Here is a 56281-nt window from a genome sequence, read left to right on the forward strand (position 1 = left end):
TACAATGAAAAGAAAAAAGGAGTCTTTACTATGACAACATTTTTAGGAAACCCTGTTACCTTTACCGGCTCTCAACTTCAAGTTGGCGATACTGCTCACGACTTTTCACTGACCACTCCTAACTTGGAGAAAAAATCTTTGGCTGATTTTGCTGGCAAGAAAAAAGTCCTCAGTGTGATCCCATCCATTGACACAGGTATCTGTTCCACTCAAACACGTCACTTCAACCAGGCCCTCTCTGACATGGAAGACACTGTGGTCTTAACCGTCTCTGTCGATCTTCCTTTCGCCCAAGGCAAATGGTGTGCTGCAGAAGGGATCGAAAATGCCATCATGCTCTCAGACTACTTCGACCATTCCTTCGGAAAAGCCTACGGCCTCTTGATCAATGAATGGCACTTGCTCGCGCGCGCTGTCTTGGTCTTAGATGCGGATAACAAGGTCACTTACGTTGAATACCTAGACAATATCAACAGTGAACCAAATTACGACGCTGCAATCGAAGCCGTCAAAGCACTTGGATAAAGTAAAAAGAGGTCTAGGACCTCTTTTTACTTTATCTATAAAATCTGTTCAGAGACTTTCCTTAGGTGAGTTTCTAAGAGGCCTTTGTCTTCAATCCGAAAGAGGACTACTATAAAATCCGATGGAGTCCATTCTGGAAGAGGACTCGCCAGCGTAAGCGTGGGATGCCTCTGAGGAAACTCCGCACGCGCCGTGCTACCTGTTGCTTGTAGCTCTTACCACCTTGTGCAAAGGTTCCCTTCCGGCTCCAATAGCCCTGCTCTCCGCGGTCATTCTTCGGAGCTAGATAGCGAATCCCCTGCTGATAGAGAACCTTCTTGCGAAAAGCTGGATCCCACAGTTTAACGGGATCGATATCCAAGTCCTTATGGGTATGGCCTTTGGCTAAGCCATAGTTGAAACTGGCTCCATTGACAATGCCATTTTCAGAAATCTGATACGGATCCACTTCGTTGAGAAAGTGGCCACCCTGATCCAGGATATACTCTGTATGAAAGTTGAGCAAGACCTTAAAATTCAACTGGGCCTGAGCACGAGATGGGAAGGCGAGTTGGCCGTCTTGATCTACATATACCTTATTATGGAGACGAGCTGCCGCATAAGCATCGATTTTGATCCCTTTTGTCTCCTGCAAGTAAGCTTGTAGCGCCTCTTCATCAGTCTGCCCCGCTCTGGCATAATGCTCCCGAATCCACTGGGCCTGGTAGGCAGAGAGCAGATAGCGAAACTGGTGAACCTGTCGTTTTAAGAGCTGATCTCCTGCTTTGCTGGCTAATGGATCCTGAGCAAATGCTACTCGAACCACTCTTGAAAAAGAGGACCAAAAAGACGAATGAGGCGGGCAAGCTAGCCAGAACCGCTTCAGTAAGAAGGCGGTCTCCTCACAGGTTCCCGATAAATCCCGTGGCATGAGACAGAGGTGCATGACCCCTCTTAAGAGGGCCTGGGCACGGCCTTCCGTCAACCCTTGCAGTTCTCTCTGCCACATCTCTTGGAAAAGAGGGCTGGCAAAGACGAAGACAGAGCGGTAAGAGTCTTGCCTTCTTGCTTCATCTTCGCAAGACTGCAGTCGTTTTTCTAAGTAGCTGAGACCTCTGGTCGTCCAGCCCAGTTTTTCCAATTCCTGTCGCTGCATTTGCACCCTCCTTTCCACATTGCTCTTGTTTTATGCTTCTATACTATCATCTTTCGCCCTCCCAGACAATTCCTATCCACTGGCCAAGCCATTTTGCGCTTTTTTTGATATACTAGAAGGAGCGAAGAAAAGAGGACCCTATGACACCAAATAAAGAAGATTACCTCAAGTGCATCTATGAAATCGGCACGCAACATGAAAAAATTAGTAACAAAGAGATTGCGGCCCGGATGCAGGTTTCGCCTCCAGCCGTGACTGAGATGGTCAAGCGAATGATCTCGGAGAATCTCCTCATCAAGGATAAGACCCACGGCTATCTGCTTACCGAGCTCGGCCTTCAAACAGTTTCCGATCTCTTTCGCAAGCACCGATTGATTGAAGTGTTCTTGCTCAAAAAACTGGGCTATACAACTGAAGAAGTCCATGAAGAGGCTGAGGTGCTCGAGCATACTGTCTCCGACCGCTTTATCGATAAACTTGACCAGATGTTAGACACTCCTAGGACCTGCCCCCACGGAGGAACTATTCCACCTAAAGGACAACTCCTCATCGAGGCTTACCAGGACCGTTTGAGTGATGTCAGCGAACTGGGAACCTATCGTTTGCGAAGAGTCCAGGATAGCTTTGAATTGCTGAATTTTTTAGACCAGATCCAACTGACCATTGGAGATGACATTCTCTTCAAAGGATACGACGATTACACTGGCCTCTATCAGCTCCAGATCAAAGACCAAGACATCCAGATCAATCATCTGATTGCCCAACAACTTTACATAGAAAAACATGCCCTTTAATCAAGGGCATGTTTGAATGTAGCCAAACTACTTTTTACTTAAGATAGCTGGATAATTTTTAAAATAAGTTCTTCTGTTACTTTGAATTATTAAAGTAAATCCGAAACTTTCCGCCGTGAGAAAAATGCTTGAAACAATAATGTTTCAAGCATTCGGGAGTTTTGAAACCTTAGGTTCAAAACTAAGTCATGGAACTTCGTAGAAGTTCGCTGACGTCCGTACTCACCTAAGGAAAGTTTCTAGGAATACTATTTCTTCAATCCCACATGCTCTTAATCAAGGGCATGTTTTTTTCTTTCTATGGATTTTTCGTATCGAGGATGATAGTCACTGGGCCATCATTGATGAGTTCGATTGCCATATCTGCAGCGAAGATCCCACGTTTGACAGGGACTTCCTTTTCTAACAAATCATTGAAGTCATCGTAGAGCTGGCTGGCCATCTCTGGATTGGCTGCCCCGATAAAGGCTGGACGATTGCCTTTTTTTGTCTGGGCAAAGAGGGTAAACTGCGAAACAGATAGGATTTCCCCTTGAATATCCTTAACAGATAAGTTCATCTTCCCTTCTTCATCCGAGAAAATTCGCATTTGCGTGACCTTTCGTACTGCGTATTCCAGGTCCTTTTGGTCATCCTCAGGACCCACTCCCACTAAGAGCAGAAGCCCATCCCGAATCTGACTATAGACTTGACCATCAATAGAAACCGAGGCCCTTTTGACCCGTTGAATCACTAATTTCATCTTATTATCCTATTTTAACAATCTATTGAGCATTCACTGCTACCTTCAAAGAAAATCGACATCAGACAAGGCAGTGAGACGAAGACAGTACTGAAGTACGGCGAGGCGAGCTAACCAAGCAATAAATGAATTCTAACCACGCTTCTCAATCTTCAAAGAAAATCGACATCAGACAAGGCAGTGAGACGCAGGCATAACTGTAGTTAGGCCAGTTGAAACTAACGCAGTATGAAGTCGATTTTCGCAGAAGATTAGCCGTTGGTACGCTTAACAGAGTACACCTCCGGCACACTCTTAATCTTATCCACAACCGTTGTCAACATAGACAGGTTTGGAATCCCGAAGGAAATGTGGATATTAGCAAATTTCATATCTTTGGTTGGTTGGGCATTGACAGTTGAGATCATCTTAGCCGTATTAGAGAGGACTTGAAGGACATCATTGAGAAGGCCTGCACGGTTGAGGCCGTAAATATCGATATGGGCGATGTAGTCCTTGGTCGTGTTATTGTCTTCCCACTCGACATCGATCAAACGTTGCTCGTAGTTGTCTTGGGCTCTCAGGTTCATACAGTCTTGACGGTGAATGGCAACCCCACGTCCTTTGGTAATGTAGCCGACAATTGTATCGCCTGGGACGGGATTGCAACACTTGGCAATCCGGATCAAGAGACCAGAAGCCCCTTGGATGACTACGCCACCTTCATGGCGGACCTTGAGGGTATCTTTCTTGTTTTCAACCTTAACTTCGCCACCTTTGACCAGCTCTTCGGCTTCCGCACGCGCCTTGGCTTTTTCCTCTTCGCGGCGCTCTTCTTCCGTCAAACGGTTAAAGACAGAGATGGCTCCCACTTCTCCAAAACCGATGGCCGCAAACAGGGCCTCTTCGGTCTTGTAGCTGGTCTTTTGCAAGACCTTGTCCATGTGCTTCTTGTCCATGAACTTGTTGGCAATCATATCATGCTCATGGAATTGAGCCATGAGCAACTCTCGTCCACGGTTGATCGAGAGTTCCTTGTCTTGGTTTTTAAAGAATTGGCGGATCTTATTACGCGCCTTGCTAGTCTTGACGATATTGAGCCAGTCACGGCTTGGACCAAAGGAGTTGGCATTGGTAATGATCTCGACCTGATCCCCTGTCCGTAGCTTGGTATTGAGAGGCACCATCCGGCCATTGACCTTAGCTCCGACAGCCTTTTCTCCTACCTTGGTATGGATCTCATAGGCAAAATCGATCGGACCAGAGTCTTTTGGAAGGGAACGGACAGTTCCATCTGGGGTAAAGACATAAATCTCTTCGGCCAGATAGTTTTCTTTGACCGTATCGACAAATTCTTTGGCATCATCCGCCTGGTCTTGGAGTTCCATCATCTCCTTGATCCAGTTCATCCCAATAGCTGATTCTTTGCTGTTGACTTGGCCCTTGATCCCTTTCTTATAGGCCCAGTGGGCCGCAACCCCGTACTCAGCAACCTCGTGCATTTCCTTGGTACGGATCTGGAACTCGATGGGACCTTTTGGACCGTAGACAGTGGTATGGATAGACTGGTAACCATTGGCCTTACGGTTGGCGATATAGTCCTTGAAGCGACCTGGCATGGGCTTCCAAAGCTCGTGAATATAGCCCAGCATGGCATAGACGTCACTTGGTGACTCTAGGATACAGCGAATGGCAATCAAATCATAGATTTCATCAAAGCGCTTCTTCTTATCCTGCATCTTGCGATAGATGGAGTAGATATGCTTGGGACGACCATAGATTTTCCCGTAGAGGTGGCGTTCCGCCGCATAGGACTCGATCTTTTGGACGACTTCTTCTACCAAGGCTTCCCGCTCGCGACGCTTCTCCTTCATCATATGGGAAATCTTGTAGAATTCGACTTCATTGAGATAACGGAAGGATAGATCTTCCAATTCCCACTTGACGCTGGAAATCCCAAGACGATGGGCTAGTGGTGCATATATTTCCATGGTTTCTTGAGAAATACGCTCTTGCTTGTCCTTGCGCAAATGCTTCAGAGTCCGCATGTTGTGCAGGCGGTCTGCTAGCTTGACCAAGATGACACGGATGTCTTGAGACATGGCCATGAGCATCTTGCGGTGGTTCTCTGCCAACTGCTCTTCATGGGACTTGTATTTGACCTTCCCGAGCTTGGTCACTCCATCGACAATCACTCGGACATCATGTCCAAATTCGCGCTCTAGATCATCTAGAGTTGCGTCTGTATCCTCGACAACGTCGTGCAAAAAACCACAGGCAACGGTCACAGCATCCAACTTCAATTTTGCCAAAATGCCGGCAACTTGAATAGGGTGGATGATATAGGGTTCACCTGATTTACGGAATTGCCCACTATGGCAGTCGACCGCATAAAGGAGAGCTTTTTCTACAAATGCAACATCCTCTCCCGACAAGTATTTTTTGGTAAGGGCAATAACCTGGCCCCCTGTTAAAGGTTCTTCTTTCGGCATCTAGTTTTCTCCACTTTCTTGCCTTCTATTCTATCACTTTTAGCTCTATATGAAAACTAGTCCGATTGACTTTCATGCTATTTGAGGAGCTTCCCAGCACTATCAGCCAGAAATCCCGAACGTAGGCTCCATTTTTATACAAATACTCCATTTTTTATAAAAATTCATTAATTTGTAATATATAAAAAATAAGAAAACGAATAAATTCTGAATAAAATAAGATATAAAAGAAACGCGTGAAGATCTATCTTCACGCGTTTTTCATTAATTCTGCGATAACACTCACGGCGCTGAGGGCATAGAGTGGCGCTGTTTCTGCTCGCAAAATACGAGGACCAAGTCCTGCTAGAACAGCTCCTTTGGCTTCAAAAGATTCAATTTCAGCAGGTGAGAGACCTCCTTCTGGACCAAAGATAAAGAGCAGTTTGGCTCCTTTTTCAAGACCAGCGACAGCTTGGATGAGGGCTGCTGATTCTCCTTCTTTAGCTGACTCTTCGTAAGCTACAACAATAGAATCAAACTGGTCCAGTTGGGCTAGAAAGTCTGCCTTTTTCTCAAAAAGGGTAATACTTGGAACAAGATTCCGCTTGCTTTGCTCGGCAGCACCAAGGGCAATTTTTTCTAACTTCTCAACCTTTTTGACCAATTTCTTGCCGTCCCATTTGGCAACTGACCAGTCAGCAGGGAAGGCCCAAATCTGGCTAGCGCCAAGTTCTGTTACTTTCTGGGTGATAAACTCGAGCTTGTCTCCTTTAGGGAAGCCTGAGGCAATGGTCACTTGGACTGGTAGTTCTACATTGTCAGCTAATTCTTCAACCAACTCAAACTGACGAGCCTCTACATTGACCACGCGCGCCAAGCGCTTGATCCCATCATCAAAGACTAGGGTTACCTCATCATCCTCTTTCAAGCGCATGACCTGAAACATGTGCTTGCTGGTTTCCTTGTCCTCGATGGTGACAGGCGATATGGCAAGGCCTTTTACAAAATACTGCTGCATGCTAGCCTCCAATCACACCGGAGACATCCTTGGTCTTCTTGAAGACGCAGGCATTCCATTCCCCTTGGATCATGTGGGTTTCAAGGAAAAATCCAGCCGCTTCTGCTGACTCACGGACCATGTCCCACTTCTCCCTGATAATGCCACTCATGATGAGATAGCCTTCATCCTTGACCAAGCGATAAGCATCATCTGTCAGATGGATAAGGATATCCGCCAAGATATTGGCCACGATGACATCTGCCTCAATCTCCACCCCCTTGAGCAAATCGCCTGGCGCTACATGGATATTTTCCATCCCAGGATTGAGCTCAATATTTTCCTGAGCCACTCGAACCGCTACATCATCCAGGTCATAGGCAAAGATTTCCTTGGCACCCAGAAGAGAGCTAGCAATAGAAAGAACCCCTGAACCAGTCCCTACATCTAGCACTGTTTCGCCACCACGAAGAACCTGCTCCAAGGCAAAAAGACTCATCTTAGTCGTCGGGTGTGTTCCAGTCCCAAAGGCCATCCCTGGATCTAGCTTGATAATCTTTTCTCCCGTTGTTGCCTCATAGTCCGTCCATGATGGCACAATGGTCAAATCATGAGTGATACGAGCAGGTTCATAGTATTTCTTCCAGTTGTCCGCCCAGTCTTCCTCAGCCAAGGCTGTCGTCCCAATCTTGACCTCTCCCAAATCCATAAAATCGGTCAATTCTGCTAAGCGAGCCTGCAAGTCCGCTTCAACCGTTGCCACATCAACCGTTTCCGGATAGTAGGCTGTCACCACAATTTCTTCTTGCTGCTCGACCTCAGGAAAAATCTCACCGAAACGGTCAACATTTCCAACATAGTCCATGCTGTCTTCAACCGCAACACCTTGGGCACCTAACTCGATCAAGAGATTGGAAACCAACTCCTCTCCCTCGCGCTTGACTGTAACCTTTAACTCTTGCCATGTTTCCATCATTAAGATACCAAGCCCGTAAAACACAAAGCCAAAATAGGAAACTCTCTGAAGACACTTGTGTCTAAGAGAAGTTTATCTTTTTGGCATAGTGTTTAGGGCGGGTTCAGTTTAGAAATTTAACCGAACCGTCCTTTCTATTTCTCTATCAATTTTTTCATGTAGACCATATCCATGCCTTCTTTTTCAGGCTCGATATGGGTTTGATGGTAGCCATTCTTCTCGTAGAACGCGACCATGCCTGCATCCTGTAACACCGTACACAAATCCCATTGTCTAACGGTTGAAAATTCCTCTTCTAGCAAGCGTAATCCTTCAGATCCATACCCTTTTCCCTGATACGGAGGCAGAATCGCTGCCGTTCCTAACCAAGCTTCCGTTAACTCTTCATTGGTCTGAATTCGTAAAAAACCAATCTTCTCTTCGTTTTCTTTCACAAAGTAGTAATAGCTATTGGGACGCTCGACTAGTTTCCATTTGATTCGTTCGCGGTCCTCCAGGTAAGGATCGTATTCATCTTGGTATTTTTCATAGACAGCCTTAAAGCTGGCTCTCTGAATTGCAATAATAGTTTCTAAATCCTCTGCTCCCGCTCGTTCAAGTCTTATCATAAACTTTCCTCCAAATAATCCCTCAATCTCCCCTGGAGCTGAGGCACAGCCTGTTTAGAATTGAGAAATTCCTCAATAGGCATCAATTTATAGCCTTGTCCTTCATCTCCGAAGATGATATTGTCAAATTGTTCTTGTCTTAGCTGACCAACCATAAAGACCGATTGCTTGTCTTTAAAGATTACGCTAGGATAAATCTTGCTCCAAAGCAGACAGTCTTCATCTAAATGAATTCCCAGTTCCTCATAAACTTCACGCCGAGCGCATTCAAATGGGCTTTCGTCCCCTTCACGGCCACCACCTGGCAACTCCCACATGTTGGGACAAGGGATATCGTCCTTGTCATCACGTAAGATAGTCAAGACCTTATCCCCACAAATCAAGGCAATCTTGCAACCTTGGAAATCCATTCTGCTATCCAATAATTCCATGATATTTACTCTTTTCTATGATAACAATTACTCTCTAGGAAAATACGAGCTAGCTTTCTTCGATTACTTTTTGGCACTCTGCATCCCAGTATGCTTGCCATCTGCCATGTTTTTTAGCAAAATAAACCGTAAACTCATCATTTACATAATCTGCAACATAGCGAAGATTAGGCGGATTTTCCTCAAAACTTAATACCCAAGGATGGAAGTAAAAGGTTTTCTCCCACCTCTTCTGAGTATAGCCGAGATCCTTAGCATACTGAGGGATGGGTTGTTGCAACTCGCTTTCCAAATGGGACTGAATGGCATTATCAATACTATTTAAACGAGCTAATAGTTGTTGAAACTGCTCTTCCTCTTCCGTCTTAAAACCAACTAGAAATTCAAATTCCGCAAAATCTTCAGGAAATTCAAGTTCTGTGATTTTCCCATCCTCTGCGTAGCGTCCCTCCTCATTAACGAGGCGACGAGTTCCAAACTTCAATACTCGATCGAAATCTAGATCCGCAAAGCGATTGCGAGGAAGGATCGACTCATGCTCTTGAGATTTTTGGGATTTTTTACTAAATAACCGCTTAAATATCTGAAGCATCGTACAGCTCTCTTTCCTTTTCTCAGCTCACCTGAGTCTGTTCTACCTGTATTGCTTGTTCCAACTCATCTAACCACTGCTGGTAATAGGCTTTCTCATCCCGCAACATGCGACTTACATCCATCTTCTGTCTAGCAAGCTTGATCGCCTTGTGTGTCTGGGCCAAATCCTTTTTGACCTTAAATTGATACCAAGCTTGGACCGCCTGTATATTGGTCAATTTCATCGACAAAAAAGACTTGACTCGTCGAATGGTCGCGTACTCCTCTGCTTTCTCATCATCTCCTTCCAGCAAGGCGATATGCAGTAGGGATAACTGAGCAGCCGTTTGAATCATCGGATTATCTGCTCTCTCCAGTAAAGCCTGAAACTGCTCCTTAGCCGCCTTGCGATTGCCCTCTAGAATCAAGACTTCTCCCTGAAGGGCTAAGGCACCCTCCACAAAGCCTCCTTGCGCCTCCTCAGGAACAGGTCTAACAAAATCTTTTAGATCGTAATCTTCTGGTGCTAGCAGGGTCTGAGCAGAATGGCGCAATCCTAGATAAGCATAGGTTACATTTTCAGGATGGCGCATCAATTCTAAAATTTTAGCTCCATCTGTAATCCCAAGGGGGAGAGCATTAGCCAAAATGAAGGAGAGATTAAGACAAATCCAAGTGCCTGCAAAATACCAACTCTGTGTCAGAACTCCAAAGAGGATGGATAAGATGAGTAAGGTCAAATGAACCAATATCCCACCTGAAAGCATCAAGATCATTCGTTGGTCACTTTCATCCTCTTTTAGTCCAATATACTGGGCGCCGACATTTTTCAGAACTGCCGTGCGGCTAAGACGAAACTTCCCTGCTTTTTTAGTCAGGAGAAAATTTCCCAAGCCTAAAGCGACGAGCCGATAGCCCGTCAGATAGCCACAAAAAGCATGCCCCAATTCATGGAGAATGAAAATGAGATACATGCTAGAAAAAGTGAAGAGATAGCCCGGTACAAAAACCAGTTGAAAACCTAACTCCGTAAAGGCGATCGTCCCCAAGGAAAAAGCCCCCATCAAGAGAAGAAAGGACAGGCCGTAAACCAGATAGATCCCAATTTTTTTCATAAACTCTCCCACTCGTTTCTAATATCTCGGATAAGGGTAAAAAGTACTTTCTTCTAGGCCAACTTTCCCTTCTTCAAAGACTTCTTGGTTCCAGACAATCTCAAAGCTCTCTGCTTCTTCGTCTGCTAAGAAATCCATGAGGTCATCCAAGGCCAGCTCGGCTGTATCTTTGAGGAAGGTCGCAAAATAAGCTAGAAACTCTCGAGACAAGCCTTTTTTCGGCTCATACGGAAGGGCTGTTAAATAGGCATCTTCTTCCACATGCGACTTGGCTGGATTGTAGAAGATGACGGCTTCTTCAAAGAAGATATCCTCGTCAGACTCTTCACCCGACTCATCGACCAAAGCAACCCCTCCTGTGTTTTGTACTTCCAAGAGAAAAGCCACTTCTACCGCATGATTCTTCTTATCCCAATTGATCTCAAAGTCAAAGGGAAAGACCTTTTCCATTTCCTCTTCTAAAACATCCAAAAATCCATATTTAGACATCGTGTCCTCTTTCTAATTTCCCACTCTTAGAGCGGAATATGATACAATAGTTACTACAATCTTACCATAAAAACTGCCTCTTTTAAAGGAGACAAAGCTAGAAAGGAGACCCTCATGCCGGACAATCTCGCCCTGCGCATGCGACCCAAAACCATCGACCAGGTCATCGGCCAAGAGCACCTCATCGGGGAGGGAAAAATCATCCGCCGCATGGTGGAGGCCAATCGTCTCTCGTCCATGATTCTCTTTGGCCCACCAGGGATTGGCAAGACCAGTATTGCTTCTGCCATCGCGGGCACGACTAAGTATGCCTTTCGGACCTTCAATGCAACCGTCGACAGCAAAAAACGCCTGCAAGAGATCGCAGAGGAAGCCAAGTTTTCAGGTGGCTTAGTCCTGCTTTTAGATGAGATCCATCGCCTCGATAAGACCAAGCAAGATTTTCTCCTGCCTTTATTGGAGAGCGGTCTGGTCATCATGATCGGCGCAACGACTGAGAATCCTTTCTTCTCCGTGACGCCTGCCATTCGCAGTCGGGTACAGATTTTTGAGCTGGAACCCTTGACCAATGAACAGGTCAAAGAGGCTATCCAGTTGGCACTGAGCGACTCTGAGCGGGGCTTTGACTTTCCTGTTACCCTCGACGAGGAGGCCTTGGATTTCATCGCCACTTCGACCAATGGAGACCTGCGTTCTGCCTATAACTCTCTCGATTTAGCCGTCCTCTCTACCAAGGAAGGGGAGGATGGCGTTCGCCACATCAGTCTCGACATCATGGAAAACAGCCTCCAGCGTAGCTACATCACCATGGACAAAGATGGAGACGGCCACTATGATGTGCTCTCTGCCCTTCAAAAATCCATCCGCGGATCCGATGTCGATGCTAGTCTTCACTACGCCGCACGCTTGATCGAAGCGGGTGATCTGCCCAGCTTAGCTCGTCGCTTGACAGTCATTGCCTACGAAGATATCGGTCTGGCCAATCCAGATGCGCAGATCCATACGGTAACAGCCCTTCAGGCAGCGGAGCGCATCGGCTTCCCCGAAGCCCGCATCCTCATCGCCAACATCGTCATCGACCTAGCCCTTTCACCTAAGTCCAACTCGGCCTACGTCGCCATGGACAAGGCTTTGTCTGACCTCCGTAAGTCAGGCAACCTTCCTATCCCCCGCCATTTACGAGATGGCCACTATGCCGGAAGCAAGACCTTGGGGAATGCTCAAGACTACAAATACCCCCACAATTATCCTGGTAATTGGGTCCAACAGGACTACCTGCCAGACAAGATTAAGGGTACCTCCTATTTCACTCCTAATGAAAATGGCAAATACGAGCGAGCCCTAGGGACGACAAAAGAGAAGATTGATCAACTCAAGAAAAGGTGATATCGGTTCCAAAAAATTGAGATTTTCCCTTGAAATTTTTTTGAAATATGGTATCATATACATATAGAAACGCTGTGGTGTACGACTTCACACTTAAGTGTTGACCGACTATTTTTTGTATTATTAGGGAAACAAAGGACTTCTAACAGCATGCAGGCCGTATCACGCGGAAGCAGCTTCAGTTAGAGCAAGTTGCCCACCTGCTTAATTGCGCGGGTTCAATACAAACCGTGAAGTTTCGGCACCAATACAGCTTTTTTTTGCCTCCTTAGCTCAGTTGGTAGAGCAGTAGACTCTTAATCTATGGGTCGCAGGTTCGAGCCCTGCAGGGGGCATCTAAATCAACAGGAAAAAGCCTTGATTTATAAGGCTTTTTTGCTTGTCTATAACTGATTTGCCCCATCATTTGCCCCACATTTTTTTATGAGCAATCTTTCCAGACATCTCTGATTACGAAAAACAAAAAAGCTATCCTACCTTTGCAAATTTGGATAAGATAGCAGAATATTTTAATGCAACTCCAACCCAACTATTTGGAACTAGTAAAGAGATTGAGTTAGAAAAGAGTGTTCTTGAATCTAATGAATACTCTGATAAAGTAAGTGAGATTTTAAAAGCTGTCAAATACATCGAAGATTTTCTAGAAACTGATGGACAGTACTTAGAGGATTTACTTTACTTAACAAGAGGCAACCAACTATACACAGAAGATGGAGATGAGTTGTATATTGATCCAACTTCTCAGAAAAGAACACTTCATAACCAATATGAACCTGGTTTTATTGAAGCAAGGGATAAATCTCCACTAGAACTCTTAATTGAAAATAAGGAATTGTTTGATAAATAGAAAAAGCGAGGATAACCTCGCTTCAGATTGAAGTTAAAATCTTTAGAAGACACTTTTATAAGGACTTTGTCTTCAATCTGTGAAAAGGAGTGAAAACTCCTTTTCTTTTTGTAAGTCAGACTGAAACTTCCAAATTGTTTATTTATTTTATTGACATTTTCTATAAAAATAAGTACAATAGTTTTATTAGCAAACTATACTATATAGGGGGTATTGAAATGAAATTTTCTAATCGTTTACTGCTATTCCTTGCAGGAGTTGTTTTTGTCCTTTTAGGACTTTTCCTATTTACAAACCCAGTAGCTAATCTTGTTGCTTACAGCTGGTGGATTTCATTTGGTTTACTGGTTTCTTCTATAGCAGCTATTTTAGGCTATTTCTCTGCACCAAAAGAGCTTCGCTCACCTGTTCATCTTTTCCAAGGATTTGTTAGTCTTCTCTTAGCTCTTTACCTCGTTGCTTATGGCTTTGTGACCCTGCCGGTCGTCATTCCGACCATTGTAGGAATTTGGTTAATTGTAGAAGCCATTATTGCTTTCTTTAAAGGCAATCGTCTAGGATTGATTTTCCCTATTATTGGTAGCAATATCACGTGGGTAGCCTTGCTTGAATTTTTACTAGGTCTAGTGATTCTGTTCAATCCAGTGGCTACAGGTGTCTTTGTCGTTTATGTCATTGCCTTTTCATTTTTAGTTACTGGCTTCACCTACATTATTGAGGCCTTTCGTAAATAGTCTAGTTGCTATTTCTATCGCATTCAAAAAAGCTGGGAAATCATATTCTCAGCTTTTTCGTCTCTTTAATTATCACTTTTTCGCATTCCATTCTGCGTAGAATTGCTCCAAGTATTCTTCCAAAAAGTGATGGCATAGTGCTCTAGCATTCGATAAGTTGCAATAATAACCGGTCGAGAACGGGGCATCGACTCAATCATACCGAAAATAAAAGAGCGAATGTTATCTGCAAAAAGAAAGCTTAGATTCTTTGCGATTTCAACAAAAAAAGCACTGTTTGTACTGACCCCAAAAAGTTAGACAAGTAATTTAAGTGAAGGATTTAGTTCTGTATTTCACAGGACTAATGTAAGTGGCTCATTTGGACTATCCTCCTGTTTTGTTTTGTCACTTACAGTATAGTCCTTTTAGGCTTTTCTTGTATTTTGAGTTTAACTAGCACCACGGGTATTATTTTTCCTTTTACTTACCAGATAGAAGTTAAAACTTAATTGAAAAGAACCATTTAATTTAACTAATGAGAGAAATTTTCGAAAAAAAATTAACAGACTGAAGAGACTGAGGTAATTAGGAATCGGTAAACAGTCCATCTCTGACTACGAAAAACAAAAAAGCTATCCTACCTTTGCAAATTTAGATAAGATAGCAGAATATTTTAATGCAACTCCAACTCAACTTTTTGGAACGAGTAAGGAGATTGAATTAGAAAAGAGTGTTCTTGAATCGAATGAATACTCTGATAAAGTAAGTGAGATCTTAAAGGCTGTCAAATACATCGAACATTTTCTAGAAACTGATGGACAGTACTTAGAGGATTTACTTTACCTAACAAGAGGCAACCAACTATACACAGAAGATGGAGAAGAGTTGTATATGGATCCAACTTCTCCGAAAAGAACATTTCATAACCAATATGAACCTGGTTTTATTGTAGCAAGAGATAAATCCCCACTAGAACTCTTAATTGAAAATAAGGACCTATTAGATTAAATAAAAATAGCGAGGATATGAACTGCACCCCAAAAGTTAGACAGAAAAAATCTAACTTTTGGGGTGTTTTTAATCATTAAATATAAGCCAACTATCTATTTTATCTTTTGGTTTTTCCCAACTTGCAATAACACGTATTCCTTTCATTTCTGTACTGGAAATACCTAATTTTCCGCCTTTTCCTAATAAATATAATGTATATTGCGAATCAGTATTTGCTTCATAAGAACCCTTGATAAATTTTTCATCTGTACTAACTTTCCAAGCATCTAATCTAGGAATACTAATTTTTATATCTGTTTTTTGAGCAGCTATATCCAATGATATTTCTCCTTCTTTAATTTCCCTTATACTTACTTCTTTATTCTCTTTTAAATCTATTTCCCCTGACTTTGCTATGATTCCATCTTTAGATACTACAAAAACAATAGCTTTGTCTTGTTTTTCTTTGACTAGATCTTTTGGAAAATAAAATTTTTCTCCATTTGTTCTATTCAAAATACATTTTTTCCCCATCGCAATACCCACTGTATCTATTTTTTCTTTTGTTTCATTTTTTACTGTAAATGCAACATCAATATCATCACTATTTCTGTTCATGTAAAAGAATAAACCACAAATGCACAGTGCTATAACCGGTACTAATAAAGCAATCTTCTTTTTCATCTTAACACCTCCCTTATAGCTGACTTTTCAATAATATAATTCTTATGTGCTACTTTTTCAAAGTCCTTATCATGACTTACAACTACGATCGTCTTACCTTCATCATTTAATCTAATAAGTGTATCGATTACAATTTTTTTATTCTCATAATCAAGAGAACCTGTCGGTTCATCCGCCAACATAATTTCAAACGGTTTTATCATATTTCTTGCAAGGGCTACCCTTTGCTGTTCTCCACCTGAAAGTTCATAAACCTTCGATTTTAATTTGTCTGAAATGCCCATTTTATTCAAGGCAGCTTCTATAAGATTTTTCTTATTTTTTTCTTGATTGTATTTGGCAGCAAGCATCATATTTTCCTCAACCGTCATTTTTTCCACCAAAGCAAAATTTTGAAATAAATAAGCAATTTTTTCTCTGCGTAATAGCTCTCCTACTTTAGGATCTTTTATAGGATCTCGATTTGAAAAACAGGTTACACTACCACTATCATAATTTTCTAATGTCCCAATTATATTCAAAAGTGTTGTTTTTCCTCCTCCACTCTTCCCAAAGATACAAACAAAATCTCCTTTATAAATATCCAAACTAATATTTTCCAAAATACTGTGTTCTCCATATTTCTTAGAGACATTTCTTAAGGTTATTTGCAATTCCTTTTCTTTTTGCATTTAACACCCCTCCTTTAACCTAAGTACAATGCTTCTTTCACTTTTCTTTAGTTGTAAAATTTCTATGCCAAAACATATAAAGCTTCCACAAATACCTATTATTAAACTAATCAAAAGTTTAGACATACTCCAACCATCTCTTGGTATAAACAGTCCAACATCACTTATTACTCCTGTTAGCATAATAACCATAAATAAAATAATAATACTTATGATATAACCAACGATATTTTCAATAATTTTCTTATGATGTATATCAAAAAATCCATATCCCAACAACCTAGAAACATCTATTCGTTGTCCATGATTATAAAAATATGTTTCTTTATCTATTTTTAATAACGTTGCTAAAATAACAATAGATAAGACAAGACCAATAACATATATACTTGCCTCCATCTTATATTCGTCTATTCTTGAAACTATATCATCGTAGACTGAGCTGATAAAGAGTATAAACGGCTCAGATTCTGTTTCTTCAATTATGTCCTTCAAACTCTCGTATCCTCTACTAGGCTCTTTAACATATGGATGTAGCTGCCCATTTACTAAAGATGATAGTTTGATTCCATAATCTGGGAGTAATTCTTTCCCATTTACTGCTACCAAAACATAATTTTTCAAGTTTGCTTCATCAATTCTTTTGCCACTATCAAAAGAAAATACACTTTGATTATCTTTCAGCCTTACATATGTTTCTATAATTGTACCTTGTTTTTTTATATTTTGAAAAATATGATCTTCATGAATTTTTTCTTTGTCAAATTCAGTAATTTTAACATCTTCTGGAACAAAAACAATCCACTCATTTTCATGTATTTTATATTGTTCTATTTTATTCATATCTTTATCTAAGAGATTAGCAATATGTAAATAATTTTTATTTACATAGGCATAATTGCCTTGAAACGGTTGTTGATTTAGATACTCCTCATCATCATTCATTCCCTCTTTTCTAACGTTTGGAGCATTAAATAATATTGCTCCACTATCGTCCAAACTATTCCATAAGTTATTCAGCTTTGGAATAACAATCTCATGGAACTTATCACCATCTTTTTCATAACTCCAAGACCATGCACAAGCCATATTTGCATAATACTTTGAGCTTTCCCAAGTTGGAATGTATTGTTTCATACTCGAGTAATCAGCGAGTCCTAAAATACTTACAATTGCTAAATAAAGAACCATAACAATCGACCCTGTTTTTATAAAAAAAGAACTTCTATGATAACTTCTTCTATAACCTTTCAATAAGGCAATAACATTAATTCCTTTTAATTTAAGATAAATCAATATAAACTCTATTGATATTAGCCCCCCTATTATAAAAGCAACTAAAATAAGAATTGTTTTCATTGATATCATAAATCCTAAAATATCACTAGGAGCAACTAAATATCCTATAATTCCAATCGTCAGTACAAGTCCCACTATTGCTGGTATTGCAAGAATATTTAAAACCTTAGAAATAGCTAAAGTTAATTTGTCGTATCCTAGTAAAATTGATATCGATAATTCCTTTGAAAGCATCCCATTATAAATAATTAGACAAAAAACAGTAGCTACAAATATAATAAAAATCGTAAGCATATATAGATATGCTTGTTTTTGTGTGAATTCACTAGAAACAATAAAATCCTGATTAACCACGACTTCTGTTTTTAATTTTTCATTTTGATTTATTTCTTCAATAAACTTATTAATATTTACTTCCGTACCTCTTACATGATAATCCCCATTAACTTTTTCCTTGCTGACGTTTTCAAAAGGAATTAAGCTTATATCTTTTGACGTGAGCAAACTCATTGATTTTACATTCTCAAAATCATTCAATTTGTCTTTGCTATCAGCAATAGATATATTTCTAAAAGATTTCTTGAACCATTCAGAATCATTTAGATGAATGTAAATCTTTATTTTTTGTTTATCAAATCTACTATTCTTAGGAATATATTCTTCCTTTATGAAGCTTAAATCATTTTTATTGGCTATTTTCTGCAATTCAATTATTGTTTTATCAGCTATTTCTGGCTTTGTTACAATGTTTACAGTAGTATTAAACTCTTTTATGAATATATTTAAAAACATGCCGTCTGAATAGAAAAACTTTCCTACACCAATCATTATAATTAGTAAAATTACCAATATACCCACTGTTTTTTTCATTCTGCATCATCTCCAACTTTATAAAAATAGCAATTATGAGTAATGCCATAATGCTAAAATAACAACGTGGCAACGCTCAAACTCATTCAACTATTTTTTATTTATTGTTATTTAACATCAGCCCAATCCCTATTACCACTTAAAGCTTTTTCCCAAGAAGCTTCTGCTCTACTTCCAGAGCTTGTAAAACCCGAATAAGAGAATTGACCACCAACACCTTGTACTGTAGTTTTATGTGTTTTATTATTGTGATCGTATTTAGACCAAACATATCGACTACCTACACCATGTCTCCATTTTCCACCTAAAAAACTTTTCCATCCGCTATCATAACTGAACAACTTTGGCTGAGTATAATCTTCTTCAAATACTTTAACTTTTTGTAAAATTTTTCTTCCGAATAAAGTTTTCAAAAACTCTACTCAATCTCCGTTCCTATACCTATGAGGATTATTGTAATTCATAAAACTCCACCTCTATTTTATATATTTATAATCACAGATGATGATTCAAATTAATAATTCCATTCAAATATAAAAGAGCTATCCTTACTTATATTATAGAATAGCTCTTTGCTTTATACTTAACGGTATCTTTGAATAATTCTTGCGTTTTCTTTGCGATTTAATTTAATCTATATGGAAGTATTACTTTAGCACAAACTCTTTTATTCTCCTCTCCAATTTCAAAATTTCCACCCAAGTGTTTTACAATGTCACTTACAATTGTAAGTCCAAGTCCCGATCCATTATTGCTTATTCGTCTTGATAAATTTCCCCTATAAAACTTTGAAGTAACCATATTCCAATTCACATTTAAATTTGGAGAAACATCGTTTATAACACTTATTTTTAACATTCCATTAATTTCCTCAACCTTTATATTTATGCTTGTTCCTTTCACAGAATAATTAACTGCATTTGTAATCAGATTCTCCATTATTCTAAGTAAAAGTTGTGGTTCCGTTTTAATCTTACTGTTTTCCAAATTTAAAAACTCCAAAATTAAAAGATGATCTTTTATAGATAAACTTTTTTCTTCTTCCCACTGGCTAAAAAAAATTTTTATATCTACATCCATTAAATTTAGTGGAATTTCATTTAAATTGAATTTTAAATATGAAAAAAAATCTTCACATAAACGATTTAAATATTTTATGTTCTCATATATAACATCAACAAACTTGTTTTTTTGTTCTTCAGAAAGATTTTTTTCGTCTTTTAATAGTGTTATATAACCTATCATATTCGCAAGAGGAGTTTTTATATCATGAGCTAAATACGTTAGCAGATCTGTTTTTTCTTTATATACCAGTTCATACTCCTTTTCAAGTTCTTTTTGGTAATTATGAAGTTCTATAAACAAATCTCGTTCCTTTGATAATGACTCATGAAATGGTATTAAATCTTTATCTTCACTTCTAAGATAATTCAGTCCAGACTCAAAATATTGATTATATACATAAAACCTTTTTTTCTGTATTATAAATGTTCCTATCAATATAGTAAGCGCCCCTAGTAAAAGTATTATATATTTACCTATTTCAAAATAAAAGGAAGCAAATTTATCTAATGGCAATTCTGGATTTACACTGTCAACAAAAAAATTATCCATTATTTTGTAAATAATGAAAAATAGGATTGTACTTAAAAATATCCATAGTATTTGATAAATAATACCTTCCACAAAAAAACTTTTTTGCTTACCCATTGATTTTATACCCCACTCCCCAAACGGTTACTATGACTGATTTTAACCCAATCTTTTCAAACTTACTTCTAATTCTTCTTACATGAACCATAACTGGATTAACTTCATTTTCTAACACCTTTTCACCCCATATTTTATAGTGTATATCATCCATATTATACACTTTACCAGGTTCTTCCATAAGCAACCACAAAATATCAAATTCTTTTGGTGTTAGTTCAATCTCTATATTACCATAGTAAACTTTATGTGTTTTAATGCTAATCTTTAAATTATTAACTTCTCTATCACAATTAATTGTATTTACAATATTTTTTGTAAATACATAACTTCTTCTAAAATGAGAATTAATTCTCGCAATCAATTCAGATGGTTCAAACGGTTTTACGATATAGTCATCTGCACCTATATTCAATCCTTGCACTCTATGAAAAGAATCTTCTAAGGCAGTAAGCATAATGATTGGCATAGTGGACGTTTCTCTTATCTTTTTGCATATTTCAAATCCATTTATATCAGGAAGTAAAATATCCAATAATATCAAGTCATATTTATTTTTTTCAAATTCCTCTAACGCCTCTTTTCCAGTATGAAAAATGCTGATTTTCCAATTCTCTGATATTAAATAAATCTTTATAAGCTCTGCTAAGTTAGTATCATCTTCTACAAGCATTATTTTCATTTCAGTCATTCATTTCCACCCTCCTTAAAACTAAATACATCATTTGGAGTACATTCCAATGCATTACATATTTTTTCCAAATTTTTAAGTGTGATTGGCTTATTTTTTCCCATCTGTGCCATGACATTAGTTGTAATCTGTGCAATAACAATAACTTCTGTTTTCTTTAATCCCTTTTTGGCGAGTTGTATCCACAAGGGTTTATAATTTAATGCTATGCCGTTTCCTCTTTTCTTTAGATATAATTTTTATGTGTATTATACCATAACCATTGAGTACACTCAATTTTTATTTGAGGATTTGGTTTCATACTGATTTTTATTTATAACAACACTATATATCTAGTATGGCATAATCATTAGGTATTATAGGTTTTTCAAACCAAATTAGAAACCTTTATGAGTCATTCGTTTTTGCCCCATTTTTGCCCCACTTTTAAATCATGTCATTAAAAATACCTAAAAGTACTTCCCTAAAATCAGCTATATTTCAACATTTTTGATTACTTTCAATATAAAGATTTCTTACAAATCCATGCAGGGGGCATCTAAATTAACAGGAAAAAGCCTTGATTTACAAGGCTTTTTTGCTTGTCTATAACTGATTTGCCCCATTTTTAAATCATTTCATTGAAATTACCTAAAAGCACCTCCCGAAAATCAGCTATATTTCAATATTTTTGATTACTTTCAATATGAAAAATTCTTACAAATTCATGCAATAGGCAGAACAAAACCAGCAACTTTTTTATGAAGTTGCTGGTTTTGTTTATATAATTTTTATAAAGAAGTAATAAAAGTTAAACCACCTAATATCACTCCCGCTGCATTGGGAATGATGAGAATCCAATCTTTTTTAGGTTCTTTTGTCCAACCATAGATTACCCAAATTAAACAAGAAACTGATGCGAATAGTGGTTGGAATGGTTGAGCTTTTTCTCCTTGTAAGTTAGCGATAATTTGTGGAATATATGCAATAAAGACAAGAATCCCAATAAAAGCTCCAATAGATCCGACAAAGCGATTAATTTTTTGTTTAGACATATAATACCTCCTGACGTTTTATTATCTCAGAAAGGAAAAATACTGTCAATAATTATGTGTAAAAACTCTAGTAGAGTTATGAAGTTTTAATCAAATAAGCTTTCAAGTGTGTCAGAACATTGGCCAAACCCTTTACGGATTCGCTGACTTTGCTTGAAATTATAATACTAGGTAACGGTCCAGAGCCTCCTCGTTAGGAAAAAAAACCTTCTTTTTCGTTTGACGTTTGATTTCTTTGTTAAGAGACTCAATGAGGTTTGTCGAATAAAGGCTGTGCCAAATCTGGTAGGGAAACTGATAAAAAGTTAAAAGATTATCCGGATTCTCCAGACTTTCCATGACTTTCCTATATTTGGTTTCAAATTTCCATGAATACGTTCCATTACGACTAGTCCCAGAATTATAGCCTACTTTTTCATAGGGCTCATACCCTAAAAAGGCTGATAGCTCTGCTTGAAGCAGGCATTCATAGCTGTTTCAAGAGAAGAACGAAAAATATCATCAATATCTTGCTTTTGAGCTAGGAAATTAAGCAATTCTGTGGTAAATCGAGTCATAGGAATAAATCTCTTTCTAGTAATGTGTTGCAACTCTACTATAACGGATTTATTCCTTTTTGTGTTTACACAACTTATTTTACACTACCCTTTCTCTACTATCCATTCAAACAAAAAAATCTCTTTCCACATTCATAGAAAGAGAACTTTTTCTTTAGGAGAAATAACTTAATTTTTAATCGATTCGGGTTAGCTCAGCTGGCACTGTTAAGTAATAGGTTGCTGTCAAGCTGGCTTCACCTTGATTGACAAAAATCTCGATGGAATTTTTATCAATAAATACTTCCAATTCTTTAGCCTCTACATCTACATAGCGGCGGCTCGTATCTTCTTCCTCTTCACCGAGGATTTTCTGAGCCAGATGACTACGGTCGATATAGACTTGCTTGGCAGTGCTATCATAACCAAACTCTACATAATCTGTATCGCTTCCCAAACGATAACGCTGATCACCATCAATTTGAATCTGATGGTCCCCATGCTTGATAGGAGTTTGAAATAACTTCCCATCCTTCAATCGAAGTACACGCGGTAAGGTCATGGCACATGCCCACTTGTGGCCTTGGTCATGGGTTGGAAGGGTACGACCCCATGTCTGCATCCATGCAATCATAATACGACGACCTTGATCATCCTCTAATGATTGTGGTGCATAGAAATCTTGACCATGGTCGATTTCTTCTACTTTTTCTGGAATGAACTGTTTAGCTTCCCAGTCTACTTTACCTGTTACCAAAACAGAAGAATTGATATTGTGGTAAGAATCACCCTCACGTTGATAACGCATTGGTGACATGATAATGCAGTCTTTTCCATCTAACTCGAAGTAGTCTGGACATTCCCACATAAAGCCTTGATGTTCTACTCCTTTTAAAAAGATGGATTCGAACTGCCACTCTACTAGGTTATCGGACCCTAGTAGAACGACACAGCCCACACTATCTTTATGTTTGGCAGCAACTACTGAATAATAGCGTCCCTCTTTTTCAAAGAGTTTTGGATCACGGAAATCAGAGGCAATTAATTCATCTGGCAAGTCTGCTCCTGTCGCAACTGGATTTTGGTCAATCTTTTCAAAGTGAATCCCATCGTCTGAAAATGCCATATTTTGCACTTGACGGACACCAGTTTCTTCCTCAATATGACCAGTATACATGAGCCAGAGACGACCGTCTTTGACAATAGCTGAGCCTGAGAAGCAACCGTTGCGGTCGTAGTCTTGGTCAGGTGCAAGTGCAACCGGCAAGTGATCCCAAGTCACCAAGTCCTTACTTTTAGCATGTCCCCAATGCATTGGCCCCCAAGCACTATCATAAGGATAAAATTGATAGAAGAGATGGTATTCTCCACGAAAATAGACAAATCCATTCGGATCATTGATCCAACCAATCTCAGCTGAAAAGTGGTCCTCAGGTTTATATTGTGTATTGACCAGATGTTTATTTTCTGCTATAAAACGATTGGCTTTTTCTACTGTAAATTTTTTATTTATCATAAGTATATCCTATTTTATTCCCGTTCCGGAACCACCCAGACCTTGAACAATATATTTCTGAGCGATAACATAGACCAAAATTAACGGAATCGTTGAAATAGTTAATACAACCATTACCTGATTGATATAAACTGGTTGAGTTGTATTAATAGTTGTAGTTGTAATTGCAACCTGCATTGAAAATTTAGAAGAATCTGTCAAAACCATCAATGGTCAAATATAATCATTCCAACTTGACATAAATGACAAAACACCAACTGTGGCAACTGCAGATTTAGACATTGGAAGCATAATTCTAAAGAAAATTCTAACGATACTTGCTCCATCCATCTTTGCAGACTCGAGAATTCCTTCCGGAATTGCAATAAAGAAATTCCTAAATAAGTAAATATTGAATACACTCGCCAATCCTGGAATAATAACCGCAAGACGATTATTGACCAAACCTAAGGAATTGATAATGGTAAATTGTGGAATTAACACAGTTTCTACTGGAATAATAAATAAAGCAAGTAACCACTTTAAAAGGTTCTTAGTACCTTTGCATTCTACAAGTTTTAACAAGAATTGTCAAGGTGATACAGGCTGAAAATTTTGAACTCGCACTTTTTACATCCGTTTCCCCTTCCCCAAACACCATCCCCATATTATCCCTCCACTTGTGGTATGATGGTAGAGTATGTTTAGGTGCCAAGCTACTTGAGCACCTCCGTGCTAAAAGGAGAACGAATATGAAAATCGCATGGAATGAAATTAAATACCAGCCCAAGAAGTTTATCCTGATTGAACTCCTCATTACCATTCTCATGTTTATGGTGGTGTTCTTGTCCGGTCTGACAAATGGACTGGGGCGGTCGGTATCGGCCCAAATCGATAACTATGGGTCGCTGCACTACATCCTTTCGACGGATTCAGAAGGGATTATCCCCTTTTCAACTATTACGGCGAAGGATTTAGATGAGGTCCAAAAGATAGAAGGGATGGACTATTCTGGCTTGTCGATCCAACGGGCAACTATCTCAAAAACAGAGGATTCCAATACTCTGGACATCACCTACTTCGCAACCGACCACAATGAAGAAGAGATCCTCAATCCAATCATGGAAGATACAGACCTCAAGATCTCCGACTTAAAGAAAAACGAGGTCATTCTGGACCATTCTTTCAAAGAGGATGAGGGAATCCAAGTCGGCGATCAAGTGATCGATAAAACTTCTAAGCAAAAACTCAAGGTCGTGGCCTTTGCGACAAATGCTAAATACGGCTATAGTGAGATTGGCTTTATCAGCTCGGAGACCTACACAGGCATGCGGCAAAAAACAGATCCAAGCTATCAATGGCAAGCCCAAACCCTTGTGACCAAGAAAAGCATCACTTCTAGCAATCTAGCCAGTAACTTAATGGTGGCAGATAAGAAGCAAGTGATCGATAAAATCCCTGGCTACAAGGCTCAAAACCTGACGCTACGGATGATCACGTGGGTGCTCTTACTCGCTTCTTCTGCTATCCTTGGAGTCTTCTTCTATATCCTCACCCTGCAGAAGTTGAAACAATTCGGCGTCTTAAAGGCCATTGGCATGTCCATGAGCCAGATCACCTATGTCCAACTATCTCAGCTCACCATCATCTCCCTCATCGGAGTACTGCTGGGGCTTGGCCTGGCAACTATGATGGCGCCATTTTTACCCAATAGCGTCCCTTCCTTTATGACCCTGAAAGACAACCTCACCATCTCGGTTAGCTTTATCCTGACCTCTATCTTGTGTGGTGCCTTGTCCCTTGTCAAAATCAAAAAAGTAGATCCAATCGAAGTCATTGGTGGAAATGGAGAATAAGATGGCCATTATCGCATTAGAAAATATCAGAAAATCCTACGCCGATGGCAGCCAGATGCACCATGTCCTCAATCAACTGAATTTAAGCGTCGAACCCAACGAATTTGTCGCGATCTTGGGCCCTTCAGGATCCGGTAAATCCACTCTCTTAGCTATCGCTGGTTTACTCTTATCAGCGGACGAGGGGCGGATTTCTATCGCTGGCCAAGACCTAACCGGCCTCAACCAAGGCCAGTGGACGCAAAAACGTCTGGAATTGCTCGGCTTTATCTTTCAAGATCACCAGCTCCTCTCCTATATGAAAATCGGTGACCAGTTAGAACTGGTAGCCAAATTGAAGGGGGAAAAGGACAAGAAAAAACGCCAAGAAGAAGTCAAAGCCTTGTTGGCAGATCTGGGCATCGAAGCTTGTTACCACCAATACCCGAATCAGATGTCCGGTGGGCAAAAACAACGGGCAGCCATCGCTCGGGCCTTCATCGGAAATCCGCAGGTCATTTTAGCCGATGAACCAACCGCTAGCCTAGACCCAGATAGAGGGAAAGAAATCGCCCAGTTGATCCAGAAAGAAGTCAAATCCAAAAACAAGAGCGCCATCATGGTGACCCATGACCGCTCCATCCTGACCTATGTGGATACCATTTATGAATTAAAACACGGCCAATTACTAAAGGTCGAAAAAGTTGATTAAATACAAAAAGAGGCTGGGACAAAAGTCCTAGCCTCTCAATTGTCTTTGCATTGTCGAGCAAGACGCAGTGGTTGAGTGGGTTCTACTACGCTGATTTCATCAGCTTTTATAGCCCTACTCAACTATGCGGAGGTGGGACGACGAAATCGAATTCTAACGAATTACCGATTTCTGTCCCTCTCTCTATTTTTTTATTCTTGAGGATCTTTGGGCAGTTCCATACGGAAGCGCAAGCCCATAGCCGTTTTATCAAATTGGTAGGCCAGTTCTTCATGGTCTAGCAAGTGTTGGACCACGAAGAGTCCCAAGCCGCCTTCCTTCTTCTGGCGACTAGCGGTCATTGGAATTTCAGCGGTCTCTACCATTTCCTGGCTGGTATTTTCAACCGCCAAGTGCGTCCCTTCTTCTTCGAGACGGAGCTGGATCTCTCCACCGGCATCCGAATGCTTGACGGCATTACTAATGACATTTGAGAGGACCAATTTCAGAATCGCTGGGTCCATATAGACTGGTTTGGCTGGGATCTGATTGTCAATCGTGAGCGAGCGAGATTGAGCCAAGACCTTGTACTGGTCGAGGATCTGCTCTAAGACCTGATCCAGCTGGATCCACTCCTTGTCTCCGGCTAGTTCTTGGACAGAGGACAGAGATAGAATTTCCAGAACAATCTGGTTCATCTCATCGACGATATCGAGAGAGACCGACAGATAGCGGTCCCGATCCTTGTAGCGGCCGATCTTATCCCGCATATTTTCTAGGATAATCTTCAAGCTGGCCAGAGGAGTCTTGAGCTCATGCGAAGCCCCTCTTAGAAATTCGACCTTCATCTGCTCCAACTTCAGATTTTCCTGTTTCTGCTGCTCTAGATTGTCGATCACCTCTAAAAGATGGTGATAGAGGTCGTTGATCTGTTGCTTGAGAACGCCGATCTCATCCTGCGAATGAATGGGAAGACTAGCTGTCCGATCCAGCCGTTTCATTCGCTTGGTCATCTGCTTGATCTCCAGGATCGGAGCAGAAATAAGGCGGGCATAGAGATAGGAGGCAATCAGTGACAGAACAAAGGAAGCAAGGAGACTATAGGGAAGAAAGCCCAGACTGATGTCCCGCGCTTCCTTTTGCGAATCGACGGTCGCGAAGAATTGCAAGGTTAAGTCTTTCCCTTCCTTGGTCTGAATCTTTCGCTCTTCAATGACCAGGGAATTGTTCTGGCTATCAGGGTTCAGGAGCAGGTCATCCTTGACCTCTAGGGCATTTTGTTTTTGCTTTCCTTTGATAGACACCTTGATATCATTGGTCTTGGAATAAAGGTCGATGACTGACTCAATGGTCCCTTCTTCCTGGCCCTGGAAACTCTTAGCCAGGGCTTGTGATTTCTTCAAAATCGTCTGGCGCTGGGACTCGATATAGGTCGATGGAAAAATAAAGTAAACCGAAGCATGTAGAAGGATGACTAAGCTACTAAAAAGGGCAAAGGTAATCAGAAAGATTTTTGCAAAGATACTCCGTTTGGTCATGGTCTCTCCAATTTATAGCCGACATTGCGTACCGTAACGATACAGTCCAGCTCCAGTTTTTTTCGTAGTTCCTTGATATAGACATCGATCACCCGGTCAAAAGGAATCTCCTCCGTCTCCTTCCAAACGGCATCGAGGATTTGAGAGCGGGTCCGGGCCTTGCCCTCATGCTGGAGCAAGTATTCCAAGATTTCCAACTCCTTGGCATTCATGGAAATGGCTTGGCCTGCTAGGCTGGCTGTGTAGCTCTCAAAATCCACCCGTGCCTCTCCATAGGTGAAGACCCGGGAAGGTTGAAGCTTTTTAAAAATAGCTTCGATACGGACCTTCAAGAGGGACAAGGAGAAGGGTTTTTCCAGGTAGCCATCTGCCAACTCTCCAAAGGCTGTCAACTTATAGTCTTCGTCATGGAAGGCCGTCAGCATAAGGACAGGGACTGAGCTGGTCTTCCGGATGGTCTTGAGCACTTCCAAGCCATTGAGGATAGGGAGCTGGATGTCCAGCAAGACCAGATCTGGTATCTCTCTGAGAAAGAGGTCCAGGGCCTCCTGCCCATCACCTGCTTCAAAGACCTCATAGCCACATTCCATGAGATAGTCGCTCATCCCTTCGCGGATCAGGACTTCATCTTCTACGATTAGTATCTTCATACACTTTCCTTTTATCTAAGAAACTTCTTCTACCTCCTATTATACCCTATTTCTATTTTAGGAAACAATCTCTTATTCGACATCCACCAAGAGTTCCTTTGGTTTCTTATGCAAGAGCCATTGAGAAGAAAGGATGGAAACCAGGATCAAGAGGAGCCCACCGACCAAGACAATCACCAACAATTGGCTCGGTTGGATATCCATATGGATATCAGTCAGGGTCTTACTGAAGCTTTCTGCCTCAGCTCCTCCACCAAGGTTGGCTGCAGAGGATTCTTGAGCCATTTGTTTGGCAATGCCACTGGTTACGTTCTTAAGCACCGTATCTCCGACTCCTTTGGCAAGAAGTCCTGCAACTCCATAGGAGAGGAGGAAGGCTGGGATGGAAATCATGACTAATTCTGCCACGAATTGTCCCGCAATCTGCACCTTAGAAAGTCCTAAAGCCAGCAAGATACCCACTTCTCTGCGACGGGCATTGAGCCACAAGACGAGGAGAAGGGTGAGAAGCAAGCTAGCAAAGATGAGGCTACCGATAAACAAGTAGTCCGCCACTTGGAACATGCTGCTGATCGATTTTTGCAAGGCTGGGTAGTTGGAAGAGCTCTTAACCAAGTCAAAGTAATTCCATGGGATATCCAAGGCTTTGATTTTTTCGATTAATTTATCGAGGTCTTGATCCCCTTTGGCAAAGAAGGTCGCATCCTCATAGGTAGCTGTTTGAACAGTATTGCCATAGAGCTTGGCAGCTGTATCTAGGTCAGAAATGAGGGTATCTTCATACAATTCTTGGGCGTAAGTTAGAGGAGCTTGGTTCTTCCCTGAGAACAGACCTTTAATGGTTACTTCGACAGTTTCATTAGCCCCTTTTTCATTGTCAGCATCGTAGAGATTGGACTTGAGACGCACCTTATCGCCCACCTTGAGACCATTCTTTTTCGCCAAATCTTCGTGCATGAGGATTTGGTTTTTGTCCTTGTCTGTCAGGTGCTCTCCTTGGACCAGCTTGTAGGCTCCAGAGACAAACTTATCTTCTTTAGAAGAGTCATTGACCCCTGTCACCATCAAGGTGTTCTTAAAGTGCTTGGCCCGCTCTGGAGATTGATTTTGCAGGGTTTCTTCAGTCTCAATAATCTCGTGGTCTAGGATATCTGCGATGGCATTGATCCGCTTGATGGAGGAGGTGATCCCCTCTACCTGGCTGATTTTTTCGATATCTTCTCCTCTGAGATTCCCAGCTCCCCGAGGGGTTCCTGGATTGGTCCTGCGGTTGATCTGCATGGAGAAGCTATTGGTGATGGATCCCAGGCTTTCCGATGAAGCTTGTTGGGTCGCTCCCTTCATGGAGAGTCCAATCAAGCTCAAGGTCCCCATGAGGAGAATGATGGCAAAGAGCAAGAGAGACTTGGGCCATTTACGTGTGATATAAGCAAAAGCATTTCGCAACATAGCATTCCCTCCTTACTTGCTCTTCTCAACGAGGCTACGGCGACTCAATTCCAAGACCACATCGGAGGCCTCTGCCACTTCCTTACTGTGGGTGACGACAATGACACATTTTTGACGTTCCTTGGCCAACTTCTTCAAAATGGCAATAATGTCACCGGCTGTCTGTTCATCTAAGTTTCCTGTCGGCTCATCTGCCAAGATGACAGGTGCTTCTGAAACGAGCGCACGCGCAATGGCCACCCGCTGTTGTTGTCCTCCAGATAATTGCAGGACATTGCGTTTGATTTGCGTTTCGTCCAATCCCAATTCCAAGAGAATCTCTTTCCCAGCCTGTTTGTTAACCAGACGGACATTTTCCAGTGGCGTCAAATAATCGATTAGATTGTAATTCTGGAAGACCAGGGAGACATGGTGCTTGCGGTGGTAGCTAGACCCTTTGGTCTGGATGTCCTCCCCATCAAAGAGAACCTGACCCTTCTTGGGATTGTCCAGACCAGCCAAGAGGGAGAGGAGGGTCGATTTCCCAGTTCCTGACTGACCAATAATACTGTAAAATGTCCCATTTTCGAACTGATAGTTCACATTTGAGAGGATATCTTCACTATAGCTTTGGTAACTATAGGCTACATTCTTGAGTTCTAACATATGTGTCATTTCTCCTTAACTCATTTTTGTTAATATTTCTTTTGGGGTCTTGCGCCAGATCATGCTGGTCGTTACACCGAGCGACAGAAGGATCAAGCACAAGAGGCTAGCATAGGCGATTCCTAAGGAAAGGCCTTGAGGGACTTGGTTGAGCAAGTCTAGGGTCTGCTGTTGACCCGTCTGTCCGACAAACTGCTCTAAAAAACGATGGCTGACCATCCGCCCGATGAGAAAGGCTGGGATCACCGCTAGTAAGGATACCAGCACCACTTCCAAGAGGAACTGTCTAAAGATCCGGCCCTTGCTCTTCCCAATGGATAAGAGCACCCCGATTTCATGGATCCGCTCCCGTGTCCAGAGACTGAGTAAGAGCGATAGAGCACCTGCTCCCGTCACTAGGAGGACGATCATCATGATCCGTACCAGGCCTTCTAGGGTCTGGGAGGATTCTTTCATCTGGTCAAAGGCCTTGCGATCTTCGACCAAACGGAGAGACTGCCAATCCAGATCCAAGCTTTTGACTTGCTTCAAGAGGGCATCGATTTTCTCAGGATCTTTGACGCCAAAGGTGACCTGGGTCACTTCTTGCTGACTGAGACCTAGGAGCTTGGTCGCATCCTCATAAGGGAGGTAGACTTGGTTTTCACTCAGATCTGAGGTCATCCCTGTGAATTTTTCCTGTTTCTTACCCGAAAAAATGCCAACGATTTTAAAGGTTTGCTCTTTGGCAGGAGTCTCTCCCATCTGAAAGCTGGATAAAGTCAAGGAATCTCCGACCTTTAGCTTGTTCTTCTTAGCCAACTCTTCGTGGATCAAGATCTGGCCGCGAGCCTGATCGGATAAGTGCTTGCCTTGCACCAGTTGGAAACTACCACTGCGGAAATCCAGGTGCTGGTCTGTCTTCTGGGTGAAAACAGCGCCTAGCGCTTGCTTGGCTTCCTGCCCCAAATCGTCCCGCTCTACCGACTGCTGTCCCGTCACCGCTTCTTTACCAAGAATGCGAACGGGACTTTCATATTGAGGAACCATGGCTCCCACCCCAGCTAGTCGCTGCACCTTTTCAGCCTCCTTCAGCGCAAAGGGAGTATTCCCCTGCTTACTGGTCAGGGCAAAACTGGTCCCAGCCGACTGTTTGATATGGTCCTCCAGCCTTCCTCCTACTTGCATCAGTGAAAAACAGAAATATAAGCAAGAGAGGATCAAGAGGAGAATCAGAAAGAGAACCAGATTCCTCGTTCTTTTTCGAGTAATATAGGCAATTGCCTGTTGTAAGAGCATGAACTCACCCTCCATTTCAAAGCCCACAGCAATACAAAATGGGCGCTTTCATCATTTGTTATAGTTATTATAGAAAAGAAATGTGAAATGTTTATGAAATAGAAAAAAACTCCCCCAGAAAAATCTGGAAGAGCCTTAGCAAGGGGTGGATGAAAAAGTTTAATATGAAAAAGGTCGATAAAAATTAAGAATCAAAAAGTTTTAATTTATTCGATCAAGTTTTTGTCTTTAGACATGTATGTGGGAAGTATTCCCCCCTTGCTCTAGTGTAGAACATTTATCTACTTCCTATATTTTAACGCATCTTTGTTACAAAATAAAGGAATTTGTATTGCATTTTTGTTCCAAATATCGAACAGGCAGGTTACTTCAAAATACCAACTATCTATCCACCAGCTTCAAAGGTTATTCTTCCCTTAACATCACTATATGTAAACAAAAATCCGCACCTCAAATAACTGCTCTGATCCTCATCGGATTGATCTTAGTTTCTTCAAGAAAGGAAACCGAACTGTAGAAAAAACAGGCTTCAGCCAAATTTATTTCACAAACTTTCGTAATATATATAAATATGCATCCTTCTGCCACAAAGAAAAGATTAGAATAATCAGTTCATCCAATGATTGATTGAGGATTGGAGACTTGCCAACCTCTTTGAGCTAGTAAGATGATTAGGCACTTTAGTACCAATCTTTTACACAGGTTACGACGCGAAAAAGGGAGGAACGATACTTTCCTCCCTTTGAGCTAGTAAGACGTTTAGCCAAACCGCCTGATAGCGGTTGGCGTCAAATGATTAGAGGCATAGTCTCAATCAAACACACAGATTACGACAGAAAATAAAGAAGGCCGATAATGCCTTCTTTGTTTTCTTAGTAAGATGATTAGGTAGACCGCGACATAGCGGCTACCGTCCAATGATTCGGTGCTTTAGCACCAATCATTGGTATCAGATTACATCATCCCACCCATCATGCTTGGATCCATAGCTGGTGCTGCTGGAGCTGGTTCTGGTTTGTTGGCTACCACTGCTTCGGTCGTCAAGATAAGGCTCGCTACGGAAGCCGCATTTTGAAGGGCTGAACGGCTCACCTTCACTGGGTCGATAATTCCTGCTTCAATCATGTTGACCCATTCACCTGTTGCAGCATTGAAGCCTGTTCCGACTTCTGCATGTTTCAAGCGATCGATAACGATTGATCCTTCATAGCCTGCATTGTGAGCGATTTGACGTACAGGCTCTTCCAAGGCGCGAAGCACAATGTTGCGTCCTGTCGCTTCGTCCCCTTCCAATTCAAGGGTTGCAACTGCAGAAATAACATTGGCAAGGGCCGTACCACCACCGGCAACAATTCCTTCTTCAACCGCTGCGCGTGTCGCATTGAGGGCGTCTTCGATACGGAGTTTCATTTCTTTCAACTCTGTTTCGGTTGCAGCTCCGACCTTGATGACTGCAACGCCACCAGACAATTTTGCCAAGCGTTCTTGGAGTTTTTCACGGTCAAATTCTGAAGTTGTGGTTTCGATTTGTGATTTGATCACAGCCACACGGTTAGCGATAGCTTCAGGATTTCCTGCACCTTCTACAATGACTGTGCTATCTTTGTCCACTGTCACCTTACTTGCTTGACCGAGCGCCTCGATGGTCGCATCTTTCAACTCAAGACCAAGATCTTCTGTGATAACAGTACCACCTGTCAAGATCGCGATGTCTTCTAGCATAGCTTTGCGACGGTCTCCAAATCCTGGTGCCTTAACAGCTACGACATTGAAAGTTCCACGAATCTTGTTCAAGACAAGCGTTGGGAGGGCTTCTCCATCCACATCATCCGCAATGATCAAGAGTGGACGGTTGCTTTGAAGGATACTTTCAAGCAATGGCAAGATTTCCTGGATGTTTGATACCTTCTTGTCGGTGATCAAGATATAAGGATTTTCAAGGTCTGCCACCATTTTTTCATTATCAGTGACCATGTATTGAGAGAGGTAACCACGGTCAAACTGCATTCCTTCAACGACTTCTAACTCGGTTTCCATTCCACGAGATTCTTCAATCGTGATCACCCCATCGTTACCCACTTTTTCCATGGCTTCTGAGATGTATTCACCGACTTTTTCAGAGCGAGAAGAGACAGCTGCAACCTGGGCGATAGCCTCTTTATTGGCAACTGGAATGGCATTGTTTTTCAAGGCTTCAACAGCAGTCGCAACCGCTGCTTCAATCCCTCGACGGATACCAATTGGATTCGCACCCGCTGTAACGTTCTTGATCCCTTCACGGACGATAGCTTGGGTCAAGACAGTCGCAGTGGTTGTTCCGTCTCCAGCGATATCGTTGGTCTTAGAAGCAACTTCTGATACCAATTTGGCACCCATATTTTCGAAGTGGTCTTCCAATTCGATTTCCTTAGCGATAGTCACCCCATCATTGGTGATCAAGGGTGACCCAAATGATTTTTCAAGAACCACATTGCGCCCTTTAGGTCCTAAGGTCACCTTAACGGTATCTGCTAGGATATCCACCCCACGGACCATGGCTGCACGAGCATCTGATGAAAATTTAATTTCTTTTGACATACATCTTTCTCCTTTCTGATTCTTTAGGCTTCAACAATGGCAAGAATACTTGCAGTCCCAACAATCGTGTACTTCTCATCGCCGTCTTTCACTTCAACGCCTGCATGATTTTCCACCAAGACCGTATCACCGACTTTGACACTTGGTGCTACCAACTCGCCACTGAGGGTCCGAACTCCCTCACCTACAGCGATAACTTCTGCTGTTTTAGTTTCAGCTTGACTTGCTCCTGCGATGACAAAGCCACCGACTGTTTGTTCTTTTTCTTCTACTTTCAAGACCACTCGGTCTCCTAATGGTTTTAACATGTCATTCCTCCGTTCTTGTATTTTAGCACTCTTCAGCAACGAGTGCTAACTCATGTTTCTATTGTATCACTTGGTCAAAAATAGTCAAGAAAAAAACACCTCAATCTCTTCGAAGTGTTTTCGATTTCTAGCCAACCAAATTTAGTTTTTGTTGGTAAGCTTGGATGACTTTTTGTAAGTTGGCTCGACCACGATACATCCCATACCCCACTAGCAACATCCCTGCTATTCCAATCAGGGCAATCAAGCTACCTAAGATCAAAAATAGGAGGGAAGTCTTGTGAAAGAAATAAATCAGCAGTCCACCAATACTGGCCATGAGAAAGAGCACACTAAACCAGCGACCCAAGTTTTCCAACATATGGCGTTGGTAGCGAATTTCCGTCTCATACCCTTTTATTAATTCTTGTCTGGTGTGCATAGATGCCTCCTTCAATAAAAATTGAGAATGAAGTATTCGTAAAGGAGGTCACGTACTTCATTCTCAATGCTCCGGTTGCAATAAACTGTTTCCAGTTTTCTCTTAGTATTTGAGACCTGGGTCAAAGATTCCAAGAGCTACCCCAGCTAAGGCGATGATGACTAAGAGAAGCATGACCTTGTTTGGTGAGACTTTCTTCTTCGCCATGAGCCACCAGCAAAGCGTGATAAAGGCAGCAGTCAAGAGACCTGGATAGACGCCATCAATCTTTTCTTGGATTTTAAGGAAGGCTTCTCCATCAGCATTTTTGAATTCGAGGGCTGTTGTAACAGAGACCCAAGTCGCTGCTACGGCACCGATGACCATACCACCGACCACACTAATTGCTTTACGAAGGGCTTGTCCTTTTGGTCCTACAAGGAATTCAACAGCCTTGTCCCCTAAGTGATAGCCTTTGAAGAAGGCGAAACGCATGCCTAAGTAGACCAAGAGGTTCCAAACGACGATATAGAAGAGAGCTCCTGCAATGTTTCCGCCTTTAGAAAGACCAAGGGCAATCCCGAGAAGTACAGGAATTAAGGTCCCAACAACCAAGGAGTCCCCAATCCCAGCGATTGGACCCATCAAACCAGCACGCATCCCGTTGATGGTTTCGCCATCTACTGCTTCTCCATTGGCACGCGCTTCTTCCAAACCAGCTGTGATCCCTACAACCAATGATCCCAATTGTGGTTCCGTGTTGAAGAAGGCTGTATAGGTTTGCATGGCTTCTTTTTGTTCTTCTTTGGAATCATACATTTCTTCCACGATTGGAAGCATTGAAGTCAAATACCCAAAGGTTTGCATGTGTTCTTGAGAAAAACAAGTCAAGTGACCATAATACCAATGATGGAATGCTTTGGTTAGCGTTTTCTTTGAAATTTTCTTTTTATCAGCCATCTTAGATATCCTCCTCATCATCGTCAAAGTCATTTACTCCAGCAGGGACGACTTTCATTGTTTTAATCACTTCAAGTTCATAGTAGATCACTGCAAAGATCAATGAAACTACCGCACTCGCTACCAAGTTCAAGCCAAGAGATTTTGCCAAGGTAAATCCAACAAAGAATGGAATGAAGTCTCTCACTTCGGTAACGATTTGCTTCAAGAGGATGGCAATACCAACACATGGAAGAAGGGCACCGACTGTAAAGAGGGCTTTCATCCAGTAACCATCCATTGGAAGGTATTGTTTCATCAAATCCACCATGTTTTCACCGTATTTGGTGATAATCATAGTTGGAAGGAAGGAGAAGAGGAAGTGAGAAATCCATGGGTAAACCCAGTCCACTGCGTAGAGTTTTTTGAAGTTTCCTTCTTCAACGGCTTTCCAACCGATGTGTTGCCAAAGCAAGTTCATGGTTGCAGTACCGTAGAAAAGAACGGTGCCGATAGTCCCAACGGCTGCACCGATTGGGGCTGCTGCCGCTGCAATTGCTGCCTCACCAGTAATATTGTTGGCATGAACAAATAAGATGGAAAGAGGAATTCCGATATAAGAAATAGCCCGTACATCGGCAGATACAGTTCCACCAGGAGTAACCAAGGCGATATATACGACCTGAAGGGCTACCCCGACCATGATACCGGTTGTCACATCTCCAAGGATTAACCCTGAGATCAATCCACCGACCAGAGGACGACCAAGTGTATAGTTCCCGATACTGGAACCACCCATACCAGGCATTGAAGACAAGCTGGCGAAAATACCAAGCAAGATTGCTTGAATCCATGAAATTGTCATAACAAACGCTCCTTTTGTTTGTAAGTATAGTTTAGTGACGAAGAGCTAGGATACTCCCCTCCCTAGAATCCGAATTTTGATTTGAAATCATCCCAGTAACCGATGGATACATCTGGTAGCAACTGGAATTTCACCTTGTAGCCTGCAGCCTGAATGGCTTCGATGGCTTCTGCTTCTTCCTGGGTGATGGATTGGTTGTTCCCCAATTTCACAGCACCCGGACGGTCATTTGCAGGACCGACAATGATTTCTTTGACATCCCCTGGTACAAACCCTTGGTCGACCAAAATTTCTTTCATATCGATGGGGTTCTTGGTAATCAAGAAATAGCGAGTTTCTGATTCCGTTACTTTTGCAGATTTTTCTTTGAAAGCTTCCTTGGTCCAAACAAAGGTTTTCTTATCTGAAGCCCCTTTATAGGCTTGGATCAAGACCTTATTAGAAGCCGCTGCGTCGTTGACGGCGATCAAGCCATCACAAGGCTTTTCTTTAGCCCATCGAGTTACTGTTTGACCGTGGATCATACGGTCGTCAATTCGTACAAATGATACTACCATTTTCTAACCTCCCTTAGTTAAATATCATCATCTTCTTCATCGTCACCCTCTACCGGGGCAAGGGCAAATTCTTGCAAGGCAGTGGAAGCTTCGGATAAAATCACTTGGGCTAGATCAGCCCCCTCCATCATGTCCTTCATCACAACAGCTGTCAGAGCCATGGTCAAGTTCATTCCACCTAAGATCAAGGCTGAACCCAGCTTTCCTTGCTCCTCTAGCACCGTTGCCGCTGTTGTCAAAGGACTGCCACCTACAATGTCCGCTAGAACTAAGACAGAATCCTCATCTGTCAAAGGGGAAAGCGCCTGACGAAAATCATGCGCAAAATCATCTACCGATTTGCCTTCTTTCAATCCGACCGCAATCACTTGATCGATCTTATCCCCAGCAAACATAGCCAGCGAACTTTTCAGACCTTCTGCCAGTCCACCGTGACTGACCAATACCAGATACTTCATCCTTTCGCCTCCTTTATGATGACCTTATTGTATTGCTTTTGAAAGCGTTTTACTATTGTCATTTGTCACAAAGAAAAGTTGACATCTGTCAATAAAAAAATGACATCTGTCACTTGACAGATGCCTAGTTGCTCTTAACGAATTTTCTCCCGAAGCATTTCCTCAATAATCTTTTGAATTTGAGGCAATTGATTATCAATATCCTTCGCTTTTAGGGCATTATGAATCAAATAATCCAACCGATCCCAGATATCAGTTGGCAGGTTGCCAGGAGTGCTTAGGACAGCTTTTTTCATAATCTGGTCTAGGGTCTGATTCGTCAGGGAATCAACCCCGAAATCATCCGCTTTAAGAAGGTCCCGACTCTTTGAACTATTGACGACAGAAGGGAGGACAGAGGTCCCCTGCGACTGCCGAAAGAGTTCCTGCTGGACCTGCTGGTCCTGGGTCAAAAATTCCATGAATTCCTTAGCCTCCTTGCTCGCACTAGCCCGCGAAGACAGAGCAAACAGGGATGTATCCACTAAGGTTGACGGAGTCGAGCCTGAAGCCCCTGGCATAGGGATACAGGTCCAAGTGAAATTTGAATACTTGGCCACATGATAGGGATAAGGTTTATAGGTTCTGTACTGGGCCAAGGTCATCGGATAGAAAGCGACCTTGCCTTCATCAAAATCCTTAGAAGTGACATTGAAGTTCCCATGAAGGGCTTCGAGTTTTTCGACAAAATAGAGCGAGCGCTTCATCTCCTTACTCGTCAGATTAATGCTGTCCTGACGGAAGAGCTGACCTCCATAGGCTGCCAAGGCCTCCCGCCAGGTATAATCTGTACTTCCAAACTGATCCAGCTCCCCATCTCCATCTGTATCCCTGGTCACTTTTTGACAAATCGTATAAAATTCCTCCAAGGTCCACCCCTCTTTTGGAATAGCAATCCCTTCCTTTTCCAATAAATCCTTATTGACACACATCAAAACGGGATTGCTCTCGAAAGGAAGAGCATATTGACGATTCTTGTACTTGCCTGCTTCTAGGGCGACTGGATAAAAATGAGAAGGATCGACCTGTTTGCCCATTAAGGGAGTCAAATCTTCTACTGCCCCACGCGCTGCTAACACTGGCAACTCTGTACTGGACACCATGTAGAGATCGGGCTCCTGCCCATGGAGGATCTGATTGGCTAACCAGCTCGCATATCGATTCTTCGGAATCCCGCTTTCGTAGACAATCTTTACCCCTGGATGCGTTTTTTCGAAACGAGCAATCGCTTGGTCCAAGACTTTTTCTTCTGTTTGGGTGGGCACATCCCAACTAGAGCCCGCGTAGACCCCCAAGCGGACAATCCTAGGCTGTTGCTGCCACCAAATCCCACCAGCAAGCAGAAAGAGTAAGAAGATCCCAAGAAACAATCTGGCGCCTCGCATCTTACCTTTTTTCTTCATCGGCCATCACTTTCTGTTCCAAAATCCTTAGTGGTCACCCCTTTTTGAACAGCCCAGATAGCTAACTGGGTCCGATCCCGCAGGTTCAACTTAGACAAAATGGTGGACAGGTAATTCCGAATGGTTCCCTCAGACAGGAACAATTTGGCTGCAATTTCCTTATTAGACTCTCCGAAACCGATCTGCTGGATGATGCGCCATTCAGTCAGGGATAAGTCGCTCACATATTCTTCAGAGACGGAGATTGTGTAATTGCTCTGAGCCATCTGAGAAAAAATCTGAAAAACCTTGCTGGCAATATTGGGGTTAATCATGGCTCCCCCATGGTAGACAATTTGGATGGCTTGGTAGAGCTCCTCTGTGGAAGCTCCTTTGAGCAAATACCCTGAGGCTCCATATTTCAGAGCCCGAAAGATGAAATCATCATCGTCGAAGGTGGTTAGAATGATGATTTTCACCTCTGGGAAGCGTTCCTTGACTTCTTTTGTCGCCATCACGCCATCCATCTTGGGCATACGAATATCCATCAGTACGACATCTGGTCGATCTTGGGGGATTCGCTCTAGCACCTCGTGACCGTCTGCTACCGCCGAAGTTACCTGAATATCTTGATGAGCAGACAAAATAATTTGGAGCGACTCGCGAATCAGCGCTTGGTCATCCGCAATCATTACTTTAATCATAAGAGATTTCCTCCTTTTTCTTTGGGCAATTCAATTCGTGTGTAAAAGCCATTTCGATTGGCAAATTCGATCCTTCCTCCCAAGATAGAGACCCGCTCTCGCATTTGCTTCAAGCCGTAGCCGACCTGCAGTTGGTCAAAGCCGACCCCATTATCTTGGAGAATCATGACATAGGCATCTTCCACCAAAAAGGAAATCTGCATGTGGCTGGCATGACCGTGGCGGACAGAATTGGTCATGGACTCCTGAATCACGCGAAAGACGGTATCCTCCACCATGACATCTAGATCTACCTCATCCCAGTCATAGGTCAGATCGACTTGTAAGTGGGAAATGGCTTGGTATTCGTGAACCAATTTCAAAACTGCATCCCTCAAGGTATGATCCTCCAGGGCACCTGGTCGCAGCTTGTTCAAAGAGCCCCGGACGTCCTTGATTCCATCTCGTACCACCGTAGAGACCGATTGCAACTGGGTCTTGGCACGACCAGGATCAATATCAATCAGAACCCCAACCGCATCAATCCCTGCAGAAATGCCCGTCAAGGCATGGCCCAGAGTATCGTGAATCTCTCGTGCGATCCGCTTGCGCTCCCGGTCCTCCGCAATCTTTTCCGAAAGGGCCATGTAACTATTTAATTCCGTATTGACTTGCGATACCATTTCTAACTCTTTTTCAATTCGATGGTGCTCTGCTACTACCGATAAAATGTAAAAGAGAAGAGAAATAATAAAGACAACCATATTTAAGGAAGCTAGCGCATTTTTAGCGAATAGAATGAGCATCCGAATCGATGAAGGGTAGAAGGCGATATAGGTATCTAGCGACGGCAACTGCACGACGAGAGAGAGGATGTCATAGTTGGTCACAAGGAGGACAATGAAACTCAGAAGGATAAAGGCAAACCAGTAGCGCCTGTCCTTGGAACTACTAAACTCTTTAGAACCGTAAAAGATATCAGCAAATACCAAGAGGATGATCCCATTGTAGGAGAAGCTGAGGGACATCATGACACCTAACATCAGTAAAATTTCTAGAATATTCCACTTGTCAAAAACTGACCACTCCTGTGTCCCTGGGCGCATCCGATAAAAGGTAATAAGAAGAATCCCTCCAAAGAGGAGAATGGAAATCCAAAAGTTCTGAGCTGGGGAACTCGGTATTTCTCTTAATTGTTCCAATAATTGATAGCCTTGCCCCTTGGCAATGATGTAATTGGTCGCATGCAAGTAGAGGGAACTGCTAAACAAGATGGCGATAAAATTAATGATTTTTAATAAAATCAAACTATAACGAATGCCACGAAGTTTGGTCATTACTGCCACCCGTTGACATCGTATCGGTCAACATTATCCTTATCAATCATCTCTACTGGAATCTTATATTGTTCCTTGTAGTTTTTTCCTGTCCTCATGCACTCAATTACTTGCATCACCTGTCTCCCCATTTTAAGAGGAGATTGGGCAACCGTCCCTTCGATATCATCCGTCGTCGAGAGTAAGACCTTCATATCCGGAGAGCCATCGATTCCATAGATAGAAATCGGCAGAGCTAATTGGTTTTCCTTGATGGCCGCTAGGGCTCCGATAGCTGCCCGATCATTTAAGGCCACGACAGTATCAAATACCAGACCATCCTGAATGACCTGGGAAACAGCTGGTAAGGCCAATTCCGTTTGACCACGGGTCTCTTCTCTCCCAACGACCTGATAGGCAGGCTTCGACTGGATGGTATCTAAGAATCCTTGGATCCGTTGCTCTGCCGATACCGTCCCCTTATGCTCTAAGAGTAGGATCTTCGCCTCATTTTTCTGCTTCATCAGGCGCTGGGCGACCAAGACCCCGGCTTGGTAATTATCAGACACCACACTGGCATCCACCGTGAAATGGCTGAGCTGACTATCCACTGCAATGATTTTAATCCCTGCCTCTCGAGCTCGCTTCAGGGAAGCAATGATTTTAGGGCTATCTCCTTTGACGGGGTTAATTACAATCACATTGACCTTTTGTTGACGAAAATAATCTATTTGCTGACTTTGTTTTTCCTCGTCCAATTCTGGATTACGAACTAGAAGCAAATCCCCTTTTTCGTCAGCCACTCGTTCAATCTCTGCATTCAGTGTTTGGTAGAATTCATTGTTCATGGTCATGTAGGTCACACCAATCCGCATCTGCCCTTTTACCGGTTTTAGTTGGCTAGCATTCAAATAGATGACCACTACCACAAAAACCAGGCTCCAAAATATCGTATAGATCATCACTCGATTGTGTTTCTTTTGAACAGCTTCCTCTTCTAACCCCATCTCTTCTCCTCTTAAAAGAACGAACTATTTTACTATATAAAGATTTTTTGTTCGTATTTAATACCTTGTATTATATCATTTTTTATCAAGAGCTTGAAGGTCTTTAGGAAATGAATGCGTTTTACTCATAAATCCATATGATGACTTACCCCTGCAACTTCCGTGAGAAGTTTCGAAAAAGAAAAAACGACACAGCTGACCAGCTGCACCGTTCTCTTCTGTTAAAAGGGAAGCTCTTCCTCTTCCAGGATGAGATCCGCTAGATCTCCTCCTGCTCCATTGGCCCGCATCGCTCGTTGAGCACGACTTTCTAAGAGCTGGAAGCCTTGACAGAGTACCTCTGTCACATATTGGGTCGCCCCGTTCTTCTCATAGCGTCTGGTTCGAAGCTCCCCATCCACAGAGAGCAAGCTCCCTTTGTTGGCGTAGGAGACAAGGGTCTCTGCCAATTTCCCCCAGACCACTAGGGTGATAAAGTCCGCCTCCCGTTCGCCATTTTGATCCTTGTAACGCCGATTGACAGCCAGGGTCGCACGCGCAACGGACTTGTCCGTACTGGTCTTATGAAGCTCGGGGTCAGCCACAAGGCGCCCGATTAAAATTACTTTATTGTACATATTTCTTCCTCCTACTTATATAATTCGTAGTTTTTTAGCCATTTGGAGAAAGAAAATAAAAAAGAGGCTGGGACAAAAGTCCTAGCCTCTCAATTGTTTTTGGATTGTCGAGCAAGGCGCAGTGGTTGAGTGGGCTCTACTACGCTGATTTCATCAGCTTTTACAGCCCTACTCAACTGTGCGGAGGTGGGACGACGAAATCGAATTCTAACGAATTACCGATTTCTGTCCCACTCTCTTATCCTTGCCAGTGACGGGCAGGGTCAAACGGAGTTCCCACCTCTTCTGTATCTTGCAATTCGATAATCCCACGTTTTTGTGGAGCATTTGGCAAGTGCAATTCGCGTGGACTACACATCATGCCAAAGCTCTTTTCTCCACGAAGGGCTCCTGGGAAAATCAAGCTGCCATCTGGCATCATGGCACCTGGAAGAGCCACAATCGTCTTGAGACCTTCACGCGCATTTGGCGCACCTGCTACGATTTGAACTGTCTTGTCTGATCCGACAGCCACTTGGCAGATGTTGAGGTGGTCACTATCTGGATGAGCCACCATTTCCACAATTTGCCCCACGACAAACTTAGGCTCCTTGTCATTGACCAAGACCTCTGCAAATCCTTCATCCTGTAATTCTTGATTGAGGCGTGCAACCTGCTCATCACTCAAGAAAATTTGCCCCTTGCCTTCAAGGGCAAAGAAGGTCGAAGCCTCAAAAATATTCCAGGCTACGGTTTCTTGCTTGTCTTCACGGTAGACACGGGCTACTTTGCCTTTACGATCTACTGCTAACTTGGCATCCCCACTGTTTTTCAAGGTAATCATTAAGACGTCGCCGACTTGTTCTTTATTATAGGTTACAATCATTCTTTCTCTTTCTCCTACTTCAATCCTGCTAAAAATTCTGAAATCTGAGCCTTGGTTTTGCGATCACGATTGACGAAACGCCCCAGTTCCCGATCCCCGTCTAGGACCACCAAACTCGGAATACCATAGATATCCCAAAGCTTAGCCAGATCTAGATACTGGTCTCTGTCGACCAAAATGAAGGTAAATTCAGGGTTTTCCGCTTCAATCTCTGGCAAAAAGGGCTGGATATACCGACAATCGCCACACCAATCCGCTGAAAAGAAGAAAACCTTCTTTCCTTCTTGCTCGACGTAGCTAGCTAACTCCTCTAAAGACTGTGGAATGATCATAGTTTTTCCTCTTCATAGTGAAGGAGGCCCTCTTCATAGACAAAGCGATAGTGGCGCTCATCTTCAAAAATGAGCCCTCCTACCAGACGCTCTTCGTTTGATTCATAGAGTTCCACATAAAGGGTCGCAATCTTCCCCATATTCTCCATTTGCTCACGGACTTCTGCGACTAACTCTTCTTGCGTCCGCAGACGTTTTTGATCTTTGGCAATTTTATAGGCCCCAAGGGCTAGAGCACTTGCACTAGCTACTGCAAGGCTGGTTAAAATGATTTTTTTTGCTTTCATACCTCATATTGTAACACAAAATACAAGCTGGGACAACGAAGGAGAATAGATCCCCCCATCATGACAATCTGCTTTCATTCCCGTCAACTGCCACTACCATCTCGACTAAAAAAGTGATAAAATAACAATCAGAAAGAAGGTAACTTATGACTGATTTATTTTCTAAAATCAAAGAAGTAACAGAACTTCCTGCCATCTCCGGCCATGAAGCGCCTGTTCGCGATTATCTACGCAAACAGATCACTCCACATGTGGATGAAGTGGTCACAGACGGCTTGGGAAGTATTTTTGGGGTACGCCACTCAGAAGCGACTGATGCTCCTCGCATCATGGTCGCCGGCCATATGGATGAAGTTGGCTTTATGGTCAGTGAGATCAAGGCAGACGGCACCTTCCGCGTGGTTGAAATTGGTGGTTGGAACCCGATGGTGGTCAGCAGCCAACGTTTCACCCTTTTGACCCGCGATGGCCATTCCTACCCTGTCATTTCTGGATCTGTTCCTCCGCATTTGACGCGTGGCGCAAACGGTCCTGCTCTTCCAGCAATCGGGGATATTGTCTTTGATGGCGGCTTTGCCAACAAAGAAGAAGCCGAGAGCTTTGGAATCCGTCCAGGCGACACCTTGGTCCCTGAAAGCACTGCAATCTTAACAGCCAATCAGAAAAACATCATCTCCAAAGCTTGGGACAACCGTTATGGGGTCTTGATGGTCAGCGAATTGGCACAAGCCCTCTCTGGACAAGCCCTAGCAAACGAGCTCTATGTCGGAGCAACTGTCCAAGAAGAAGTCGGACTGCGCGGTGCAGGGACTTCTGTGACCAAGTTTGATCCGGAAATCTTCCTAGCTGTTGACTGTTCTCCCGCTGCAGATGTCTACGGAGGCCAAGGAGCCATCGGCGAGGGAACCCTCCTTCGCATCTTTGACCCAGGTCACCTCATGTTGCCAAATATGAAGGACTTCCTCCTCACCACCGCTGAAGAAGCCGGCATCAAGTACCAATACTACTGTGGAAAAGGCGGAACGGATGCTGGAGTAGCCCACTTACGAAGCGGTGGAGTGCCATCTACTACCATCGGAGTCTGCGCACGCTACATCCACTCCCACCAGACCCTTTACGCTATGGATGACTTCCTTCAAGCCCAAGCCTTCCTTCAAGCCTTGGTCAAAAAATTGGATCGTTCAACCGTTGATTTAATTAAGAATTATTAATATTTTTCCAAAATAATTCTTTTAAACCCCCATTTTGGGGTTTTTTTGATATAATACTGAATGAATATTGCAACGGGTGTTCTTTTGCACTCCCCTTTCCCTATGTGAAAGGCGGAGCACCGCTAAAGATCACCCTCGCTTCTTTATTGGAGGTTTAAATGAAGAAACAAGCTTTTAGTTCCGAAAAGTATTTGAATTTGCAACGCGATCACATCCTCGAGCGCATCAACCAATTTGATGGCAAGCTCTACCTAGAGTTTGGAGGAAAAATGTTGGAAGATTTCCATGCAGCTCGTGTCCTTCCTGGTTATGAACCAGATAACAAAATTAAGCTTCTCCAAGAACTTCGTGACCAAGTGGAGATTGTGATTGCTATTAATGCCAATAACATTGAGCATTCAAAAGCGCGTGGTGACCTAGGAATCTCTTATGACCAAGAGGTCTTCCGCTTGATTGATAAATTCAATGAATTGGGCATCTATGTCGGCTCTGTCGTCATCACTCAATATGCTGGTCAACCAGCTGCAGACCTTTTCCGCAAACAGTTGGAAAAGAACGGTATCGCCTCTTACCTCCACTACCCAATCAAGGGCTACCCAACGGATATGGACCACATCATTTCTCCTGAGGGAATGGGGAAAAACGACTACATTCAAACTAGCCGTAATCTCGTTGTCGTGACAGCTCCTGGTCCTGGTTCTGGTAAATTGGCGACTTGTATGTCCAACATGTACCATGACCAATTAAATGGCATCAAATCTGGTTATGCTAAATTTGAAACCTTCCCAGTTTGGAACCTGCCTTTGCATCACCCAGTGAATTTGGCCTATGAAGCTGCTACTGCAGACCTTGACGATGTCAATATGATTGACCCATTCCACCTCCAAACCTATGGCGAAACAACGGTCAACTACAACCGGGATATCGAAATCTTCCCTGTCTTGAAGCGGATGTTGGAACGCATCCTTGGAGAATCTCCTTACGCTTCCCCAACAGATATGGGTGTGAACATGGTCGGCTTTGCCATCGTGGACAATGACGCAGCGATTGAAGCCTCTAAGCAAGAAATTATCCGCCGTTACTACCAAACCATTCTAGATGTGAAGGCAGAGCGTGTCGGAAACGGAGCTATTAAGAAAATTGAACTCTTGATGAATGACTTAGGCATTTCACCAAAAGACCGCCAAGTCACCGTCCTTGCCCGTCAAAAAGAGGAAGAAACCGGTGAACCTGCCTTGGCACTGGAATTGCCGAACGGAGAAACCGTGACAGGTAAGACTTCTGACTTATTTGGTCCAACGGCAGCTGTTCTCATCAACGCCATCAAGAAATTGGCCCATATTGATAAAGAAACCAAGTTGATTGAGCCAGAATATGTGAAACCAATCCAAGGCTTGAAGATCAACCACTTGGGCAGTCGCAACCCTCGCCTCCACTCAAATGAAATCCTCATCGCCCTCGCCATTACCGCCATGAACCATCCAGAGGCAAATCTTGCCATGCAAGAATTGGGTCGATTGAAAGGGAGCGAAGCCCATTCAACAGTCATGTTGACAGACGAAGATAAGAACGTTCTTCGCAAACTGGGCATTCATGTGACCATGGATCCAGTTTACCAATACGATCGCTTGTACCGCAAATAAAGAAAGGCAAGGCTAGACCGTTGGTCCTAGCTCCATATACAAAAAATCCCCTGAGTGCCTGAACCAGTTGGCACCCAGGGGATTTTTCATAGTTTAATTGGATGGAGAGTTACCTCTCCTTAAAAAGATAGAGGCCCACAATCAGTATCGGGACAAGGAGAAGGGGATACGCTTCTTTTGGCAGTAAGTCCGTTTCCAAACTCAACCAAAGGAAAAAAACAGCCAAGACAATCGCGATCAACCATTTTACAAGATAAGATTTCATGACGCCCACCTACCCCTAATCTATTTATGCATAGTATACTCCTGCTCAGTCAACCTGTCAAGGTAAAAAAGGTAGTTGACCTAAGGGTCAACTACCTTATGTTTCTTTCACAGCCTCCCACAGTTGTCGGATCTGTTTTCTTTGGACAGGATCCACAAAGTAAGGAGCAATTTCATTCAAGGATTCTAGGACAAATGCCCGTTCTGCCACATACGGATGAGGGAGAATCAAATCTGGACTATAGAGGATCAAATCCTCCATATAAAGGAGATCCAAATCGATGACCCGTGGTCCCCATTTGATCTCACGAATCCGGCCCATTTCTAGTTCGATTCCTAGCAAGGTCTCAATCAAGTCTTGGGGCGTAAACCAAGTTTCGACCTCTACGACTTGGTTGAGGAAGCTATCCTGCTCGACCCCTCCCCAAGGTGCTGTCTCAATCTGAGAAGAGGTTTGGAGAATCGTAAGCCCCTTTTCTTCTAGTCTAGATACAGCCGTCTCCAACTGTTGTCCCTTATCGCCCATATTGGTTCCCAGACCAATAAAGGCTCGTCTTTTTTCTCGTTCAATCGTGACCGAACAAGTATCCAAAGGTAGAGGAACTGGCGCCCAAGGTTTTTTCAGCTCCAGTCGAGCCTTTTTGACAAAGTCATAGGTTGCAAAAATCTTCTCCACAAGCTGAAAAGCTACTGTCTCAATCAAATCAATTTTCTCAGCTTGAACCCAATTTGTCAGTTGCTCTGCTAAGATTCCATAATGGATTGAAGCCGTCAAATCGCCCGTCCGAGCAGACTTTGTCATCTCATAATCGACACAGACATCCAGGACAAAGCGTTGCCCCAATTCCTTTTCAGCGGAAAACACACCATGATAAGCATAAATTTCCAAATCTTTGATCCGTAATTGATCCACCATCGTCACCTCAGTTTATCTAGGGATTAGTGTCCCATTAGTTTATAGGCTTCGTTTTTCAGGTCTTTATCTGTCTCTAACAAGCCACGCGCTGCTGTCGTTACAGTAGCTGTCCCTGGTTTGCGTACCCCACGCATGTTCATGCACATGTGCTCTGCTTCCACCCAGACAAGGGCTCCCTGCGCTCCCAGATACTCCATCAAGGCATCCGCGATTTCCACCGTCAAGCGCTCCTGGATTTGAGGCTTTTTAGCATATACTTCCACCGTCCGAGCCAACTTAGAGAGGCCCGCTACGCGTCCATTTGGTATATAGGCAATATGGACCTTGCCATAGAAGGGCAAGAAATGGTGCTCACACATAGAGTGGAAGAAGATATCCTTTTCCACCACCATATTGTTGTCCACAATCTCAAAAGACTTTGATAGGTGGACTTCCGCAGTTTGGTTGAGACCTGCAAAAATCTCTTGGTACATCTTGGCAATGCGTTCTGGTGTTTCTTGCAATCCCTCACGGCTTCCGTCTTCACCGACTGCGTCGATAATCATCTTCACGGCTTCTTGAATTTTCTTTGTATCCATGTCATCTCCTACTGATTTTTTCGATTAGAAAGGCTCTCACCTGAGCCAAAAAGTACAAGGATCCCGTCACTAAGAGGAGATCAGATTGTTGCGATTTTCTTTCTAGATAATGGGTTAAAAATACCTTCCATTCTTGATAAGGCAGACCTTTTTGATGGGATATTTCCTGCATATCTTTTACGGAATAGGCGCGTAAATCCTCAAAAGTCGTCAAGGTTAATTGACTCTTTTCCAATCCGCTCCACAGTTCCAGCATCTCCTCAATCGCCTTGGTCTGGATACAGGTAAACAAGACTTGTTTGCCCAACTGTCCATACCGTTCTTTCATGGTGGCTACAAGAGGGGCTACTGCATGCGGATTATGGGCGCCATCTAGAATGATGAGGGGCTGGGTCGAAATGACTTCTAGGCGCCCCGGCCACTGGACCCCTTCCCAAGCTTGGAGGATTTCTTCTTGACTTAAGAAAGAGAGCCCCTTTTCTTGACAGAAGGTATCGCAGAGAGCCAAGGCCAGCCCAGCATTGTCGACTTGATGAAGTCCCAAGAGCCCCGTCTTTAGTTGCAGTTCTTCCCGATACTGGCTCCGATAACCAAAGATTTCCCCATCAGCCAAAGACGCTTGGTAGCTAACTAAAAAGTCCTGGCCTAACAGCTCTACTGGTGCCGATAAGCGGTTCGCCCGCTGCACAATGACTTCTTGAGCTTCTAGTTCCATCCGGCCTAGCAAGACCGGAATCTTTTCCTTGATGATTCCCGCCTTCTCTCGAGCAATGGAGGCTACATCCGGCCCTAAGAGAGCCACATGGTCCAGGCCAATCGTCGTGATGGCTGTCAACATAGGCTGACAAATATTGGTACTATCGAGACGACCACCCATGCCCACTTCCAGAATGACCACATCTGGCTTTTCTGCTGCAAAATAATCAAAAGCGAGGAGGGTCATCAACTCGAACTCAGTTAAGCCCAGAAAGGTCTGATCAGAACTGTTTTTTGCAAGCAGATCCCGATACAGAGCCAAATAATCTTCTAAATCTCGGTCCGATATGGAAATCCCATCGATACTGATTTGCTCATGAAAGGAAACTAGATAGGGGGAGGAGAAAACACCAACCCGCAACCCTTTTGCCTCTAACAAAGAACGTAAATGGGCTAGAGTCGATCCTTTTCCATTGGTCCCTGCTAGGTGGATTACAGGACAGGCGAGGTGAGGGTTCCCCCTCAAGGCTAGCAAGGCTTCCATCCGCTCCAAGCCAAAATGGGGCTCGGAAGAACGATAAGTGACTAACCAACTGAGATCTACTGTCATATCTCTCCTCTTTTCTTTAGCGATATTGTTTCAAATGAAGGTCCTGCGCTTGATCGGCTTGGTAGATCGCACCACCGATAGCTACCGCCATCTTATGGAGGGGGATATCATGCACACGCACAATTTCTACCCCTTGGCTAGCAGCCATACTCGTTAAATGGCTAGAGGCCAAATCCCGATTGTAGAATCCTTCTTTCGTCTCAGGGTTGGTCTCAAATCCCTCTTCTTCCAGAATATTGACCACAAAGCGCTTCCGAGAGACACCTAAAAAGATCGGATAGCCCTTGGCATGGATGGTTTTTAAGTCCTGCAAGAGTTGGAGGTTTTCTCGCTTGGTCAAGCCAAAACCGATCCCAGGATCTAAGAAAAGTTGCTCCGGACTCAATCCTGCTTCCTCTGCCCTCTCAAGGCTCTTGGCAAAGAAGGTCCACATACAGTCTTTGATAGAGAGACCTTCAAACTGCGCCAACTCCTCCGATGAAAAGGCTGGTTCAAAACCAAAGGTCGGAAAAATCACAGAGCTTGGATGATGAGGACGGGCCATGACTGGATTAAACATAAGAATGGCTCCAGCCTGAGCTTCAGCAATCACCCTCGCCATTTGCGGATCTCCTAGCAAGCCTGTGATATCATTGATCAAATCTGCACCAGCTACTAGGGCTGCACGAGCGACCTCTGACTTCCAAGTATCAACCGAAACCAAGATATCACTCTCTGCTCGAATCGCTTCAATAACTGGCACGACTCGCTGGATTTCTTCCTGAATTTCCACAAAATGACTCCCCGGACGTGTGGACTCCCCACCAATATCCAGTATGCCTGCTCCTTCTGCTATTAACTTTCGAGCTTGCTCGAGAGCTCCTTCTACCGTTTGGTAACGTCCACCATCTGAAAAGGAGTCGGGGGTGACATTGAGGATGCCACATAGAAGTGTCCGATCTTTGCCTAGTTGTCTCCATTCACTCTTTGACATATCTTCCTTCATCTTTCTACAGAAATGCCAACCAAGCATAGAAAAGAGGTTAGAATCTTTCCAACCTCCGAGTTTGTCTCTATCTGCGCCTAGATGCTTCTTTGGTAGCTTACCAAAGCTTCTGAATAAAACCCATTGGTCCTATCATTCTACCATATTTTAAGCGGGAAGAAAAGAAACCAAAATAGTTATCAGAAAGGCAAAGGCATTCATAGTAAAGTGCAATAAAATCGAATATTCTACTCGTTTGTAACGGTAGGCAACCCAAGTCAAGATGAGGGACATTCCACCATAGATGATCCAAGAACCAAGATTACTTGGACCATGCAAATAAGCAAAGACTGCAGCTCCGACTAAATAACCAATTTTTTCATAACCTTTAAAGACTAATCGGGGAACGACTGCCCGACAGATAATTTCTTCTCCTAAAGGCGCCACAACAACAAGAAGCAAACCCATCGCCAGCTGAGGAGCCACCGAAGAAAGCCCCTGAATTGTTTCCTGATTGGCTGTAGTGGTCTCTCCTATATTCCGAAGCACTGTAGCTCCCACAAAATTATTTGCAAGTAGAAGCAAAAAGAAAAGGAAATTTCTTCCAAGATCTCGACCCGAAATCTGTGAAAAATCTAGCCGATCTAAAGGGCTCCACTTCATAAACCACCAAAGGAGACAAACAAGCAGAGTTGTCATTCCCAGGACAAGGGCATTGATCATCAAGTCAGACCAAGCATATTGAATTCCGTAAAACAAAGCCACCATAGGAAGCTGAGTCGCTAAAAATAGGGCTGTCCCGATCAGTAGCCATAAACCATTCGAAATCCATTTCTTTTCCATCCATTTTTTCATTATTTTACCTCTATGTTCAAACTATTTTTCTAGTATAGCATAGATGAACTATTGGGGCAAGCCCAAGCAGAAGTCACACAACAGAAAAAAGAGGCGTTTCGAATCAGCCTCTTCTTTCTTGTTTTTTTAGAATAAAAGTCTTATCCCTTGTTTTTAAAGCGTTCAACATCACGGGCAATGACTAATTCTTCGTCCGTTGGGATGACCAAGACTCTCACTTTAGCATCCGCTGTTGAAATATCTCCTTCTGCACCAAAGACGTTCTTTTCTGGATCCAGAGCACAGCCAAACCAAGTCATCCCGTCAATGACTTGTCCACGGATCGTCTTAGAATTTTCTCCAATTCCAGCTGTAAAGATGATGGCATCTGCTCCATTCAAGACAGCAAAGTATTGACCGATGTATTTCTTAATACGGTCGACGAAAATATCGTTGGCCAAGAGTGCTTTGTCATTCCCACTGCGCATAGCTTCGTGAATATCACGCATATCGCTAGAAAGCTCAGATACCCCTAGAAGACCAGATTCACGGTTCAAGATACGACTGATATCTTCTGGATTTTTGAAATCTTCTGTGTGCTCCATCAAGTAAGGAATAATGGCAGGGTCAATATCCCCTGTACGTGTTCCCATCATGATTCCACCAAGTGGCGTGAAGCCCATAGAAGTATCTACAGAAATCCCTTTATCTACCGCTGTAATAGAAGCACCATTCCCAATGTGGCAGGTGATCAATTTCAACTCTTCGATTGGTTTTCCAAGAAGCTTGGCCGCTTCGTGGGCTACATACTCATGACTGGTCCCGTGAGCTCCATATTTACGTACCTTATTTTCTGTATAGTACTTAGTTGGAAGAGGATAACGATAAGCTTTTTCAGGCATTGTTGTATGGAAAGAGGTGTCAAATACAACAACGCTGGTAATATCTGGTAACAATTCTTTAAAGGCACGGATCCCAGCAGCGTTGGCAGGATTGTGCAATGGAGCCAACAAAGAAAGTTCCTCAACCTTTTGAATGACTTCTTCATCTACAAGAGCAGACTCTTTGAAATACTCGCCACCTGCAACGACACGGTGTCCTACTCCAGTGATTTCATCGTAGGAAGCAATAATATTAAAACGAATCAAATCATCGAGAAGGATTTTAACCGCTTGTGTGTGGTTCTCAATATCTAAAACCTGTTTTTCTGCTCGACCATCAAATTTTACTGTCGAAATGGAATCTTTAAGTCCAATTCTCTCGATAAGCCCTTTTGCCAAAACTGTTTCTTCTGGCATTTGGTATAATTGCCATTTCAAACTTGAACTACCTGCATTAATTGCAATTGTTTTCGTCATTTTTTTACCTCTTTAAGCGTTTTCACTCCTATTATAGCAAAATTTTGTTTAAATTTCACTTTCTTTATTCCAGTTTTGAAAACTTTCACGGAATTTCATAACGTCCTCCTGATTTTGCAAATCGGTCAAGGGATAGACAAATGGTTGGATTACCGCTTCTTCTTGCTTGCGGAAAACAAAGATGGTTTTTGCCAGATTGGCTGAACGAAAGAGGTTCTCTGGCAAGGTCACCATGGCCAAGACCTGAGCATGATCCTGCATCCATTTTTTCAACAGTGGGCTCTGCTCACTCGTCAAAAGATCATTCGGAGCTAGAAAAATAGCGACGCCACCCGGTTTTAAGTATTTTAGTGATTGTTCGATCAATAAATGATGGGCATAGGTGTGTCCCTGAGGGGAAGCGACCTGGTAACGACTCGCAATGGCATCATCTGGATAATAACCGACAGGTAAATCGCTGATAATCACATCGCTCTCTTTCAAAACTTGTGGACGAACGGCATCACCTTGGGCAAAATTTACATCCGCCTTCATCACTTCTGCCATACTAGCAGCAAGGTCAATCAAGAGATCATCGATTTCCAAGCCCAAATAATCTAAGGAACGCTGACAGTTGTTCATCAAGGTTTGGGCCAAGTTCCCCGTTCCACTCCCAATTTCTAGCACATCCACTTGATCGGAACTAGCCAACTGATCCACTAGAAAGACCAGAAGAAATCCAATCCCATCTGGCGTAAATTGATGATTGGCTTGTAGGGGCTCTGTTTGGGCTGCCTTCATCAAAAGATACTGGAAGGAGCGACGCCACTCTTCCTTGTTCAAGTTCAAGTCCTTCAGCCGCTGGTTGTTTTCCTTTACTAGAGTCAACTCTGTTTGCCCATCCAGATAGATGGCATTCTGCTCCACTAGAGCATCATAAAAGTTGGTCTGCAAATCAGTTTGGATAGTTTGGGTATTTTCTAATAGGTAGCCGTAGGCTTTCTCAATTTTTTCGAAATTCATGCTTTCCTCCATCTCTTAATCATATCAAATTTTAAGAGTTTTCGCTATGCTTTTCGAAGACCTGATGCTTCTCTTCCTCAGTTGTGGTCGAGTGGTCTGTAGCTGAATCTGGAGCTTGCTTCTGCTTTTCCTTCTTGTCGGTTTTTTTCTTCTCGCTAGGAGGAAGGGCAAAGGTGAAATGGTAGGTCGTGCCATCCTGTAAGTGACTGCTGACCTCAGCAAAGCCCGATTTTTCTTCCAAATCGACTCGGCCAGTTGAGAAAGTCATTGTTTTTTCTTTCCGGTCCCAAGTATCAACAGCCAATTGAGCTTGCGCATAGGCCTGAATCCGGTGCTGACTAGCAAAGAGGATCCGTCTCTCTGCCACTTGCCGATTCAGATAGAACTGAAGCAAAAGACTAAAAACCGCCGACATAAAGAGGGCATAAAGGAGGATTCCGGCCTCAATCTGCTTCTTTTTTATCCTTTTCCACCACACGATAGACCACCTCCCTTTCTAACCCTTCTTCAAAACGCAGTTGAATAGACATCAGATCCCCACTTTTTTCAATCAAGGCAGATTCAACGCCTTCTATCATCGGTTGGTAGCCACGGCCAGTCGCATCTGTCTTTCGGATATCTCCCCCCTTAGCCAGTCTAATGGCTATGGGTTTTTGATCCTGAACAAGATAGAGTTTGTTGTCTCTGACCTCTTCAAATTGACTACGAGACAATTCAATGTCCAGCTGGTCCTGAAAGAGCAACCATTCCTCTTGCTTGATGTGACTTTGGTACTGGAGTTCTTGACGCAAGAGGCTTGTCAATCCTTGAAACACCAATAAACCACCGCTAATGACGAGCAGGGCAACCAAGGCCTCCAGTAAAGTAAAGGCTGGCAGTTTAGTTCTTTTCAACAGCAATCACAACCTTTCCTTCATGATAGACCTTTAAGGACTTGGCAGACCTCTCCACCTGGACACTGACCTGATTGATGCTCAATTGATCCTGCCTGGTCTGGATCGCCATTTTTGCGACTCGCAAGACTTCTCCTTGTCTCAACTCTTCTAAGCGCTGCTGTCGCGAGTCCCCTAGCTCTCCCAGCACAAGGGTCGTGAGGGCACCAAACATCGCTAGGGCAATCAGTCCTTCTAACAAGAGACTAGCGGGGAGTCGTCGTTTTTTTAATTTTTCCATTCCCAATCGCCAACTGATAGGTCACCACCTCTTTCTCTGTCTGAAATTGAATCTTGGTCAGGCTTGAATTGCCTCCTGCTGGATCAAAGGTCAGTTGCTTCTCTCTGACCACTTCCACCCCTTTTGGAAGCGGTAATCCTTGATAGGGACTATGAACCCCACCGTGGTCGATGGAAAGGAGAGCTCTCTCCTCTTTTGCAATACTCATCTTTTGCGTCTCCTGATAGACCCGTTCAAATTCCGAGAAAAACAATGTTTCTTCCACCTGCCCAAAGGCTTGATGGACTGACCCAGCTAGCAGCCAACATAGAAGACTGACGATACCTAGAGTTAGTAAGCTCTCTAGAAGGGTGAAAGCTTTAATCTGCAACCGCACGGTGATCACCTGCATTCTTCACATAGTGAGCACGGTAGGCTTCTGCTTGTTTTTGAGTGATTTGTCCTTCTGCGACTAGCTTAGAAAGACTAGCTTTTTCATTCTGATGATTGAGTTCATAGAGCTCAGCCTGGCTCTCCACGACTTTGACGACTGCTCGATTTCCTGTAT

The 56281-nt window shown here is 42.9% G+C and carries 62 protein-coding genes, 1 tRNA gene, 1 other RNA gene and 2 pseudogenes (1 of these 66 running past the window's edge); 12 read left to right on the top strand and 54 right to left on the bottom strand.

The window, feature by feature from the left end; all coding sequences use genetic code 11:
- The first annotated feature begins 30 nt into the window (after positions 1-30).
- Positions 31-525, top strand: a complete 495-nt coding sequence (gene tpx / locus AC3E6G_RS06895; RefSeq protein WP_023027611.1) for a thiol peroxidase — start codon at positions 31-33, stop codon at positions 523-525.
- A gap of 109 nt (positions 526-634) precedes the next feature.
- On the opposite strand, the gene AC3E6G_RS06900 is transcribed toward tpx, so the two are convergent.
- Positions 635-1660 (bottom strand): DUF3114 domain-containing protein, encoded by a 1026-nt coding sequence (locus AC3E6G_RS06900; RefSeq protein ID WP_195487386.1) that lies wholly within the window; start codon positions 1658-1660, stop codon positions 635-637.
- 140 nt (positions 1661-1800) lie between these two features.
- Here AC3E6G_RS06900 and AC3E6G_RS06905 point away from each other — a divergent pair, with 140 nt between their 5' ends.
- Positions 1801-2454 carry a metal-dependent transcriptional regulator gene (locus tag AC3E6G_RS06905; protein ID WP_490700716.1) on the top strand — a complete coding sequence of 218 codons (654 nt, stop codon included), beginning with the start codon at positions 1801-1803 and terminating at the stop codon, positions 2452-2454.
- Positions 2455-2752: 298 nt separating this feature from the next.
- Here AC3E6G_RS06905 and dtd read toward each other — a convergent pair whose 3' ends face one another.
- The 9 genes from dtd to AC3E6G_RS06950 all read right to left on the bottom strand — a co-directional run bounded on the left by dtd (position 2753) and on the right by AC3E6G_RS06950 (position 10838).
- Positions 2753-3196 carry a D-aminoacyl-tRNA deacylase gene (gene dtd, locus AC3E6G_RS06910; protein WP_490700717.1) on the bottom strand — a complete coding sequence of 148 codons (444 nt, stop codon included), beginning with the start codon at positions 3194-3196 and terminating at the stop codon, positions 2753-2755.
- Positions 3197-3447: 251 nt separating this feature from the next.
- Positions 3448-5667: a RelA/SpoT family protein gene (locus AC3E6G_RS06915; protein ID WP_061564675.1), complete on the bottom strand. Its 2220-nt coding sequence runs from the start codon at positions 5665-5667 to the stop codon at positions 3448-3450.
- Positions 5668-5917: 250 nt separating this feature from the next.
- Positions 5918-6667: a 16S rRNA (uracil(1498)-N(3))-methyltransferase gene (locus tag AC3E6G_RS06920; protein WP_490700718.1), complete on the bottom strand. Its 750-nt coding sequence runs from the start codon at positions 6665-6667 to the stop codon at positions 5918-5920.
- Position 6668: 1 nt separating this feature from the next.
- A complete protein-coding gene (gene prmA / locus AC3E6G_RS06925; protein ID WP_490700745.1) occupies positions 6669-7619 on the bottom strand; it encodes a 50S ribosomal protein L11 methyltransferase in 951 nt (316 codons plus the stop codon).
- 137 nt (positions 7620-7756) lie between these two features.
- Complete coding sequence (locus tag AC3E6G_RS06930; RefSeq protein WP_490700719.1) at positions 7757-8230, bottom strand: GNAT family N-acetyltransferase; 474 nt, start codon at positions 8228-8230, stop codon at positions 7757-7759.
- Complete coding sequence (locus AC3E6G_RS06935; RefSeq protein WP_490700720.1) at positions 8227-8661, bottom strand: NUDIX hydrolase; 435 nt, start codon at positions 8659-8661, stop codon at positions 8227-8229. Before AC3E6G_RS06935 ends, AC3E6G_RS06930 begins: the two co-directional genes overlap by 4 nt.
- A gap of 49 nt (positions 8662-8710) precedes the next feature.
- Positions 8711-9253 (bottom strand): hypothetical protein, encoded by a 543-nt coding sequence (locus AC3E6G_RS06940; protein WP_490700721.1) that lies wholly within the window; start codon positions 9251-9253, stop codon positions 8711-8713.
- Positions 9254-9275: 22 nt separating this feature from the next.
- On the bottom strand, positions 9276-10349 hold the full coding sequence (locus tag AC3E6G_RS06945) for a site-2 protease family protein (RefSeq protein ID WP_490700722.1): 1074 nt from the start codon (positions 10347-10349) through the stop codon (positions 9276-9278).
- Between the two features lie 18 nt (positions 10350-10367).
- Positions 10368-10838 carry a DUF3013 family protein gene (locus AC3E6G_RS06950; RefSeq protein WP_023027600.1) on the bottom strand — a complete coding sequence of 157 codons (471 nt, stop codon included), beginning with the start codon at positions 10836-10838 and terminating at the stop codon, positions 10368-10370.
- A gap of 114 nt (positions 10839-10952) precedes the next feature.
- Here AC3E6G_RS06950 and AC3E6G_RS06955 point away from each other — a divergent pair, with 114 nt between their 5' ends.
- From AC3E6G_RS06955 to AC3E6G_RS06980, 6 genes are all read left to right on the top strand, one after another.
- Entirely contained in the window at positions 10953-12224 is a 1272-nt protein-coding gene (locus tag AC3E6G_RS06955) for a replication-associated recombination protein A (protein ID WP_490700723.1), read from the top strand.
- 66 nt (positions 12225-12290) lie between these two features.
- A non-coding RNA gene (gene ssrS / locus AC3E6G_RS06960) (6S RNA) lies at positions 12291-12484 on the top strand.
- 2 nt (positions 12485-12486) lie between these two features.
- A tRNA-Lys gene (locus AC3E6G_RS06965) sits at positions 12487-12559 on the top strand.
- Positions 12560-12654: 95 nt separating this feature from the next.
- Positions 12655-13071: a helix-turn-helix domain-containing protein gene (locus AC3E6G_RS06970; RefSeq protein ID WP_225305933.1), complete on the top strand. Its 417-nt coding sequence runs from the start codon at positions 12655-12657 to the stop codon at positions 13069-13071.
- Positions 13072-13289: 218 nt separating this feature from the next.
- A complete protein-coding gene (locus tag AC3E6G_RS06975) occupies positions 13290-13805 on the top strand; it encodes a DUF308 domain-containing protein (protein WP_048691578.1) in 516 nt (171 codons plus the stop codon).
- A 573-nt stretch (positions 13806-14378) separates the two neighbouring features.
- Positions 14379-14795: a helix-turn-helix domain-containing protein gene (locus AC3E6G_RS06980; protein WP_366961779.1), complete on the top strand. Its 417-nt coding sequence runs from the start codon at positions 14379-14381 to the stop codon at positions 14793-14795.
- A gap of 69 nt (positions 14796-14864) precedes the next feature.
- Here the strand turns inward: AC3E6G_RS06980 and AC3E6G_RS06985 are convergent, their stop codons facing one another.
- From AC3E6G_RS06985 to AC3E6G_RS07040, 12 genes and pseudogenes are all read right to left on the bottom strand, one after another.
- The gene (locus AC3E6G_RS06985; RefSeq protein WP_195563767.1) at positions 14865-15461 is read right to left on the bottom strand and encodes a conjugal transfer protein; all 597 of its coding nucleotides are present in this window, start codon (positions 15459-15461) and stop codon (positions 14865-14867) included.
- A complete protein-coding gene (locus AC3E6G_RS06990) occupies positions 15458-16132 on the bottom strand; it encodes an ATP-binding cassette domain-containing protein (RefSeq protein WP_045613439.1) in 675 nt (224 codons plus the stop codon). The genes AC3E6G_RS06985 and AC3E6G_RS06990 overlap by 4 nt, the downstream gene beginning before the upstream one ends.
- On the bottom strand, positions 16133-18301 hold the full coding sequence (locus AC3E6G_RS06995; RefSeq protein ID WP_490700724.1) for a hypothetical protein: 2169 nt from the start codon (positions 18299-18301) through the stop codon (positions 16133-16135).
- Positions 18302-18408: 107 nt separating this feature from the next.
- On the bottom strand, positions 18409-18714 hold the full coding sequence (locus AC3E6G_RS07000; protein ID WP_366961714.1) for a lactococcin 972 family bacteriocin: 306 nt from the start codon (positions 18712-18714) through the stop codon (positions 18409-18411).
- 211 nt (positions 18715-18925) lie between these two features.
- Complete coding sequence (locus AC3E6G_RS07005) at positions 18926-20011, bottom strand: sensor histidine kinase (protein ID WP_195324323.1); 1086 nt, start codon at positions 20009-20011, stop codon at positions 18926-18928.
- Positions 20004-20702: a response regulator transcription factor gene (locus AC3E6G_RS07010; RefSeq protein WP_366961713.1), complete on the bottom strand. Its 699-nt coding sequence runs from the start codon at positions 20700-20702 to the stop codon at positions 20004-20006. The genes AC3E6G_RS07005 and AC3E6G_RS07010 overlap by 8 nt, the downstream gene beginning before the upstream one ends.
- Entirely contained in the window at positions 20699-20911 is a 213-nt protein-coding gene (locus AC3E6G_RS07015; protein WP_195324391.1) for a helix-turn-helix domain-containing protein, read from the bottom strand. Before AC3E6G_RS07015 ends, AC3E6G_RS07010 begins: the two co-directional genes overlap by 4 nt.
- Before the next feature lie 561 nt (positions 20912-21472).
- Positions 21473-21736 carry a SemiSWEET family transporter gene (locus AC3E6G_RS07020; RefSeq protein ID WP_048717558.1) on the bottom strand — a complete coding sequence of 88 codons (264 nt, stop codon included), beginning with the start codon at positions 21734-21736 and terminating at the stop codon, positions 21473-21475.
- Positions 21737-21822: 86 nt separating this feature from the next.
- Positions 21823-22087 (bottom strand): annotated as a pseudogene (locus AC3E6G_RS07025) (transposase); the annotation flags it as partial.
- 80 nt (positions 22088-22167) lie between these two features.
- Positions 22168-22293, bottom strand: a complete 126-nt coding sequence (locus tag AC3E6G_RS07030; protein WP_431978933.1) for a hypothetical protein — start codon at positions 22291-22293, stop codon at positions 22168-22170.
- Between the two features lie 175 nt (positions 22294-22468).
- Entirely contained in the window at positions 22469-23788 is a 1320-nt protein-coding gene (locus tag AC3E6G_RS07035; RefSeq protein WP_048717552.1) for a glycoside hydrolase family 32 protein, read from the bottom strand.
- A 9-nt stretch (positions 23789-23797) separates the two neighbouring features.
- A pseudogene (locus AC3E6G_RS07040) lies at positions 23798-24316 on the bottom strand (carbohydrate ABC transporter permease); the annotation flags it as partial.
- Positions 24317-24519: 203 nt separating this feature from the next.
- Here AC3E6G_RS07040 and AC3E6G_RS07045 point away from each other — a divergent pair.
- Positions 24520-25623, top strand: coding sequence for an ABC transporter permease (locus AC3E6G_RS07045; protein WP_490700725.1), 1104 nt, complete (start codon positions 24520-24522; stop codon positions 25621-25623).
- A gap of 1 nt (position 25624) precedes the next feature.
- The gene (locus tag AC3E6G_RS07050) at positions 25625-26314 is read left to right on the top strand and encodes an ABC transporter ATP-binding protein (protein WP_061564667.1); all 690 of its coding nucleotides are present in this window, start codon (positions 25625-25627) and stop codon (positions 26312-26314) included.
- Positions 26315-26505: 191 nt separating this feature from the next.
- Here AC3E6G_RS07050 and AC3E6G_RS07055 read toward each other — a convergent pair whose 3' ends face one another.
- The 20 genes from AC3E6G_RS07055 to AC3E6G_RS07150 all read right to left on the bottom strand — a co-directional run bounded on the left by AC3E6G_RS07055 (position 26506) and on the right by AC3E6G_RS07150 (position 44485).
- Complete coding sequence (locus AC3E6G_RS07055) at positions 26506-27831, bottom strand: sensor histidine kinase (RefSeq protein ID WP_140814530.1); 1326 nt, start codon at positions 27829-27831, stop codon at positions 26506-26508.
- Positions 27828-28481 carry a response regulator transcription factor gene (locus AC3E6G_RS07060; protein WP_140814529.1) on the bottom strand — a complete coding sequence of 218 codons (654 nt, stop codon included), beginning with the start codon at positions 28479-28481 and terminating at the stop codon, positions 27828-27830. The genes AC3E6G_RS07055 and AC3E6G_RS07060 overlap by 4 nt, the downstream gene beginning before the upstream one ends.
- A gap of 72 nt (positions 28482-28553) precedes the next feature.
- A complete protein-coding gene (locus tag AC3E6G_RS07065; protein ID WP_048789497.1) occupies positions 28554-29930 on the bottom strand; it encodes an ABC transporter permease in 1377 nt (458 codons plus the stop codon).
- A gap of 12 nt (positions 29931-29942) precedes the next feature.
- Positions 29943-30575 (bottom strand): ABC transporter ATP-binding protein, encoded by a 633-nt coding sequence (locus AC3E6G_RS07070; RefSeq protein ID WP_009731296.1) that lies wholly within the window; start codon positions 30573-30575, stop codon positions 29943-29945.
- A 15-nt stretch (positions 30576-30590) separates the two neighbouring features.
- Positions 30591-31853 (bottom strand): ABC transporter permease, encoded by a 1263-nt coding sequence (locus AC3E6G_RS07075; RefSeq protein ID WP_140814528.1) that lies wholly within the window; start codon positions 31851-31853, stop codon positions 30591-30593.
- Between the two features lie 954 nt (positions 31854-32807).
- Positions 32808-34430, bottom strand: coding sequence for a chaperonin GroEL (gene groL, locus AC3E6G_RS07080; protein WP_048789495.1), 1623 nt, complete (start codon positions 34428-34430; stop codon positions 32808-32810).
- A 23-nt stretch (positions 34431-34453) separates the two neighbouring features.
- Entirely contained in the window at positions 34454-34738 is a 285-nt protein-coding gene (gene groES / locus AC3E6G_RS07085; protein WP_048789494.1) for a co-chaperone GroES, read from the bottom strand.
- Between the two features lie 127 nt (positions 34739-34865).
- Entirely contained in the window at positions 34866-35159 is a 294-nt protein-coding gene (locus AC3E6G_RS07090) for a hypothetical protein (protein WP_048789493.1), read from the bottom strand.
- A 102-nt stretch (positions 35160-35261) separates the two neighbouring features.
- Positions 35262-36116, bottom strand: coding sequence for a PTS system mannose/fructose/sorbose family transporter subunit IID (locus AC3E6G_RS07095; RefSeq protein WP_042361448.1), 855 nt, complete (start codon positions 36114-36116; stop codon positions 35262-35264).
- The gene (locus AC3E6G_RS07100) at positions 36100-36942 is read right to left on the bottom strand and encodes a PTS mannose/fructose/sorbose/N-acetylgalactosamine transporter subunit IIC (protein WP_048789492.1); all 843 of its coding nucleotides are present in this window, start codon (positions 36940-36942) and stop codon (positions 36100-36102) included. Before AC3E6G_RS07100 ends, AC3E6G_RS07095 begins: the two co-directional genes overlap by 17 nt.
- A 62-nt stretch (positions 36943-37004) precedes the next feature.
- Positions 37005-37499, bottom strand: coding sequence for a PTS sugar transporter subunit IIB (locus tag AC3E6G_RS07105; RefSeq protein ID WP_006595112.1), 495 nt, complete (start codon positions 37497-37499; stop codon positions 37005-37007).
- Between the two features lie 17 nt (positions 37500-37516).
- Positions 37517-37957, bottom strand: a complete 441-nt coding sequence (locus tag AC3E6G_RS07110) for a PTS sugar transporter subunit IIA (RefSeq protein ID WP_414288813.1) — start codon at positions 37955-37957, stop codon at positions 37517-37519.
- A 134-nt stretch (positions 37958-38091) separates the two neighbouring features.
- On the bottom strand, positions 38092-39399 hold the full coding sequence (locus AC3E6G_RS07115) for an ABC transporter substrate-binding protein (RefSeq protein WP_490700726.1): 1308 nt from the start codon (positions 39397-39399) through the stop codon (positions 38092-38094).
- On the bottom strand, positions 39396-40082 hold the full coding sequence (locus AC3E6G_RS07120) for a response regulator transcription factor (RefSeq protein WP_154859060.1): 687 nt from the start codon (positions 40080-40082) through the stop codon (positions 39396-39398). The genes AC3E6G_RS07115 and AC3E6G_RS07120 overlap by 4 nt, the downstream gene beginning before the upstream one ends.
- Positions 40079-41398, bottom strand: a complete 1320-nt coding sequence (locus AC3E6G_RS07125) for a sensor histidine kinase (protein WP_490700727.1) — start codon at positions 41396-41398, stop codon at positions 40079-40081. The genes AC3E6G_RS07120 and AC3E6G_RS07125 overlap by 4 nt, the downstream gene beginning before the upstream one ends.
- The gene (locus AC3E6G_RS07130; RefSeq protein WP_490700728.1) at positions 41398-42384 is read right to left on the bottom strand and encodes a substrate-binding domain-containing protein; all 987 of its coding nucleotides are present in this window, start codon (positions 42382-42384) and stop codon (positions 41398-41400) included. The genes AC3E6G_RS07125 and AC3E6G_RS07130 overlap by 1 nt, the downstream gene beginning before the upstream one ends.
- Before the next feature lie 221 nt (positions 42385-42605).
- Positions 42606-43001 (bottom strand): single-stranded DNA-binding protein, encoded by a 396-nt coding sequence (locus AC3E6G_RS07135; protein WP_061564657.1) that lies wholly within the window; start codon positions 42999-43001, stop codon positions 42606-42608.
- A gap of 238 nt (positions 43002-43239) precedes the next feature.
- Positions 43240-43866, bottom strand: coding sequence for a YtpR family tRNA-binding protein (ytpR, locus tag AC3E6G_RS07140; protein ID WP_061564656.1), 627 nt, complete (start codon positions 43864-43866; stop codon positions 43240-43242).
- 14 nt (positions 43867-43880) lie between these two features.
- The gene (locus AC3E6G_RS07145; protein ID WP_061564655.1) at positions 43881-44198 is read right to left on the bottom strand and encodes a thioredoxin family protein; all 318 of its coding nucleotides are present in this window, start codon (positions 44196-44198) and stop codon (positions 43881-43883) included.
- Positions 44195-44485 carry a DUF4651 domain-containing protein gene (locus tag AC3E6G_RS07150; RefSeq protein WP_490700729.1) on the bottom strand — a complete coding sequence of 97 codons (291 nt, stop codon included), beginning with the start codon at positions 44483-44485 and terminating at the stop codon, positions 44195-44197. The genes AC3E6G_RS07145 and AC3E6G_RS07150 overlap by 4 nt, the downstream gene beginning before the upstream one ends.
- A 146-nt stretch (positions 44486-44631) precedes the next feature.
- Between AC3E6G_RS07150 and pepA the strand changes: the two genes are divergently transcribed.
- Both pepA and AC3E6G_RS07160 read left to right on the top strand, forming a co-directional pair.
- Positions 44632-45696: a glutamyl aminopeptidase gene (gene pepA / locus AC3E6G_RS07155; protein ID WP_490700730.1), complete on the top strand. Its 1065-nt coding sequence runs from the start codon at positions 44632-44634 to the stop codon at positions 45694-45696.
- A 158-nt stretch (positions 45697-45854) separates the two neighbouring features.
- Positions 45855-47339, top strand: a complete 1485-nt coding sequence (locus AC3E6G_RS07160) for a DUF1846 domain-containing protein (RefSeq protein ID WP_006595123.1) — start codon at positions 45855-45857, stop codon at positions 47337-47339.
- Positions 47340-47700: 361 nt separating this feature from the next.
- On the opposite strand, the gene folK is transcribed toward AC3E6G_RS07160, so the two are convergent.
- From folK to comGC, 12 genes are all read right to left on the bottom strand, one after another.
- Positions 47701-48516, bottom strand: a complete 816-nt coding sequence (folK, locus tag AC3E6G_RS07165; protein WP_040803178.1) for a 2-amino-4-hydroxy-6-hydroxymethyldihydropteridine diphosphokinase — start codon at positions 48514-48516, stop codon at positions 47701-47703.
- A 26-nt stretch (positions 48517-48542) separates the two neighbouring features.
- Positions 48543-49097, bottom strand: coding sequence for a GTP cyclohydrolase I FolE (gene folE, locus AC3E6G_RS07170; RefSeq protein WP_006595126.1), 555 nt, complete (start codon positions 49095-49097; stop codon positions 48543-48545).
- Position 49098: 1 nt separating this feature from the next.
- Positions 49099-50403, bottom strand: a complete 1305-nt coding sequence (locus tag AC3E6G_RS07175; RefSeq protein ID WP_490700731.1) for a bifunctional folylpolyglutamate synthase/dihydrofolate synthase — start codon at positions 50401-50403, stop codon at positions 49099-49101.
- A gap of 16 nt (positions 50404-50419) precedes the next feature.
- Entirely contained in the window at positions 50420-51376 is a 957-nt protein-coding gene (folP, locus tag AC3E6G_RS07180; RefSeq protein ID WP_490700732.1) for a dihydropteroate synthase, read from the bottom strand.
- Between the two features lie 159 nt (positions 51377-51535).
- Positions 51536-52222 carry a CPBP family intramembrane glutamic endopeptidase gene (locus tag AC3E6G_RS07185; protein WP_485789432.1) on the bottom strand — a complete coding sequence of 229 codons (687 nt, stop codon included), beginning with the start codon at positions 52220-52222 and terminating at the stop codon, positions 51536-51538.
- A gap of 140 nt (positions 52223-52362) precedes the next feature.
- On the bottom strand, positions 52363-53559 hold the full coding sequence (locus AC3E6G_RS07190; RefSeq protein WP_490700733.1) for an acetate kinase: 1197 nt from the start codon (positions 53557-53559) through the stop codon (positions 52363-52365).
- A 48-nt stretch (positions 53560-53607) separates the two neighbouring features.
- The gene (locus tag AC3E6G_RS07195; RefSeq protein ID WP_490700734.1) at positions 53608-54561 is read right to left on the bottom strand and encodes a class I SAM-dependent methyltransferase; all 954 of its coding nucleotides are present in this window, start codon (positions 54559-54561) and stop codon (positions 53608-53610) included.
- A gap of 31 nt (positions 54562-54592) precedes the next feature.
- A complete protein-coding gene (gene comGG / locus AC3E6G_RS07200) occupies positions 54593-55039 on the bottom strand; it encodes a competence type IV pilus minor pilin ComGG (protein ID WP_490700735.1) in 447 nt (148 codons plus the stop codon).
- Positions 55005-55457 carry a competence type IV pilus minor pilin ComGF gene (gene comGF, locus AC3E6G_RS07205; protein WP_490700746.1) on the bottom strand — a complete coding sequence of 151 codons (453 nt, stop codon included), beginning with the start codon at positions 55455-55457 and terminating at the stop codon, positions 55005-55007. The genes comGG and comGF overlap by 35 nt, the downstream gene beginning before the upstream one ends.
- Positions 55441-55734, bottom strand: a complete 294-nt coding sequence (gene comGE / locus AC3E6G_RS07210) for a competence type IV pilus minor pilin ComGE (protein WP_154859089.1) — start codon at positions 55732-55734, stop codon at positions 55441-55443. Before comGE ends, comGF begins: the two co-directional genes overlap by 17 nt.
- Positions 55700-56125 carry a competence type IV pilus minor pilin ComGD gene (gene comGD, locus AC3E6G_RS07215; RefSeq protein WP_267472001.1) on the bottom strand — a complete coding sequence of 142 codons (426 nt, stop codon included), beginning with the start codon at positions 56123-56125 and terminating at the stop codon, positions 55700-55702. Before comGD ends, comGE begins: the two co-directional genes overlap by 35 nt.
- Positions 56094-56281 carry the 3' portion of a competence type IV pilus major pilin ComGC gene (gene comGC, locus AC3E6G_RS07220; protein WP_023022076.1) on the bottom strand. It continues 130 nt past the right edge of the window, so 188 of the gene's 318 nt are visible here — the last part of the coding sequence; the start codon falls outside the window, past its right edge — the gene reads right to left on this strand; the stop codon is at positions 56094-56096. Before comGC ends, comGD begins: the two co-directional genes overlap by 32 nt.

The sequence above is a fragment of the Streptococcus sp. SCPM-O-B-23252 (M501) genome, assembly GCF_058200355.1.

What these genes read in the sequence shown, in the direction of transcription:
- tpx (WP_023027611.1), top strand. Translation starts at nt 31, where the DNA reads ATGACAACATTTTTAGGAAACCCTGTTACCTTTACCGGCTCTCAACTT.
- AC3E6G_RS06900 (WP_195487386.1), bottom strand. Translation starts at nt 1,660, where the DNA reads ATGCAGCGACAGGAATTGGAAAAACTGGGCTGGACGACCAGAGGTCTC.
- AC3E6G_RS06905 (WP_490700716.1), top strand. Translation starts at nt 1,801, where the DNA reads ATGACACCAAATAAAGAAGATTACCTCAAGTGCATCTATGAAATCGGC.
- dtd (WP_490700717.1), bottom strand. Translation starts at nt 3,196, where the DNA reads ATGAAATTAGTGATTCAACGGGTCAAAAGGGCCTCGGTTTCTATTGAT.
- AC3E6G_RS06915 (WP_061564675.1), bottom strand. Translation starts at nt 5,667, where the DNA reads ATGCCGAAAGAAGAACCTTTAACAGGGGGCCAGGTTATTGCCCTTACC.
- AC3E6G_RS06920 (WP_490700718.1), bottom strand. Translation starts at nt 6,667, where the DNA reads ATGCAGCAGTATTTTGTAAAAGGCCTTGCCATATCGCCTGTCACCATC.
- prmA (WP_490700745.1), bottom strand. Translation starts at nt 7,619, where the DNA reads ATGGAAACATGGCAAGAGTTAAAGGTTACAGTCAAGCGCGAGGGAGAG.
- AC3E6G_RS06930 (WP_490700719.1), bottom strand. Translation starts at nt 8,230, where the DNA reads ATGATAAGACTTGAACGAGCGGGAGCAGAGGATTTAGAAACTATTATT.
- AC3E6G_RS06935 (WP_490700720.1), bottom strand. Translation starts at nt 8,661, where the DNA reads ATGGAATTATTGGATAGCAGAATGGATTTCCAAGGTTGCAAGATTGCC.
- AC3E6G_RS06940 (WP_490700721.1), bottom strand. Translation starts at nt 9,253, where the DNA reads ATGCTTCAGATATTTAAGCGGTTATTTAGTAAAAAATCCCAAAAATCT.
- AC3E6G_RS06945 (WP_490700722.1), bottom strand. Translation starts at nt 10,349, where the DNA reads ATGAAAAAAATTGGGATCTATCTGGTTTACGGCCTGTCCTTTCTTCTC.
- AC3E6G_RS06950 (WP_023027600.1), bottom strand. Translation starts at nt 10,838, where the DNA reads ATGTCTAAATATGGATTTTTGGATGTTTTAGAAGAGGAAATGGAAAAG.
- AC3E6G_RS06955 (WP_490700723.1), top strand. Translation starts at nt 10,953, where the DNA reads ATGCCGGACAATCTCGCCCTGCGCATGCGACCCAAAACCATCGACCAG.
- AC3E6G_RS06975 (WP_048691578.1), top strand. Translation starts at nt 13,290, where the DNA reads ATGAAATTTTCTAATCGTTTACTGCTATTCCTTGCAGGAGTTGTTTTT.
- AC3E6G_RS06985 (WP_195563767.1), bottom strand. Translation starts at nt 15,461, where the DNA reads ATGAAAAAGAAGATTGCTTTATTAGTACCGGTTATAGCACTGTGCATT.
- AC3E6G_RS06990 (WP_045613439.1), bottom strand. Translation starts at nt 16,132, where the DNA reads ATGCAAAAAGAAAAGGAATTGCAAATAACCTTAAGAAATGTCTCTAAG.
- AC3E6G_RS06995 (WP_490700724.1), bottom strand. Translation starts at nt 18,301, where the DNA reads ATGAAAAAAACAGTGGGTATATTGGTAATTTTACTAATTATAATGATT.
- AC3E6G_RS07005 (WP_195324323.1), bottom strand. Translation starts at nt 20,011, where the DNA reads ATGGGTAAGCAAAAAAGTTTTTTTGTGGAAGGTATTATTTATCAAATA.
- AC3E6G_RS07010 (WP_366961713.1), bottom strand. Translation starts at nt 20,702, where the DNA reads ATGACTGAAATGAAAATAATGCTTGTAGAAGATGATACTAACTTAGCA.
- AC3E6G_RS07020 (WP_048717558.1), bottom strand. Translation starts at nt 21,736, where the DNA reads ATGTCTAAACAAAAAATTAATCGCTTTGTCGGATCTATTGGAGCTTTT.
- AC3E6G_RS07030 (WP_431978933.1), bottom strand. Translation starts at nt 22,293, where the DNA reads ATGACTCGATTTACCACAGAATTGCTTAATTTCCTAGCTCAAAAGCAA.
- AC3E6G_RS07035 (WP_048717552.1), bottom strand. Translation starts at nt 23,788, where the DNA reads ATGATAAATAAAAAATTTACAGTAGAAAAAGCCAATCGTTTTATAGCA.
- AC3E6G_RS07045 (WP_490700725.1), top strand. Translation starts at nt 24,520, where the DNA reads ATGAAAATCGCATGGAATGAAATTAAATACCAGCCCAAGAAGTTTATC.
- AC3E6G_RS07050 (WP_061564667.1), top strand. Translation starts at nt 25,625, where the DNA reads ATGGCCATTATCGCATTAGAAAATATCAGAAAATCCTACGCCGATGGC.
- AC3E6G_RS07055 (WP_140814530.1), bottom strand. Translation starts at nt 27,831, where the DNA reads ATGACCAAACGGAGTATCTTTGCAAAAATCTTTCTGATTACCTTTGCC.
- AC3E6G_RS07060 (WP_140814529.1), bottom strand. Translation starts at nt 28,481, where the DNA reads ATGAAGATACTAATCGTAGAAGATGAAGTCCTGATCCGCGAAGGGATG.
- AC3E6G_RS07065 (WP_048789497.1), bottom strand. Translation starts at nt 29,930, where the DNA reads ATGTTGCGAAATGCTTTTGCTTATATCACACGTAAATGGCCCAAGTCT.
- AC3E6G_RS07070 (WP_009731296.1), bottom strand. Translation starts at nt 30,575, where the DNA reads ATGTTAGAACTCAAGAATGTAGCCTATAGTTACCAAAGCTATAGTGAA.
- AC3E6G_RS07075 (WP_140814528.1), bottom strand. Translation starts at nt 31,853, where the DNA reads ATGCTCTTACAACAGGCAATTGCCTATATTACTCGAAAAAGAACGAGG.
- groL (WP_048789495.1), bottom strand. Translation starts at nt 34,430, where the DNA reads ATGTCAAAAGAAATTAAATTTTCATCAGATGCTCGTGCAGCCATGGTC.
- groES (WP_048789494.1), bottom strand. Translation starts at nt 34,738, where the DNA reads ATGTTAAAACCATTAGGAGACCGAGTGGTCTTGAAAGTAGAAGAAAAA.
- AC3E6G_RS07090 (WP_048789493.1), bottom strand. Translation starts at nt 35,159, where the DNA reads ATGCACACCAGACAAGAATTAATAAAAGGGTATGAGACGGAAATTCGC.
- AC3E6G_RS07095 (WP_042361448.1), bottom strand. Translation starts at nt 36,116, where the DNA reads ATGAGGAGGATATCTAAGATGGCTGATAAAAAGAAAATTTCAAAGAAA.
- AC3E6G_RS07100 (WP_048789492.1), bottom strand. Translation starts at nt 36,942, where the DNA reads ATGACAATTTCATGGATTCAAGCAATCTTGCTTGGTATTTTCGCCAGC.
- AC3E6G_RS07105 (WP_006595112.1), bottom strand. Translation starts at nt 37,499, where the DNA reads ATGGTAGTATCATTTGTACGAATTGACGACCGTATGATCCACGGTCAA.
- AC3E6G_RS07110 (WP_414288813.1), bottom strand. Translation starts at nt 37,957, where the DNA reads ATGAAGTATCTGGTATTGGTCAGTCACGGTGGACTGGCAGAAGGTCTG.
- AC3E6G_RS07115 (WP_490700726.1), bottom strand. Translation starts at nt 39,399, where the DNA reads ATGAAGAAAAAAGGTAAGATGCGAGGCGCCAGATTGTTTCTTGGGATC.
- AC3E6G_RS07120 (WP_154859060.1), bottom strand. Translation starts at nt 40,082, where the DNA reads ATGATTAAAGTAATGATTGCGGATGACCAAGCGCTGATTCGCGAGTCG.
- AC3E6G_RS07125 (WP_490700727.1), bottom strand. Translation starts at nt 41,398, where the DNA reads ATGACCAAACTTCGTGGCATTCGTTATAGTTTGATTTTATTAAAAATC.
- AC3E6G_RS07130 (WP_490700728.1), bottom strand. Translation starts at nt 42,384, where the DNA reads ATGGGGTTAGAAGAGGAAGCTGTTCAAAAGAAACACAATCGAGTGATG.
- AC3E6G_RS07135 (WP_061564657.1), bottom strand. Translation starts at nt 43,001, where the DNA reads ATGTACAATAAAGTAATTTTAATCGGGCGCCTTGTGGCTGACCCCGAG.
- ytpR (WP_061564656.1), bottom strand. Translation starts at nt 43,866, where the DNA reads ATGATTGTAACCTATAATAAAGAACAAGTCGGCGACGTCTTAATGATT.
- AC3E6G_RS07145 (WP_061564655.1), bottom strand. Translation starts at nt 44,198, where the DNA reads ATGATCATTCCACAGTCTTTAGAGGAGTTAGCTAGCTACGTCGAGCAA.
- AC3E6G_RS07150 (WP_490700729.1), bottom strand. Translation starts at nt 44,485, where the DNA reads ATGAAAGCAAAAAAAATCATTTTAACCAGCCTTGCAGTAGCTAGTGCA.
- pepA (WP_490700730.1), top strand. Translation starts at nt 44,632, where the DNA reads ATGACTGATTTATTTTCTAAAATCAAAGAAGTAACAGAACTTCCTGCC.
- AC3E6G_RS07160 (WP_006595123.1), top strand. Translation starts at nt 45,855, where the DNA reads ATGAAGAAACAAGCTTTTAGTTCCGAAAAGTATTTGAATTTGCAACGC.
- folE (WP_006595126.1), bottom strand. Translation starts at nt 49,097, where the DNA reads ATGGATACAAAGAAAATTCAAGAAGCCGTGAAGATGATTATCGACGCA.
- AC3E6G_RS07175 (WP_490700731.1), bottom strand. Translation starts at nt 50,403, where the DNA reads ATGACAGTAGATCTCAGTTGGTTAGTCACTTATCGTTCTTCCGAGCCC.
- folP (WP_490700732.1), bottom strand. Translation starts at nt 51,376, where the DNA reads ATGTCAAAGAGTGAATGGAGACAACTAGGCAAAGATCGGACACTTCTA.
- AC3E6G_RS07185 (WP_485789432.1), bottom strand. Translation starts at nt 52,222, where the DNA reads ATGAAAAAATGGATGGAAAAGAAATGGATTTCGAATGGTTTATGGCTA.
- AC3E6G_RS07190 (WP_490700733.1), bottom strand. Translation starts at nt 53,559, where the DNA reads ATGACGAAAACAATTGCAATTAATGCAGGTAGTTCAAGTTTGAAATGG.
- AC3E6G_RS07195 (WP_490700734.1), bottom strand. Translation starts at nt 54,561, where the DNA reads ATGAATTTCGAAAAAATTGAGAAAGCCTACGGCTACCTATTAGAAAAT.
- comGE (WP_154859089.1), bottom strand. Translation starts at nt 55,734, where the DNA reads ATGGAAAAATTAAAAAAACGACGACTCCCCGCTAGTCTCTTGTTAGAA.
- comGD (WP_267472001.1), bottom strand. Translation starts at nt 56,125, where the DNA reads ATGCAGGTGATCACCGTGCGGTTGCAGATTAAAGCTTTCACCCTTCTA.